Below are 57671 nucleotides of genomic sequence, written 5' to 3'. Positions count from 1 at the left end.
GCGCTCGGCGGCCTTGCTGTCGGCACTGACCATCTCCGGCCGTGCCACCAGGATGGTGTCCAGATCACGGGCCGCAGTCAGTGCCACGGCGCTGCGATTGACCAGGCGATCCAGGGCCGGCAGCACATGATCAGCCTGCAGGACATAGGCGTAGGGGTCGGTCACCTTGTAGTACACCGTCACATCCAGCTGTACGACACCGGCATCACCGGTCAGGAGAAAACCCGATCCGGCCAGGGCATCGCTCATGGGCGTGGCAAAACTGGCAGTGCGGTCGGCCTGCACGGCGGCCGGGGACCGCAGCAGGGTTTCCACATGCCGCTCGATCACCCGGTCTGCCGAAGGCAACAGCACCACTTGTTCAAAAGGTTGTGGCCAGGCGGTTAGCAGCCCGGCGTTCTGAATACGCTCCAGAGCACCGAGACGCAGCACCACCGCACGATTCTGCGGATCAATCTGCCGCACGTTGGACGCCGCCCAGGCCAGGGCAGCCAGCAAGGTCACCGCATACAAACCGAGGAAGGCCAGGCGGCTGGCTTGCAGCCATGCACTGTTGCCTGCCGAGCGCTCATGGCCCGCTTCGGGCTCGATATGTTCACTCATGGCTGGCTTCCAGCCTTGCCATCGCCAGGTTTGCCGTCCAGCGCCTTGCTATCCGGCGGACCATCGACCAGTACGCGGAACGGCGCGGCATCGGTGCGCAGGATCAGCTTGGTGCCGGGCGTGACAACCGTGCCCAGGGTGTCCAGCGAGCGCAGCATGTTGTACAGCGCTGGCGAACCGTTGTAGGCCTTGCCGTAGATCTGCGCCGCCTCGACCCGGGACTGCGCCTCGATATCGGCCGCCTTGACCGTGGCATCGGCTTCGACGATGCGTGCATCACGCTCGGCAGCGGAACGGATCTGCGCCGCTTCTCGCTTGCCCACGGCGGTGCGCTCGGTGGCAATGGTTTCACGCTCGGCGCGCATGCGGTCAACCGTGGCGTTGAGGGTAACCGAAGGCAATGTCAGGCGCTCGACCCCCACTTGCAGGACGCGCACGCCATAGGTGGTCAGCAATTGCTGATCGATCTGCTGGCGCAGCTGGTTTTCGAAATCGGCGATACGCACCTGGCTGGCGTCGGTATTGACCAGGCTCGACAGGTCGAAACTGGCGGCAGTGGTTTCCAGCGCCGAACCGACGAAGGTACGGATTTGCCGGGCAGCTTCGTCGGGTTGGTTCTGCACCGCACGCATGAAACGCTGCACATTGTCGGGGTCGCCCTGAACCTGCCAGGCCACATAAGCCTGAACGATGATGCGCAGGCCATCGCGGGTGCCGACGTCCTGCAGGCCGCTGGAAGTGGTGCGCAAACGCAGGTCTACCGGAATGGTCGCCTCGAACGGCGCAGGCCAGCGCCAGCTCAGGCCCGGATCGAGCAGGACCCGGGAAGGATTGCCAAAACGAGTGATGACCGTGGCTTCGCCGGAGCGCACCTGGACCAGACTGGCCGCCGCGACTGCAAAGGCGATCAGCAGGGCAGCCAGGGCCGAGCGGCGCCAGGGGAAAGGCGCTGGTGTAGCGCTGTCACCGTGAGCGTGATGGCCGTGGTGATGGCCATGCCCGCTGTGGTCGTGGCCGGCGTGATCGTGATGATCATGGTTATGGAACAGACTCAAGGGGTAACTCCTTACTGATCGGCTTTACGCGGCGTCAACGGGTCTGCCGGTAAGGTAAAAGTTCGCAGGTCGATGGTCGGCGCGCTGTTGCCGCCCAGACGATGATCGAGGACCAACAGCTTGGCGTGGGCCAGGCCCTGGGTCAGTTGGGCCAGGTATTGCTCCAGCAGGAAGGCCTGCCCGGCCCTGGCGTAGCCCTGGCGTTCGGCGCTGAAGCGCAGGTCTGCAGCCTGGGCGGCGGCCATGACTTCCCGGGCCGTTGCTGCCGCCTGATCGTGAGCAACGCTGGCATTGAGCTGAGCCAGGTTGGCCTTGTCACTGGCCGCACCACGCTCGCGGGAAATCAGTGCCTGGGCGCTGATCTGCGCGGCCTGAACGCCGTGATACGCATTGGCCGCGCCGGCTGGCGGGTGGATCGACTCAACCACCGTGGCGAGAATTTCCACGCCGCTGTCCAGTTTCTTCAGATCAGCCTGCACCGCATCGCCGATGTCCCGGGACAGGGACGCGCGCTGCTCGCCCAACAGTTCGTCCAGGGTCCGTGTAGCGAAGTCATGGACAAGCACGCGGCTGGCCGTGCTGCGAATCAGTGTCGGTACATCGGCGCTGTTGTAGGTAGCCGCCAGCGCCGCCTGATCGTTCAGGCCGATGCGGTAGACAAAACGCACATCCATATTGACGATCTGGAAGCCCTGCTTGTCGCCGGTACTGCTGGCGATGACCTGGGATTTCTCGTTGATGTGGCTGGCATCCCACAGGCGGTTGGCACTTTGCGGTGACGGTCCTTCGGCGGGCTCCTGCACCAGTTCGACGGCCGTAGCATCGGAAACACTGGTGGCCAGTTCATGCACAACGCCATTTTCCACTGCGATAATTCGCCCGAACGGCCATGGCAGACCGCCATGCAGACCGGGGCCGACGACTTCGACCGGTTTGCCGAAACGCTCGTAGATACCGCGCCCCTGCATAGGGATTTCCTGCACACCGCTCAAGATCCAGCCAAGCGCGGCAATCACCAACAGTACCGGCAAAAAGGCCCGGCGCATGTAAGTGAAAGCCCAGATCTGCCGCAGATCGATGCCAAAGCGGTTATGCAACTCGCTCTGCAGCGCCAGCAAGGGTTGCGGCGGCCAGCGCAGCAGACCGGCAACAAAACTGCTGGCGGTCAGGCGGGGTTCGAGGCGTTCATTGCGCGGGCTGAACAACGACAACAGCGCACGCAGCAACAACTCAACGGCCACCAGCCCCGGCAGCAGCCCCATCAGCACGGCAAGACGCGCCGGCCACACGCGGTCGGGACTGGACAGGAACAGGCACATGGCACCGATCAGCAGAACGGCGATGGCAACGCGGGTCAACTGCGCCAGTTGCCCGGCCTCCGGCCACCGTGTCTGTTGCTCGTTGGCAAACTGTCGCTCCAGCACCAACAGGCCGAAAGCCAGCAACAGCATCATGCCCGCCGCCAGATTGCCCAGTTGGGACAGCGCGCTGCCTGGCAGTGCCAGATTCCAGGTCATGTCCAGGCTGATCAGCGCCAGTAACGACCAACCCGCCAGCCAGAGTGTCGATGCCCCCATCTGGGTCAGCATCGATCCGGCGCCGCCGCTGATACGGGAAAGCAGACGTTCGTACCAACCGTGGTCCTCGACGACGCCAGGCTCGACTTCGACAGCCACGAAGCTGGCAATGGAGCCCAGAGCCCGACCGCGCCACAAGGCAATGCCCTGGGCCGACTGCAACGCCGCCGCCAGCAGCAGGAACGCGGCTGCCTGGGTAGTCAGCACTGCAGTCCATAGAGAGTTTGGAGAAAAGAGGTCAACGAACAGCGACAGGACCAGTCCGAAAATGCCTATCCCGGCCGTCAGATAGGTCAGTTGCAGTAAGCGCCGAGCCTGAAATGCAGCCCCTTGAAACCTTGGCAGGCCATCCAGCCCTGCGTGCTCAACATCCAGATCAACCTGCATCGTTACCCCAGAACCTATTGGAGGCCAGCTCCCGTCACGAAATTGCTCGCCTGGCGTTCACCAAGAAAGCGTTACGATATAACAAAAAACGTGAAATTTCTGTCGGTCCGCCAAATTTCACGAACCGTTCAGCCAGCAGAAAGGTTGCACAGCCTCGTACTTGACCGGACACAATTAAACTTTATTTATAATTCCATTCTTGGCGATTATTTATAACTTCAGCTTTCAACTTACAGCGTTTACATATAAATCCTACGAACAGAATGGAAACCGTCACTTTTCGACGAAATTAAAACACTTTAGAAGTTTACTTTCGCAACATTATCCAACATCTGCACAGCTTGCTGTAGACATGTCTGGTGACTATATTTGCACACACTTCCACGCTCATGATCGACGCTGAAACAGGCGAAACATAACGCCGGAGGGCCTGCAAGGGGCCACTTCACATGTAAGGAGTCCACATGCACAAGTTCAAACTTCATCCGCCTGTGCGGCATGCCCGCCTGTGCGATCACGCGCAAAGTTGCCTGACCATCAATATTCCCAACTTCACCCTCGGCCTGGATAATCTGCTCGATCTGGTCCGACATGAAATCATTCACGAGCAGCAGAGACATATACATCGACTCACCTTTAAAAGCGGCAGAACGCTTTATATAGAGGCTGATCAGCACTGGGTCACTGTGCGCGGCGTTCATATCAACTATCACACCCCTCCTGACATGCCCTCGGCCACTCTGCTCGGCGACCCCGCACGGTCCAAGGCACGCGTTACCCTCTAAGCTTCACGCCTCGGGCCAGCGTCGCGCATTAGTAGAAATCCTGCGGGCAAATGCCGGTCATGAGACCTGCCGCACAAACAATGTGGCATGCCAAAGGTCACGTTGTGTTTCACTAGACAACGAGCCTGGCGTGCCTACTCATCAGCGCGTCGCATTGTTATCCACAGGGCTCTGGACTCACTTCTCGACAAGGACGACTGCCCGTTGATTTCGATCTACCAGCTCAAGCCCCGTTTCCAGAACCTGCTACGCCCTCTAGTTCAACGTTTGTTCGACCGTGGTATTACCGCAAACCAGGTCACTCTTGGTGCGTGCGCGATATCTCTGGTCGTGGGCGGCTTGAGCGCTGTTTTCGCTGCTCATGTATGGATCTTCGCCTTGATCCCTTTATGGATGATCGTGCGTATGGCCCTCAACGCCATCGACGGCATGCTGGCCAGGGAGTTCGGGCAGAAGTCGCGGTTGGGCGCCTATCTCAACGAACTGACCGATGTCATTGCCGACAGCGCGTTGTTTTTGCCCTTCGCGCTGCTGCCGGAAGTGAACCTTGTACTGGTTGTGCTGGTCACTTTGCTGGCAATTTTCAGTGAGTACGCCGGTGTGCTTGGCCCCATGGTGGGTGCTTCCCGACGTTACGACGGCCCCATGGGCAAAAGTGACCGTGCGTTCTGCTTCGGTGTACTGGGTGCGGGCGTGGCCATTGGCTGGCTTTCGGCCCTGTGGATAAATATCGTTCTCGCTGTAATCGCCGCCTTGCTGGTCTATACCCTGATCAACCGAATCCGTCGTGGCCTGGAGGAAGTCTCCAGCCAGACCGAGGCACCAGGGGAATAAGCAGCCCGCCACATACCGATCGGCATAAGGAAATCGAAATGCGTGAAATGCATGAGCTGCGCTTCAGTACCCATGATGGGGTTGAGTTGTTTTATCGCCACTGGCCTGCCACCGCTCCCGACATCGACGCGCCGCGCCAGGCCGTGCTGCTATTCCACCGCGGGCACGAGCACTCGGGGCGCATAGCCCACCTGGTCGATGAGCTGGACCTGCCGGGCTTCGATTTCTTCGCCTGGGACGCCCGTGGCCACGGCCAGTCGCCGGGCGCACGGGGCGACAGCCCAAGCTTCGCTACCAGTGCCCGTGACGTGCAGACCTTTGTCGACCATCTGGGCGCCACCTTCGCCATCGCCGAGCAGGACATCAGTGTGGTTGCCCAGAGTGTCGGGGCGGTCATCGTCGCCACCTGGGTGCATGACTACGCACCGAAGATCCGCTCGCTGGTACTGGCCTCGCCCGCCTTCCAGGTCAAGCTGTACGTGCCCTTCGCCCGTACCGGCCTGGCGTTGATGCGGCGCTTGAAAGGCAATTTCTTCGTCAACAGCTACGTCAAGGCGCGCTTCCTGAGCCACGACCCAGAGCGGGTTGCTTCGTACGACAACGATCCACTGATCACCAAAGCCATCTCGGTCAACGTGCTGCTCGGCCTGTACGAAGCCGCCGACCGGGTTGTCGCCGATGCCAATGCGATTCAGGTACCCACCCAGTTGCTGATCTCCGGTGCCGATTTCGTGGTTCATCGCGGCCCGCAGGATCGCTTTTTCGAGCGCCTGGGCAGCCTGCGCAAGGAGAAGCACGTCCTGCCGGGGTTCTTCCATGACACCCTGGGCGAGCGCGATCGTCACCTGGCGGTCAGTCGTGCCCGGCGCTTTATCCTGCAAAACCTCGAACAGCCGGTGCCACGCCCGTCGCTGCTGGACGCCGACCGCCTGGGCGCCACCTGCGCCGAAGCCGAAGAACTCGCCGCGCCGTTGCCGCATAACTCGCTGCGTGACCTGTACTGGCGCATGACCCGCGCCAGCATGCGCCTGGGCAGCAAGTTATCCACAGGGGTAAAACTGGGTTTCGACACCGGTTTCGATTCCGGCAGCACCCTGGACTACGTCTATCGCAACAAGCCCACCGGCACTGGCGCTCTGGGCCGCATGATCGATGGCAATTACCTGAAGTCCATCGGCTGGCGCGGCATTCGCCAGCGCAAGATCAACCTCGAGGAACTGCTGCGCCTGGCCATGGCTCACCTGCGCAATCAGGGCAAGCCGGTGCATATCGTCGATATCGCCGCCGGCCACGGTCGGTACATTCTCGAATCCCTGCAAGGCGTCGACCCGCTGCCCGAATCCATCCTGTTGCGCGACTACAGCGATATCAACGTGCGCGACGGCAATGCCCTGATCGAGCAAAAGGACCTGGACCCCATTGCACGCTTCGTCAAAGGCGATGCCTTCGACCGTGCCGACCTCGCCGCACTGCAACCAAAACCGACGTTGGCGGTGGTTTCAGGCCTTTACGAGCTGTTTGCCAACAATCAGATGGTCGGTGATTCCCTGGCCGGGCTTGCTGCGGCGGTGGAGCCGGGTGGCTATCTGGTCTACACCGGCCAGCCGTGGCATCCGCAGCTGGAACTGATCGCCCGCGCCCTGACCAGCCACCGCGCCGGCCAGGCCTGGGTCATGCGTCGGCGCACCCAGGCGGAAATGGATCAGTTGGTCGAGGCAGCCGGTTTCCGCAAAATCACCCAGCGGGTGGACGACTGGGGGATCTTCACCGTGTCACTGGCGCAGCGCATCAATTGAAACCGCTGCGTGAACCGGGGCTGTGGAAACGTGCCGTGCTGTGGCTGGTGCTGCTGGCACCGATGTTCTTTGCCAGCTACGGCTTCGCCACCTGGCTGACCGCCCGGCGCACGGACGTTGGCACGCTGGTCTTTGACTGGGAACAGTACATGCCATTCTGGGCCTGGACTATCGTGCCCTACTGGTCCATCGACCTGCTCTACGGTTTCTCGCTGCTGGCGTGCCTGACCAAGCGTCAGCTCGACACCCATGGGTTACGCCTGCTCACCGCTCAGGTGATCGCCGTCAGCTGCTTCCTGCTCTGGCCCCTGACGTTCACCTTTGCGCGCCCGCCACTGGAGGGTGTGTTCGGCTGGATGTTTGCGGTGCTGGCCGGGTTCGACAAGCCATTCAACCAGGCGCCATCACTGCATATCGCCCTGTTGGTGATTCTCTGGGTCTGTTATGAGCGCTACCTGCGCGCAGCTCATCCGGCGTGGCGCTGGCTGCTGCATGGCTGGTTCGCTTTGATCGGCGTTTCCGTGCTGACCACTTACCAGCATCACTTCGTCGACTTACCCACAGGGGCGCTGGCGGGTTGGTTGTGTGTCTGGCTGTGGCCGGACAACGGCCACAGCCCGTTGCGCAATGCGCGCCTGACCACGCAGCCACGTCGTCTGCGCCTGGCATTGGCTTACGCTCTGGGCGCCGCGCTTTTTGCAGTGCCGGTGTTCATCCTTCGCGGTGCCTGGATGTGGCTGGCCTGGCCCGCGGTATCTTGCCTGTTGGTCAGCCTGAACTACGGGCTGTTCGGCGCCGAGGGCTTTCAAAAGCGCAGCAACGGGCGGCTGAGCCCAGCCGCACGTTGGCTGTTGGCGCCGTATCTGGCGGCGGCGTGGATAAATTCCCGCCTGTGGACAAGAAACCAGCCCGGCGCGCAGCAGATTGTGGATAACATCTGGCTCGGCCGTATCCCTGACCGAGAGCACCTGCGCCCGTTCGCCGCTGTTGTGGATATGTGCGCCGAGCTGTCCATCGTGCCACCCGGCAAACGCGGCTACCAATGCATTCCGGTGCTCGATCTGACCCCGCCGGATGCCGCGCAATGCCTGCTGGCCGCCCAGGCCATCGAGCGCCTGCGCGTCAAAGGTCCTTTACTGGTGTGCTGTGCGCTGGGCTATTCACGTAGCGCGACCGCCCTTGCCGCGTGGTTGCTGTATAGCCACCGCGCCCGCACTGTGGATAACGCTATCGATATGGTGCGCAACGCCCGGCCGCAGGTCGTGCTGCACGAGGCGCAGTATCAGGCGCTGACGCAAATGCTCGCCGGACTATCCACAACGGAGGCGCAGCCAAGACATGTCTCTTGAGATGCAGCTGCATGTTGTAGCTGGCCTGCTGCGGCGCGGCCGGGGCCTGGATAACTTGTCCACAGGGGTAATGCTGCTCGGCCTGGCACTGGGCCTCACTCAATTGTGGATAAAACCCGTCAACCCTCTGCTGCTGATAATGGTGACAGCCATCGTTGTGACTGGCCTTATCGAAAAGTACTACGCCTTTCGCGTCGCCTTCGACGCCGATCTTTTTCAGAACCTGGCTGACGATGCCAATCAGTTGAATGACCGCACCGTCGAGCTGGATCACGCATTGACTACGTTGGGCCTGCTGCCTGTGGATAAACAGTCCCGGTCCTGGGCCGTTCGGAGCCAGGGCGCCCTGAAATTATTACGTCAGCAGGTCTTGTTCCTCGCCCTTGAGCTGATATTGATGCTCGCAGCAATTCTGATTTTTCCCTGGTTGCCTTTCGTCCATTAAGGAAACGCCATGTTCGAACCCTTGGTCGCCACGATCATCACCGCCGGAGCGCGCAGCGTGACCGGTGCGCGCAGCCTGTGGCTGGGTTGCACGCCCGAGCCCAATCAGCGCATCTATTTCGCCAACCACAGCAGCCACGGCGATTTCGTCCTGCTCTGGGCCTCGCTGCCGCCCCAGCTACGCAAGCTGACTCGCCCCGTCGCTGCCGGCGATTACTGGCAGAAGACTCCGCTGCGGCGCTACATCATCAGTGGTGTATTCAATGGCGTGCTGATCGATCGCGAACGCAAGACACCCGAGAGCAATCCGCTGCAACCCATGCTCGACGCCCTGCAATGGGGGGATTCGCTGATCATCTTCCCCGAGGGCACGCGCAACCTTGAAGACGGCCTGTTGCCGTTCAAGAGCGGCCTGTATCACTTGGCCAAGAGTTATCCACAGGCGGAACTGGTGCCGGTGTGGATAGCCAACCTGAACCGCGTGATGCCTAAAGGCAGGGTCCTGCCGCTGCCATTGTTATGCACAACCAGCTTCGGCGCGCCGCTGCGCCTTGAAGAAGACGAAAGCAAAGAGCAATTTCTGACCCGCAGCCGTGACGCGCTGCTGGCCCTGGCACCGGAGCAGCATTGATGGATAGGCAAACACAGATGTTGTTCATGGGGATCGGCGCCATTCTGGTCCTGGCCTCACTGATCGGCTTCATTCTCAAGCGCCGGGCGGGCAGTGAACCCAACTCGGTGATCGATAACCTCAACGCCCGAATCAACGCCTGGTGGGTCATGGTGGTGGTGATCGGCATCGCCTTCTGGCTCGGCTATAGCGCGGTGATTCTGTTGTTCTACGCAGTGTCGTTCTACGCCCTGCGCGAGTTCCTGACCCTGACGCCCACCCGGCGCAGCGATTACCCGGCGTTGGTGGCGGCGTTCTACCTGGCGCTGCCGCTGCAATACATCCTGATCGCCACCAACTGGTACGGGTTGTTCTCGATCTTCATTCCGGTCTATGTGTTCCTGCTGCTGCCGATCCTGGCGTCTCTGGGCGGCGACAGCACGCACTTCCTGGAGCGGGCCTCGAAGGTGCAATGGGGGCTGATGATCGCAGTGTTCTGCGTGTCCTATGTGCCGGCCTTGCTGACCCTGGAAATCCCCGGTTACGAAGGACGCAACCTGTTGTTGATCGCCTACCTGGTGATCGTCGTGCAGCTCTCCGACGTATTGCAATACGTGTGCGGCAAGCTGTTCGGCAAACGCAAGATCGCGCCTAACCTGTCGCCCTCCAAGACCGTTGAAGGCTTTGTCGGCGGCATCGCTCTGGCTTCATTGATCGGCGGCGCGCTGTGGTGGATCACCCCGTTCAATATCTGGCAATCGACCCTGATCGCCCTGCTGATCAACCTGCTCGGTTTTGCCGGCGGCATCGTCATGTCGGCGATCAAGCGCGACCGTGGCGTCAAGGACTGGGGACACATGATCGAAGGCCACGGCGGCATGCTTGATCGCCTGGATTCAGTGTGTTTTGCGGCGCCGATCTTCTTTCATCTTGTGCGGTATTGGTGGACGTGAAGCAGCCGCAAGCTGCAAGCCTCTAGCTGCAAGCAAGAGCGAACCGCACCCGCTTTTTCTTGCAGCTTGCAGCTCATCACTTGAAGCTGGTCGCTCTGCGACCTATATTACGATCATAATTTAATTTCTTGCGACGAACTTCACCAGGAGTAAGACCATGAGCAGTTATGACGTTGTCATCATCGGCGGCGGCCCTGGCGGCTATAACGCTGCCATCCGCGCCGGCCAGTTGGGCTTGTCAGTGGCCTGTGTCGAAGGCCGCGAGACCTTGGGCGGTACCTGCCTGAATGTCGGCTGCATGCCCTCCAAGGCGCTGCTGCATGCCTCCGAACTGTACGAGGCCGCCGTGGGCGAGGAGTTCGCCAATCTGGGTATTGAGGTCAAGCCGACCCTGAACCTGGCGCAGATGATGAAGCAGAAGGGCGAAAGCGTGACGTCCCTGACCAAGGGCATCGAGTTTCTGTTCCGCAAGTACAAGTCTGACTGGATTAAGGGCTGGGGCCGCATCGCCGGGCCGGGCAAGGTCATCGTCACCGATGCCGCAGGTGCCGAAACCGAGCTGTTGGCCAAGGACATCATTATCGCCACCGGTTCCGAGCCGACGCCGCTACCGGGTGTTGAACTCGACCATGAGCGCATCATCGACTCCACCGGCGCCCTGTCCCTGCCGGAAGTGCCCAAGCATCTGGTGGTGATCGGCGCCGGGGTGATCGGCCTTGAGCTGGGTTCGGTATGGCGGCGTCTCGGCGCCAAAGTCACCGTCGTCGAGTTTCTCGATCACGTGGCCCATGGCAGCGATCTGGAGGCGGGCAAGACTTTGCAACGCTCCCTGACGCGCCAGGGCATGAACTTCAAACTCAGCTCGAAGGTGACCTCCGCAATCCGTTCAGAGCAAAGCGTCACCCTGCGCGTCGAGCCGGCGGCCGGTGGCGAGGCAGAGTTGATCGAAGCCGATTACGTACTGGTATCGATTGGCCGTCGTCCCTATACCAAGGGCCTGGGCCTTGAGACCGTAGGCCTGCAGGTCGACAAGCGCGGCATGCTTGAGAACAAGGGCCATCGCACCGAGGCGCCGAATGTCTGGGTGATCGGTGACGTCACTTCCGGGCCGATGCTGGCGCACAAGGCCGAAGACGAAGCCCATGTGTGCCTGGAGCGCATTGTCGGCAAGGCGGGCGAGCTGAATTACAACCTGATCCCCGGCGTGATCTACACCCGTCCGGAACTGGCCAGCGTCGGCAAGACCGAAGAGCAGCTCAAGGCCGAAGGGCGTGCGTACAAGGTCGGCAAGTTCCCGTTCAGCGCCAACAGCCGGGCCAAGATCAACCATGAGACCGAAGGCTTCGCCAAAGTGCTGGCTGACGAGCGTACCGACGAGGTTCTCGGCGTACACCTGGTTGGACCGAGTGCGGGCGAGTTGATTGGCGAGGCGTGCGTAGCCATGGAGTTTGCCGCGTCATCCGAGGACATCGCGCTGATCTGCCATCCGCACCCGACCCGCTCCGAGGCCTTGCGCCAGGCGGCCATGGGGGCGAGTGGGCATACCACCCAGGCTTGATGGCCCAAACTCGACCTGGTGGGAGCGGATTTATCCGCGAAGACGGTATTTGAGTCGATAAGATTCAGCGAATGTACTGGCCCATTCGCGGATGAATCAGCTCCCACAAAGAGTTATCCACAGCTCCATTTGCTATCAGCCTGGCAAATGCCCCAACGGCAGCGGTCCAGGCGTCTTGATGGCCTGGATCGCGAAGTTGCTGCGGATATCCCTTACCCCCGGCACCTTCAACAGGCTGCCATTGAGAAAGCGTTCATAACCGCGCAGATCCGGCACCACGACATGGAGCAGGAAGTCTGCCTCACCCGATACCAGGTAAGCGGAAATCACTTCCGGCAATGCCAGTACTGCCAGGCGAAATCGTTCGGCTTCGGCTTCATGATGGCGCTCGACCTTGACCCCGACGAAGACCGTCAAACCCAACCCCACCGCCTCACTGTCCAGCGTGGCCTGATAGCCGCGAATGACCCCGGCCTCCTCCAGATTCCGCACCCGGCGCAGGCAGGGAGAGGCCGACAGGCCGATCTCATCGGCCAGTTGCACATTGGTCAGGCGTCCGTCCCGTTGCAGGGCCGCAAGGATTTTGCGGTCATAGGCATCCAGTTTCGGTGTTGGCATATCAGCGCCTCATTGCTTAATACATTGGCAGATAATGCCAATTCTAGATCTATATAGGGTTAAAGACGCAAGCACCTGCCCTGCCGTTGGGCCGTAGAATTTTCCTTCATCGCCCCCCTTACCGAGACCTTCGACGATGGAAAATATGGCGCTCTACCTGACGGCCCTGACCATGGTTTTTTTGCTGCCCGGCCCGGACATGATCCTGCTGTTGCAGACCGGCGCCCGCCAGGGTCGAGCACTGGCGCTGGCCACTGCACTGGGCCTTGCACTGGCCCGGGCGGTTCATGTCACCCTGGCAGCACTGGGTCTGGCGGCCCTATTCAAGGCGGCACCCTGGACCTTTGACATGGTGCGTTTCGCCGGGGCGGCCTATCTGCTCTGGCTCGGCGTGAAAATGCTCAAGCCCGGCACCCTTGGCTCCCTCAGTAATGCGCCACAAGTCAGCGGGCCACCTTCATGGCTCGGTGCGATCGGTCGCGGTGTACTGACCAATCTGCTCAATCCCAAGGCCCTGTTGTTCTGCTCGGTGCTGCTGCCGCAATTCATCGATCCCACCGGCGTCGCCGTTACCGTGCAATTCGCCACTCTGGGCGTGATTCTGGTGCTGCTCGGGCTGCTGTTCGACAGCGCCTATGCGCTGCTTGGCGATAGCCTGGGCCGCTGGCTTGAACGCAGCCCTTCGGCACGGCGAGTCCAGCAATGGTTGTTTGGTAGCCTGTTGATCGGTTTCGCGGTGCGTCTGGCGTTTATTCAGCAGGCATAAGCCGGTAAACCGGCGCCTGCGGCATATGCATTGCAAGTCTCTGAGACCTCACAAAAAACCTCCGTTCGCGACTTTTTTGCCTTTTTTTCGAACCGGATGCAGAGTTTGTTATCTGTTGTGGGTAACTTGCGTGCGGCAAGGAGTCGTTGGCGCGTTCTATGTGCAGGAAGCACAAGCACTATTCAGAGGCTTCACGTTTATGAATCGCAGGAATCTCCTCAAAGCATCCATGGCATTGGCGGCCTACAGCAGTTTGCCTGCCAGCGGGCTATTTGCCGCCCGCGCCCTGGCCGCCGCCGCCGACGGTGAAATCGAGCACTTTGACTTCGAGGGCCTGCAAGCCCAGGCCAAGCAACTGGCCAGTAACGCCTACGTCAGCACCAAGCAGGCATTGCCGCCGGTACTGGCCAATATGACTCCGCAGCAGTTCAACGCCATCAAGTACGACGCCGGGCACTCGCTGTGGCATGAGGTGCAGGGCCAGTTGGACGTGCACTTCTTCCACGTCGGTGCCGGTTTCAAGACGCCGGTGCGCATGTACAGCGTTGACCCGGCCAGCCGTCAGGCTCGCGAGGTGCATTTCCGCACCGACCTGTTCAACTACGACAACAGCGGCATCGACAAGACCCAGCTCAAGGGCGCGGGCGATCTGGGCTTTGCCGGGTTCAAGCTGTTCCAGGCACCGGAAATCGCCATCAACGATATTCTGTCGTTCCTCGGCGCCAGCTATTTCCGCGCCATCGACAGCAACAAGCAGTACGGCCTTTCAGCCCGCGGCCTGGCCATCGACACCTATTCGTCCAAGGGCAAGGAAGAGTTTCCCGACTTCACCAAGTTCTGGTTCGAAACGCCGACCAAGGACGCCACCCGCTTCGTGGTCTACGCCCTGCTCGACTCGCCGAGCGCCACCGGCGCCTATCGCTTTGACATCGACTGCCAGGCCAACCAGGTGGTGATGGATATCGACGCCCATATCAATGCCCGTACCGCCATCGAACAAATGGGCATCGCCACCATGACCAGTATGTTCAGTTGCGGCACCCATGAACGGCGCATGTGCGACACCATCCACCCGGAAATCCATGACTCGGACCGCCTGGCCATGTGGCGCGGCAATGGCGAGTGGATCTGCCGCCCGCTGAACAATCCGCTGCGATTGCAATTCAACACCTTCACCGACAAAGACCCGAAAGGCTTTGGCCTGGTGCAGACCGATCACAATTTCGAAACCTATCAGGACACCGTCGACTGGTATCACCGTCGGCCGAGTCTGTGGGTGGAACCGACCACGGCATGGGGCGAAGGCTCGATAGATCTGATGGAACTGCCCACGACCGGCGAGACGCTGGATAACATTGTGGTGTTCTGGAACCCCAAGAAGGCGATCAATGCCGGGGACAGCCTCAACTATGGCTACAAGCTGTACTGGAGCCCGCTGCCACCGGTGAGCACGCCATTGGCTCAGGTCAACGCTACGCGCTCGGGCATGGGCGGTTTCATCGAAGGTTGGGCACCGGGCGAGCATTATCCTGACGTATGGGCCAGACGCTTCGCCGTGGACTTCAGCGGTGGCGGTCTGGACCGTCTGCCTGAGGGCACGTCCATCGACCCGGTAGTGACTGTCTCGAATGGCGAAGTCAAAGACTTCAACGTGCTGGCATTGCCGAATATCAAGGGCTTCCGCGTCACCTTCGACTGGTACCCCACCAGCGATTCGGTGGACCCGGTGGAAATGCGCATGTTCATCCGCACTCAGGATCGCACCTTGAGTGAGACCTGGTTGTATCAGTACTTCCCGCCAGCGCCGGACAAGCGTCGGTATACCTATAACTGACACCGCGCTGTTGCGCGGCAAACAATGATCCGTAGGAGCGAGGCTTGCCCTCGAAGGACTCGACCCGGTATGTCTGATAGACCTCGTCGCCCGGTTCGCGGGCAAGCCTCGCTCCTACACAACTCATCATCGTCAATTTTAAATTTATAGATAAATCAATAAGCTAAATACCCACTTTTTTTAAAAGGCCAAAATATCGCTGATATTTTGGCGGATTATTTGACAGCCTCGTCTTATCAGGCTGTTATTGCCTCTGTCCCACCCCACTCCCCAACTGCCGATTGACCGCCCTGCGCCGTCGATGGGCGGTAGCGTTGCCGATCTCTTCCTGAACGCTCTACCGAGGGCATCCTTCTATGTTGCTGAACGCCGCAAACGGCGCCGGGCAGGCGCCGTCGAGTCTGTCTGTGCGCAAATCCACCGTAATCGCCTGGATCGCCATCAGTCTGATACTGGTCGAGACCTTTTCCGGAGCGCTGCGCTTTTTCTTCGACCTGGCCGGTATTTCCGCCGTGCTTTACCTGCCCAAAGTCGCCTGCGTCGCTCTCTTCCTGCTCGAACTCTGCGCCCTGAAAGCCAACCGCATCATGTGGCTATGCCTGCCGCTGTTGCTGCTTTCTGCAGCACTGGCGATGCTGCACGGCGCCAGCCTGAATAATCTGGGGTTCAGTCTGTTTATCGTCGGCCCTCTCTTGTTCGGCCTGGTCTGCGGGGAATACCTGCTGCTGCATCGACGGCTGCTCGGTTGGGTCATAGGCCTGTGCCTGCTGGCGTCGTGGGTGGGCATAGGCCTGGATAAATTCACCGTCGTGCCATGGAAGGGCTACGCCTATAGCCTCGGTGAAGTAGAACTGAGCGCCAATACTGCGTGGAGCGCCGACTCTCAGGACCGCATCGCCGGTTTTGCCAGGGTCTCCGGCTCGCTATCGCTGCTGATCGCCATCTACACCTTGTATCTAACGCTGGTTATTCGCTCACGCGTGCTCTGGCTGCTGCTTTGTGTCGCCAGCTTCTACGGCATCCTGCTGACCACCAGCAAGGCGCCAGCCGTCGCCTTCATCGGTACTCTGGCGTTACTGCCCGTGCTGCACTTTTACTGGACTCGCCGAATCCTGCTCACGCTCGCAGTGCTGATGGGGCTCGCACTGCCGCTGATTGGCTTGATGAATGATTTCGACAGCAATATGGTCTACAGCGACAGCTCGCTGTCTTCGCTCTACGACCGTCTGATCAATACCTGGCCCAGCGTCATCCATGCCATGGAGCACCAGGGATGGGTTATTTCGGGGGCCGGCTTCGGGCTGGTCGGCAGCTCACTGGCACCATTCCCGGTGCCGGACGCGCAAGAGTTTCAGGTGTCTGATAACGCGGCGATCTACCTGTGGTGCGCCTTCGGAGTCGCGGGGCTGCTGCTTTATCTCTCGCAAATTCAGCTGCTGTTTGTCCTGAGCGACCATCAAACCGAAGTCGGCCGGGCGTTGCTGAGTATTGTTTTCTGCATTTGTCTGATCAGCTGGACCACCGATGTCTTCGAATCCAGCATCGCCAGTCTGTTCATCGGGGTGGGTATCAGCCTGGCACTGGCGTCCCGGGAAATCGCCACCCCCTCCGCGCAACGCCCTCAGGATTTGCCTGAGCTGACCGCCCTGCCGGGCTTGCACGGAGCATGAAACAGATGAAGCACAAAGGACTGCATGCCCTTGCCTGGATCGTGGCCGGTTGGCTGCTGGAACAACCGGCACAGGCCCAGGAGCCCTTTATCGTCGGGGTCGTCACCCATTTCATGAATGATGAGGCCGCGCCATTGCCCCGTTTGCGTCTGGCAGCGGCAGCTGGTATCAACTCGGCGCGGGATGCGCCGTACTGGTCCAGCGCCGAGACAGCCCCCGGCCAGTGGCGCGTCGTACCTGGCTGGCGTACCTGGCTCAGCGGCGGCGTGGATTTGAACATGACGCCCCTGGCCATCCTGTGTTTCAGCACCTGGTTCCACAACAACGTCAAACCCAGCGAACCTCAGGTCAAACCCGGCTATCTGCAATATGTCGACTACGCGACCCGGCAACTGGGCGCCGGCGTCGGCTTCTATGAGATATGGAACGAGTGGGATCTGGGCAACGATCCCAAGGACCCGGCCTTGAGCGCCGACTACGCCGCCCTGGTGCGAGACACCGCCCCCATCGTGCGGCGCAACAGCCCGCAGTCGACGATTCTGGCAGGCTCCATAACCTCCCACGGCATGCGTGGCGGCTTTGCCGAGCGCCTGATCGATGACGGTGTACTGAATTGGGTCGATGGTCTGTCGCTTCACCCCTATGTGCATTGCGCAAACGGTGAGAACGCCACACCTGAAGGCTGGATCAAGTGGATGCGCACCTACTCGCAGAAACTTACCAACAAGGTGGGCCGGGAAGTGCCTCTCTATCTGACCGAAATGAGCTGGCCAAGCCATCAAGGCAACTGCGGCAATACGCCAGTTACCCAGGCTGCCTATCTGGGCCGAGCCTATTTTCTCGCCCGCACCCTGCCCGCGATCAAAGGTATGTGGTGGTATGACCTGATCGATGACGGTGTGGATAAGTCCAATCAGGAACACCATTTCGGCCTGCTTGAGTACGGCACGCTCAAGCCCAAGCCCGCTTACGGCGTAATGCAGGCAGTCGCCCCGATAGTCAGGGACTTTCATTATGACGCCCAGGCCAGTCGCCAGGACGCAGACGTCTACATGCTGTATTTCGACAAGGGGCCTGAACGAGTCCTCGCGGCCTGGACCACGGGCTATGCCCGCACTGAATCATTGATCAGCCAGGCACTACAGAGCGGTGCAGTGCGTTATGTCGATACCGCAGCGCCGGACAAGGGTCAGCAAACCGGCCCCGACTGGAGCTGCAGCGCCGGCAAATGTACCGTCCCCTTGAGCCTGAACGGCTTTGTGAAAATCATCAGCCTGGGAGCCGACGGCTGACACTCTCACTTTTCGAAGCCAGCAATATTTATCACACTTCTGCCATTTCCAACTGCTAGTGTTTTGCCACTACCCTAGGGAATGGATCATGAACCTCCGTCAATACCTGTCCGGATGTGTACTGGCCTGGCTATGGGTGATCACGCCATTGCAGGCCGCGCCCTTTGTGGCAGGCGGCAGCGAATGGCGCCCCTTCAGTTACGCGGACGAAAAAGGCGAACTGCACGGCTTGTCCATCGACATAGCCCGTCGGGTGATGCAGCTCTCGGATGTGGAGGTGCGCTTCGTCTCCTATCCCGTCAATCGCCTGCAGGCCATGTTGAGCCGTGACCAGATCGACCTGAACTACGCCGACTCCCCGCAATGGAACAGCGCCGAAGACCTGCGCCGCTTCCAGTTCTCCATTCCCTACATGAATGTCCGCGAGCATCTCTACTTCCTCGCTGGCAACCCGTTGCGCGACAAACCCCTCGAACACCTGCAAGGCATGACTGTGGGCATGGTCCGCGGCTATACCTATCGCACCCTTGACCCGGCATTCGCCGACAACCGCCTGAGCAAACTGGAGGTTTCCCAGGACACCTCCCTGCTCAACCTGCTGCAGAGCGGCCGCGTCGATGCCGTGGCGATGGTCGACGATCTGTTCGACTACCTGATCGTCAAGCAACACTTCGACCCTGCCACCTTCGGCCGCGGCGCCCTGCTTAGCGACGCGCCCCTGGGGATAAAAGTACAGCCCGAACACGCCGACCTGTTGCCGAAAATCAACGCGGCGATCAAGGGCATGGTCGCCGGCGGTGAAGTGGAGCGGATTCGCAAGAGCTACCTGCCCATCGATCAGGACCGGGATGTAGCCTGTGATAGTGGAGTCGGTTGTTCCGCCGCGCCCAAACGCTAGCTCGTCGCTCTGTGGATAAATAAACGCGCTTTGCTATATTTGGCCACTCCTGCCTGAGCAACAGCGCCCATCACTGGAGCCTCCATGAGCCTGAACAAACCGAACCAAGAGCTGCGCCGTGACCTGCTGGGTATTGCGGCCGATCTGAAATGGACTGGAGTGGATCTGTTGCAGGTCGCCGAAACCCTGAGCCTGGCCGGACATGAATCAGAAGCCCAGTCGATCCTGAGGATGTCCACGGTGATGTTGAATGATGAAGAAAAGCTGCAAAGGGTTTTGCATGAGGTGACGATGGGGCGAATCGTGCGGGGTCGGGGGGAATAACGAGATATACACAGGCCGCTTTCCTGTGGGAGAAAGCGGCTGTTGTGACATGTGCTGTGGATAACTTATTCCACAGTCACCGACTTGGCCAGATTACGTGGCTGATCGACATCGGTCCCTTTCAACACTGCCACGTAGTACGACAGCAGTTGCAGCGGCACCGTGTACAGAATCGGCGCCAGGGTGTCGATGATGTGCGGCATGGAGATGACATGGATGCCCTCGCCATTGGTCATGCCCGCTTCTTCATCGGCAAAGACCACCAGTTCACCACCACGGGCGCGGACTTCCTGCAGGTTGGACTTGAGCTTTTCCAGCAGCTCGTTATTCGGCGCCACCGTCACTACGGGCATGTCGCTGTCCACCAGGGCCAGCGGGCCGTGTTTGAGCTCACCGGCCGGGTAGGCTTCGGCGTGAATGTAGGAGATTTCCTTGAGCTTGAGCGCCCCTTCCATCGCCACCGGGAACAACGCGCCACGCCCGAGGAACAGCGTGTGGTGCTTCTCGGCGAACAGTTCGGCAACTTTCTCCACGGTGCTGTCCATGGCCAGGCTTTCACCCAGGCGGGTTGGCAGCCGACGCAGTTCTTCGACCAACTCGGCTTCAACACCTTCGCCCAAAGTACCCTGGACCTGGCCCAAAGACAGGGTCAGCAGCAACAATGCCACCAGTTGCGTAGTGAAGGCTTTGGTCGACGCGACGCCGATTTCCGGGCCAGCCTGGGTCAGCAGGGTCAGGTCGGACTCACGTACCAGTGAGCTGATGCTAACGTTGCAGATGGCCAGCGTAGCGAGGAAGCCCAGCTCCTTGGCATTGCGCAAAGCGGCCAGGGTATCTGCCGTTTCGCCGGACTGGGAGATCGACACAAACAGTGTGCCGGGCTGGACCACGACCTTGCGATAGCGGAACTCACTGGCGACTTCGACCTGGCAAGGAATACCGGCCAGGGATTCCAGCCAGTAACGAGCGACCATACCGGCGTGGCTGCTGGTGCCACAGGCGACGATCTGCACATTGCGCACTTTGGCGAACAACTCGGCAGCCTGTGGGCCGAATGCCTGGACCAGTACCTGGTTCTGGCCCAGACGACCTTCCAGCGTGCGCTGCACAACTTTTGGTTGCTCGTGGATTTCCTTGAGCATGAAGTGACGGAACTCGCCTTTGTCGGCAGCTTCGGCACCTTCGCGGTATTGCACGGCTTCACGCTCCACCGGCAGGCCGTCAGCCGACCAGATCTGCACGCTCTCGCGGCGAATCTCGGCAATATCGCCCTCTTCAAGGTACATGAAGCGGTCGGTGACCTGACGCAGGGCCAGTTGGTCGGAAGCGAGGAAGTTCTCGCCCAGACCCAGACCAATCACCAGCGGGCTGCCACTACGGGCCGCGACCAGACGATCCGGTTGCTTGGCATTGATCACCGCCAAACCATAGGCACCGTGCAGCTCCTTGACCGCAGCCTTGAGGGCGATGGTCAGATCCGGGTTGTCCTTGAGCTTGTGGTGCAGCAGATGGACGATAACTTCGGTATCGGTATCGGAGACAAAAACATAACCCAGACCAGTCAAGCGAGTGCGCAGCGCTTCGTGGTTCTCGATGATGCCGTTGTGCACCACCGCCAGCTCGTCGCCGGAGAAATGCGGGTGAGCGTTACGCTCGCACGGCGCACCGTGGGTGGCCCAACGGGTGTGAGCGATGCCCAGGCGGCCCATCAGCGGTTCGCCCGCCAGAGCCTGCTCCAGCTCACTGACCTTGCCCGAACGGCGGCGGCGCTCCAGAGTGCCGGTGTTGCTGAATACGGCAACACCCGCACTGTCGTAGCCGCGGTATTCGAGGCGCTTGAGGCCCTCGAGCAAAATGGCAGTGATATTACGTTCAGCGACGGCGCCAACGATTCCACACATAGTCTTCTCCTAGCTAACAGCGGCGCAAATCAGCGTAATGCCGCGGGCTTCAATCTGTTCGCGGGCCTCAGGGGCCAAGCGATCATCGGTAATAAGGGTGTGGACACTGCTCCAGGGCAGCTCCAGATTGGGAATCTTGCGTCCGACCTTGTCGGACTCGACCATCACGATGACTTCACGGGACACTTCGGCCATGACCCGACTCAACCCGAGCAGCTCGTTGAACGTGGTGGTGCCACGGTTCAGATCGATGCCATCGGCACCGATGAACAGCTGATCGAAGTCGTAGGAACGCAGCACCTGCTCGGCCACCTGGCCCTGGAAGGACTCGGAATGCGGGTCCCAGGTACCACCGGTCATCAACAGCACCGGTTCATGTTCCAGTTCAGTCAAGGCACTGGCCACGTGCAGCGAGTTGGTCATGACCACCAGGCCCGGTTGTTGTCCCAATTGGGGAATCATTGCGGCGGTAGTGCTGCCACTGTCGATGATGATCCGCGCATGTTCACGGATACGCGCAACGCCCGCCTTGGCAATGGCCAGTTTGTACGGCGAAATCGGCTGGCCATGGTCACTGATCAATTCTTGCGGCAAGGTCACCGCGCCACCGTAGCGACGCAGTAGCAAACCGTTGCTTTCGAGAGCAGCAAGATCCTTGCGCACCGTCACTTCAGACGTATCAAAGCGCTTGGCCAACTCATCGACACTGACCTCGCCCCGCTCATTGAGCAGGTTGAGGATATTGTGACGGCGTTGTGGAGTGTTCCGTTTCGACATGACAGCCATAAGTTTCGATTCGAAAGATAACGAAGGCAATCAAAACTCATCGAAAGCCTGCCGTCAAGTGGACGAAACAATAAATCACGTCAGGTGAAATGTGCGTCGACGAGGGGGAAATAAGACGTAACCCTTCAGGCTATAGACAGAAAGGTTTCTTGATAGGGTTATCCACAGGGTCGATCATGTTGCGTCTGAACAGCTCCAGGCCTGTTCAGACACGACCCTGTGGATAATTTTACTCGGGCTTTTTGATTTTGACCGGACGCTGCCAGCCATCGATATTGCGCTGACGAGCACGAGCGACACCCAGTTGCTGCGCGGCAATGTCCTGATTGATGGTAGAGCCGGCCGCAGTGGTCGCGCCGTCGGAGATATCCACAGGGGCGACCAGAGAGTTGTTGGAGCCGATGAAGACATCCTCGCCCATTACCGTCATGTGTTTGTTGGCACCGTCGTAGTTGCACGTGATGGTACCTGCGCCGATGTTGGTCCGGGCACCAATTCGCGCATCGCCGAGATAGGTCAGGTGCCCGGCCTTGGCGCCTTCGCCCAGATGGGCATTCTTCATTTCGACAAAGTTACCCACATGGGCCCGGGCCTCCAGCACGCTGCCAGGTCGCAGGCGGGCGAACGGACCGGCATCACTGCCCTCGCCCATGATCGCGCCTTCAAGATGGCTGTTGGCCTTGACCACTGCACCTTTGCGCAGAGTGCTGTTCTTGATCACGCAGTTAGGGCCGATGACCACATCATCCTCGATCACCACACGGCCTTCGAGAATCACGTTGATGTCGATCAGTACATCACGACCGACCGTCACCTCGCCACGCACATCGAAGCGAGCAGGATCACGCAGGGTCACGCCCTGGGCCATCAGGCGGCGCGCGGCACGCAGTTGATAGTGACGCTCCAGCTCGGCCAGTTGCTTGCGGTCGTTGGCGCCCTGCACTTCCATCGCGTCGTGGGGTTGCTCGGTGGCGACGACCAGGCCGTCACCCACAGCCATGGCGATCACATCGGTCAGGTAGTACTCGCCCTGAGCGTTGTTGTTCGACAGGCGCCCCAGCCAGTCCGCCAGGCGCTTGCCGGGCACTGCGAGAATGCCGGTATTGCCTTCGGTGATGGCTTTCTGCGCGTCGGTGGCGTCCTTGTGTTCGACGATGGCACAGACGCGGTTCTGCTCATTACGCACGATACGGCCGTAGCCGGTCGGGTCATCGAGGTTGACCGTCAGCAGGCCCAGTTGCTCGGCGTTTACCTGTTTGAGCAGGCGCTGCAAAGTTTCGACTTCGATCAACGGCACATCGCCGTAGAGAATCAATACGGTTTCTGCGGTCAGCACCGGCAAGGCTTGAGCAACAGCGTGGCCAGTACCCAGTTGTTTGTCCTGCAGCACGAAATTCAGGTCATCCGCCGCCAGACGCTCGCGAACCAATTCCGCGCCATGGCCAATCACCACATGAATGCCTTGTGGAGAAAGCTGCCGGGCGCTGTGGATAACATGGCCGAGCATGGAATCACCGGCCACTGGATGCAGCACCTTGGGCAAGGCCGAACGCATGCGGGTGCCCTGACCAGCGGCGAGAATAACGATATCGAGAGACATGAAAGTTACCAACTGAGCGCGCCGCGACGAACGTCGGGCTGATCCTGAAAAAAGAAAAAGGGTAGCCGAGGCTACCCTTTTACTCAATCGCGCAGAGAACCCCGGCCTTAACCGCCGAACTTCTTGCGAATTTGCTGGACGGTACGCAGCTGGGCTGCGGCCTCGGCCAAACGAGCAGTTGCAGATCCGTAATCGAAATCCGCGCCTTTCTCGTGCAGAGCTTTCTCGGCCGCCTTGACGGCGGCCTGAGCAGCAGCTTCGTCCAGGTCATCAGCACGTTGCACAGTGTCGGCAAGCACCTTGACCATGTTCGGTTGAACCTCGAGGAAACCACCGGAGATGTAATACACCTCGGCTGCTCCGCCCTGCTTGATCAAGCGGATCGGACCCGGCTTCAGATCAGTGATCAGCGGCGCGTGGCCTGGGGCGATACCGAGATCACCCAGGTTGCCGTGCGCGATCACCATCTCGACCAGACCGGAGAAAATCTCTCCTTCCGCGCTGACGATATCGCAATGGACTGTCATAGCCATTTGCTTGCCTCAACCTGATTAGCGCCCGTTACCGGGCGCCGGGATTACAGTTTCTTGGCTTTCTCGATCGCTTCTTCGATGCCGCCGACCATGTAGAACGCTTGTTCTGGCAGGTGGTCGTAGTCACCGTTGAGGATACCTTTGAAGCCGGCAATGGTGTCTTTCAGGGAAACGTATTTACCCGAAGCACCGGTGAAGACTTCAGCCACGAAGAACGGCTGCGACAGGAAGCGCTGGATCTTACGAGCGCGGGATACCAACTGCTTGTCGGTTTCCGACAGCTCGTCCATACCCAGGATCGCAATGATGTCCTTCAGCTCTTTGTAACGCTGCAACACGTACTGAACGCCGCGAGCGGTGTCGTAGTGTTCCTGGCCGATGACGTTCGGGTCCAGCTGGCGCGAAGTCGAGTCCAGTGGGTCAACCGCAGGGTAGATACCCAGGGAAGCGATGTCACGGGACAGAACGACGGTGGCGTCCAAGTGGGCGAAGGTGGTCGCCGGCGATGGGTCGGTCAAGTCGTCCGCAGGAACGTATACGGCCTGGATCGAGGTGATCGAACCGTTCTTGGTCGAAGTGATACGTTCCTGCAGAACGCCCATCTCTTCAGCCAGGGTCGGTTGGTAACCTACGGCAGACGGCATACGGCCCAGCAGTGCAGATACTTCTGTACCGGCCAGGGTGTAACGATAGATGTTGTCGACGAACAGCAGAACGTCGTTACCTTCGTCACGGAACTTCTCGGCCATGGTCAGGCCGGTCAGTGCTACGCGCAGACGGTTACCCGGCGGCTCGTTCATCTGACCGTAAACCAGTGCCACTTTGTCCAGAACGTTGGAGTCCTTCATCTCGTGGTAGAAGTCGTTACCCTCACGAGTACGCTCACCCACACCGGCGAACACGGAATAACCGCTGTGCTCGATGGCGATGTTACGGATCAGTTCCATCATGTTTACGGTCTTGCCGACACCGGCACCACCGAACAGACCGACTTTACCGCCCTTGGCGAACGGGCAGACCAGGTCGATAACCTTGATGCCGGTTTCCAGCAGGTCGTTGCCGCCTGCCTGTTCAGCGAAGGTAGGAGCGGCGCGGTGGATACCCCAGCGCTCTTCTTCGCCGATCGGACCGGCTTCGTCGATCGGGTTGCCCAGTACGTCCATGATCCGGCCCAGAGTCGCTTTACCGACCGGTACGGAGATGGCTGCGCCAGTGTTGTTGACGTCCAGACCGCGCTTGAGGCCTTCGGTGGAGCCCATCGCAATGGTACGAACCACGCCGTCGCCCAGCTGCTGCTGAACTTCCAGGGTGGTTTCGGCGCCTTGTACTTTCAAGGCGTCGTAGATGCTCGGTACGCTGTCGCGTGGAAATTCCACGTCGATAACGGCGCCGATGATTTGAACGATACGTCCGCTACTCATAGCTGGATCCTCTGAATATTTGAACCGTTAAACCGCGGCAGCGCCGCCGACGATTTCCGAGATCTCTTGGGTGATCGCTGCTTGACGCGCCTTGTTGTAGATCAGCTGCAAATCGCTGATCAAATCACCGGCGTTGTCGGTAGCGTTCTTCATCGCGATCATCCGCGCTGCTTGTTCAGCTGCGTTGTTCTCGACCACCGCCTGGTACACCTGCGATTCCACGTAGCGCACCATCAGCCCATCCAGCAGCTCTTTAGCGTCGGGTTCGTAGACGTAGTCCCAGTGGTGCTTGAGCTTCTGATCCGGGGTTGCCACCAGCGGAATCAATTGTTCCACCGTTGGTTGCTGGGTCATGGTGTTGATGAACTTGTTGGACACCACGGACAGGCGATCAATACGGCCATCCAGGTAGGCATCCAGCATCACCTTGACGCTGCCGATCAAGTCATTGATCGACGGCTCTTCGCCCAGGTGGCTAATCGCAGCGACGACGTTACCGCCGAAGTTGCGGAAAAAGGCCGCACCTTTGCTGCCGACCACGCACAGATCGATCTCTACGCCGTTTTCACGGTTTACCGCCATGTCCTTGACCAGGGCCTTGAACAGGTTGGTATTCAAGCCACCGCACAAACCACGGTCACTGCTCACTACGACATAACCGGCGCGCTTTACAGGGCGGTCGATCATGAACGGGTGGCGATATTCCGGGTTGGCGTTGGCCAGATGACCAATCACCTGGCGGATGCGCTCCGCGTAAGGACGGCTAGCAGCCATGCGCATTTGAGCCTTGCGCATTTTGCTGACCGCCACTTTTTCCATGGCGCTGGTGATCTTTTGCGTGCTTTTGATGCTCGCAATCTTGCTGCGAATCTCTTTTGCGCCTGCCATGTAACACCTATCAGGTTAGCAAGCGGGGACCTGACGGCCCCCACTGCGGCTTACCAGGTTTGGGTGGCCTTGAACTTCTCGATACCGGATTTCAGGCCGGAGTCGATTTCGTCATTGAAATCACCCTTCACGTTGATCTTCGCCATCAAATCGGCGTGATCGCGGTTGAAGTAAGCAATCAGCGCTTGTTCAAAGCTGCCGATCTTGGCGATTTCGACGTCAGTCAGGAACCCACGCTCAGCGGCATACAGCGACAGCGACATGTCAGCGATCGACATAGGCGCGTATTGCTTCTGCTTCATCAGCTCGGTAACGCGCTGACCATGCTCAAGTTGCTTACGGGTCGCTTCGTCCAGGTCAGAAGCGAACTGGGCGAATGCCGCCAGTTCACGGTACTGAGCCAGAGCGGTACGGATACCACCGGAGAGCTTCTTGACGATCTTGGTCTGAGCGGCACCACCCACACGGGATACCGAAACACCGGCGTTCACAGCAGGACGGATGCCCGAGTTGAACATGGCCGATTCCAGGAAGATCTGACCGTCGGTGATGGAAATCACGTTGGTCGGAACGAACGCGGAAACGTCGCCAGCCTGGGTTTCGATGATCGGCAGTGCGGTCAGGGAACCGGTTTTGCCGGTCACTGCGCCGTTGGTGAACTTCTCTACGTACTCTTCCGAAACGCGGGATGCGCGCTCCAGCAGACGGGAGTGGAGATAGAACACGTCGCCTGGGTAAGCTTCACGGCCTGGTGGACGGCGCAGCAGCAGGGAAATCTGGCGGTAAGCCACTGCTTGCTTGGACAGATCGTCATAAACGATCAGCGCGTCTTCACCGCGGTCGCGGAAGTATTCGCCCATGGTGCAACCGGAGTACGGCGCCAGGAATTGCAGTGCAGCCGATTCGGAGGCACTGGCGGCAACGATGATGGTGTTAGCCAGTGCACCGTTTTCTTCGAGTTTGCGCACAACGTTGGCGATGGTCGATTGTTTCTGACCGATCGCTACGTAGACGCAGAAGATGCCGCTGTTTTTCTGGTTGATGATCGCGTCGATCGCCAGAGCGGTTTTACCGATCTGACGGTCACCGATGATCAGCTCGCGCTGGCCACGGCCGACAGGGATCATGGCATCGACAGCCTTGTAGCCAGTCTGTACAGGCTGGTCTACCGACTTACGCCAGATCACGCCTGGAGCAACTTTCTCGACCGCATCGGTCTCGGTGTTGTTCAGCGGACCTTTGCCGTCAACTGGGTTACCCAGTGCGTCGACTACGCGACCCAGCAGTTCCTTACCAACAGGAACTTCCAGGATGCGGCCGGTGCACTTGGCGCTCATGCCTTCAGCCAGGCTCGTGTAGGCGCCCAGTACAACGGCACCCACGGAGTCTTGCTCAAGGTTCAGCGCCATACCGTAGACACCGCCAGGAAACTCGATCATTTCGCCGTACATTACGTCGGCGAGACCGTGAATCCGTACGATACCGTCAGAAACGCTGACGACAGTGCCTTCGTTACGGGCTTGGGAGGCCACATCGAGTTTCTCGATGCGACCCTTGATGATTTCACTTATTTCGGAAGGATTGAGTTGCTGCATTGCTCTGCTGCCCCTTCAAACTCAAGATTTCAATGCTTCGGCCAGTTTCGCGAGTTTGCCGCGAACTGAGCCATCGATAACCAGGTCGCCGGCGCGAATGACAACACCCCCGATAAGGGTGGCATCCTCCGCAGCGTGCAGGCGCACTTCCCGGCCGAGCCGTGCACTGAGAACCTTGGCGAGTTTGTCTTGCTGTTCTTGGTCCAATGCGAAAGCACTGACGACATCCACATCGACCGATTTTTCCTGCTCGGCCTTGTACAGGTCGAACAGTTCGGCGATCTCCGGCAAGAGCGGGAGACGGTCGTTTTCAGCAACGACGTGGATGAAATTCTGTGCCTTGGCATCGAACTTGTCGCCACACACTTCGATAAAAGTGGTGGCCTTGTCTGCGCTCGTCAGTCGCGGGGCCTTGAGCAAGCGCTGCATGGTGTCGTCTTGCGACACCGCAGCAGCCAGGCCGAGCATGGCTGACCAATTGGCCAGTTGCTGGTGCGCCTGTGCATGCTCGAAGGCTGCCTTAGCGTAAGGTCGGGCCAACGTGGTCAGTTCTGCCATGATCGCCCTCGCTTAAATTTCTGCAGCCAGTTTATTAACCAGCTCCGCGTGCGCGTTTTGATCGATTGTGGCACCCAGGATCTTCTCTGCGCCGTTGACTGCCAGGCTGCCCAGTTGGGCGCGCAGCGCGTCTTTGACGCCGTTCAGTTCCTGCTCGATCTCGGCCTGAGCCTGAGCCTTCACACGGTCAGCTTCAACGCGAGCCTGTTCACGGGCTTCGTCGACAATCTGAGTACCGCGTTTCTTGGCTTGCTCAATGATTTCAGCTGCTTGAGCTTTAGCATCGCGCAGTTGGTGACCCGCTTTCTCTTGGGCCAACTCCAGGTCGCGAGCTGCTCGTGTAGCAGCGTCCAGTCCATCCGCGATCTTCTTCTGACGTTCGTGCAAAGCCGTAATGACCGGAGGCCATACGAACTTCATGCAGAACAGCACAAAAATGAAGAACGCAACGGACTGGCCAATCAGGGTTGCATTAATGTTCACGCCAACACCTCGCTCGTTCGTTGTCCATCACACCAATCAACTCGAAAATTCGAGCGATTAGCCAGCGAGTTGACCAACGAAGGGGTTCGCAAAGGTGAAGAACAGAGCGATACCAACACCGATCATGGTCACGGCGTCGAGCAGGCCAGCGACGATGAACATTTTGACTTGCAGCATTGGAACCATTTCTGGCTGACGCGCTGCGCCTTCCAGGAATTTACCGCCCAGCAGGCCGAAACCGATTGCAGTACCCAGTGCGCCCAGGCCGATCAGCAGTGCAACAGCGATAGCAGTTAGACCAACTACAGTTTCCATCTTTCCTCCCGACTTTTACGTCGTATTGGTTAGGTTTTTTTAGTTTAAAGCGGTAAAGCAAAATCGTTTGTACAGCGCCCTCGCGGGCCTCCCACTCATCTGCCTGGATGAGTGGGACATCAGACGCGCGGACGAGTCTTAATGGTTATCTTCGTGAGCCATCGACAGGTAGACGATGGTCAGCATCATGAAGATGAACGCTTGCAGGGTGATGATCAGGATGTGGAATACCGCCCACGCCCATTGCAGAACCACACCCAGGCCACTGAGCCAGAGCAGGCCGCTGCCGAACATCACGGCGATCAGGATGAAGACCAGTTCGCCAGCGTACATGTTGCCGAACAGTCGCAGAGCCAGGGAAATCGGCTTGGCAACCAGGGTCACGAATTCAAGCAGGAAGTTCACCGGGATCAGCAGGGCCTGAACGAAAACGTTCTTGCTGCCGAACGGATGCAGGGTCAGTTCACCGATGAAGCCGCCGATGCCCTTGACTTTGATGCTGTAGAAAATGATCAGCGCGAACACCGACAGGGCCATGCCCAGGGTAGCGTTCGGGTCAGTCGTGGAGACTGCACGGAAGAAGGTGTGCTCATTGCCCGACACCTTGACCGCCAGGGCTGGAATCCAGTCCACGGGGATCAGGTCGACGGCGTTCATGAGGAACACCCAGGCAAAAATGGTCAGAGCCAGCGGTGCAATCACCGGGCTGCGACCATGGAAGCTGTCTTTTACGCTGCCGTCGACGAACTCGACCAGCACTTCAACGAAGTTCTGCAGAGCGCCAGGTTGACCGGAGGTAGCCTTCTTCGCCGCCATGCGGAAAATCAGGATGAAAATCAGACCCAGTGCGACCGACCAGCCGAGGGTATCGACGTGGAAAGCCCAGAAGCCCATTTCCTTCGCTGCGGCTGCATCGTGGGCGAAGCCCCAAGAGCCGTCAGGCAAATGACCAAAGGTCAAGTTCTGCAAGTGGTGCTGGATATAGCCCGAAGCTGTTTGCTCTGCCATGGTTGCCTCAAACGCCCTAAGGTCTCAAAAATCTTATTTTCATTAGCAGGGGAGCGAACCAGCTGACCGCCTGGATCAGCATGAACACGCCGAATACAGCCAGCGGCGCCAGAGGCTTCACACCTGCAAAGGTCAGTGCAAACAGCACTGCCGTTAATATCAATTTGCCTGCCTCGCCGGCATAAAAGGACCGGACGATGGCTTGCGCTGCTCTAGCCCCGGAAAACCGGAAAGCCTTGTGAGCAAAGTACAGATTGGGCAGCCAAGCTATCAGGCCTCCGCAAAGACCTGAATACCCAACTACGACACCCTGCCACTGCCAAAGCGTCAATGCCGCCAGCAGCAGGGTAATAACTTGAGCCAGCAGTACTGGAAAAACCGCTAGGCGATGGAAAGGCAGGCGGTTTTGCATGCGTGATTCCATCACAACTGCTCCTCGGAGGTCGGCCGCCAAAATCAACTACTTGGCATAATTTGTGCCGACAAAATGCGCGCAGAGTATAGGGGCGGTTCAGCCCCTATTCAACTGTCGGGTAGTGATTTCCGACTACACGCTACACCGCAATTGTTTCAGCGAATGTGGGCGAGCACTCCTTGCAGCTCATCCAGCGAGTTGTAACGGATCACCAACTGACCTTTTCCCTTCTGACCATGGCGGATCTGCACCGCAGAGCCCAGCCGTTCGGCCAGACGCTGCTCGAGACGGCTGATATCCGGATCGGTTTTGACCGGTTGCGCCGGAGCCGGTTTGCCACTGAGCCACTGGCGAACCAGGGCCTCAGTCTGACGTACGGTAAGGCCGCGTGCGACAACGTGTCGCGCCCCTTCCACCTGTTGTTCTTCGGGCAAACCGAGCAATGCCCGGGCATGACCCATTTCCAGATCGCCATGGGACAGCATGGTCTTGATCACTTCGGGCAGGGCAATCAGGCGCAGCAGATTGGCCACGCTGACCCGTGACTTACCCACAGCATCGGCGACCTGTTGCTGAGTCAACTGGAACTCCTGCTGCAGACGCTGCAGGGCTACCGCTTCCTCGACCGGGTTCAGGTCTTCGCGCTGAATGTTCTCGATCAGCGCCATGGCAATGGCTGTTTCATCAGAAACGTCGCGGACCATCGCTGGAATGGTTTCCAGGCCGGCCTGCTGGCTTGCACGCCAGCGACGTTCACCCGCGATGATTTCAAAACGGTTGTTGCCGATCGGCCGGATCACGATCGGCTGCATCACGCCCTGGGCCTTGATCGACAGCGCCAGTTCTTCCAGCGCCTCCTGGTCCATGTCCCGGCGCGGCTGATATTTGCCGCGCTGGATCATGTCCAGCGGTACGTGTTGCAGTTCACGTTGGTCGACCTGGCTGGCCTGCTCTTCCAGCGAACTGACGGTTGGACTGCTCAGAAGTGCGTCCAGCCCACGTCCGAGACCTCTTTTCTTGACGGCCATGGGATTTCCTTAAGTTGGCTGGGCGGCGGTGCGCGAAGGTGTAGCACGGCGCTGACGACGGACCATTTCACCGGCCAACGCAAGGTAGGCCAGGGCACCGCGTGAAGTCTTGTCATAGGCCAGGGCGGGCATGCCGAAACTCGGCGCCTCGGCCAGGCGAATGTTGCGCGGGATCACCGTGTCGTACAGCTGCTCGCCAAAGTGCTCCTTGAGCTGCGCCGAGACATCGTTGATCAGGCTCAGGCGCGGATCGTACATGGTGCGCAGCAAACCTTCGATTTTCAGCTCCGGGTTGAGCAGTTCGGCGATGCGCTTGATGTTATCCACAAGGTCGCTGAGACCTTCGAGAGCGAAGTACTCGCACTGCATGGGGATAATCACGCCATCGGCAGCCACCAGTGCATTGAGGGTCAGCATCGACAGCGACGGCGGGCAGTCGATCAGGATGTAATCGTAATTCTCACGGATGGCCGCCAGTGCATTGCGCAGGCGGCTTTCCTTCATCTGCATTTCCAGCAGTACCACTTCGGCAGCGGTCAGGTCGCGGTTGGCCGGCAGCAGTTGGTAACCGCCATGCTCGGAGAATTGCATGGCCTGGGCCAGGTCGCATTCACCGATCAGCAGGTCATAGACCGAATGTTCCAGGGCATGCTTATCCACACCACTGCCCATGGTGGCGTTGCCTTGCGGATCGAGATCGATCAGCAGCACACGGCGCTTGGTCGCGACCAGTGAAGCTGCGAGGTTGATGCAGGTGGTGGTTTTACCCACGCCACCCTTTTGGTTCGCTATCGCGAATACCTTAGCCATTCTTGCTTGTGTTCCCAATCATGCCGTGCGGCGCAGTATCAGCAGATGGCGTTGGCCTTGGCAACCCGGTACGGTCAAGGCCTGTTCGCTATCCAGGTGAAAGTCTGCGGGCAATGCTACCAGCTCATCAGCCGGATGCAGCCCTTTCATCGCCAGCCAGCGGGTTTCGGTATCGCCCATGTGGCGCGTCCAGCCCGTGAAGTCTTCCAGACTGCTGAAGGCACGGGAAACAATTCCGGTGAACGGTAGTGCCGGCTGCCAGGCTTCGGCCCGGCTGTGGATAACTTCCAGGTTGGCCAGTTTCAGCTCAAGTTTGACCTGGGTCAGGAAGCGAGTCTTCTTGCCGTTGCTGTCCAGCACCGTGACTTTCATGTCCGGAAACAGGATAGCCAATGGAATACCGGGCATACCGCCACCGCTGCCGACGTCGAGCCAGCGCTCGCCTTCGATGAAGGGCACGACACTCAGGCTGTCGAGCAGATGTCGCGAAACCATTTCGTCCGGATTGCGCACTGCAGTCAGGTTATAGGCCTTGTTCCACTTGATCAGCAGCGCCAGATAACCCAGCAATTGACTGTGCTGGGCTTCAGTCAGGCTTACGCCCAGTTGCTCGGCGCCACGGGATAATTCTTCAGCGTGTTGCGGGGTGACCATAGAACTCAAGCGCTTTGCTCCAATTGACGGCCCGCGCCGCGTTTTTTCAAATGAATCATCAACAGGGAAATCGCCGCAGGGGTGACACCCGGAATGCGCGACGCCTGGCCCAGAGTCTCTGGACGAGTTATCCCCAGCTTGCCCTGAATCTCTTTCGACAGACCGGAAATGGTCGTGTAGTCGATGTCTTCGGGCAGGCGAGTGTCTTCACTGGCGCGCAGGCGGGCAATTTCGTCCTGTTGACGATCGATGTAACCGGCGTATTTGGTCTTGATTTCGACCTGCTCGGCGACCTGCGGATCACTCGCGCCTTCGCCAGTCAGGGAAATCAGGCTGGCGTAGTCGATTTCAGGCCGGCTCAACAGATTGAGCAGATTGTATTCGTGGGTCAGCGGTGTACCGAAATGGCTGGCAATCGCCTCACCCTGTTCGGTACCGGGGCGCACCCAGGTGCTTTTCAGGCGCTGCTCCTCGCGCTCGATGCTTTCGCGCTTGGTGCAGAACGCCGCCCAACGCGCGTCGTCGATCAAACCCAGCTCGCGACCTTTTTCGGTCAGACGCAGATCCGCGTTGTCTTCACGCAGGATCAGGCGGTATTCGGCCCGGGAGGTGAACATCCGATAGGGTTCTTGCGTACCCAGGGTAATCAGGTCGTCGACCAATACCCCGATATAGGCCTCGTCGCGACGCGGACACCAGCTTTCCTTGCCCTGGGCACGCAGTGCAGCGTTGGCTCCGGCCAATAGACCCTGGGCGCCGGCTTCTTCGTAACCGGTGGTGCCATTGATCTGTCCAGCGAAGAACAGACCCGCGATAACCTTGGTTTCCAGGCTGTATTTCAGATCCCGCGGATCGAAATAATCGTACTCGATGGCATAGCCAGGGCGAACGATATGAGCGTTTTCCATCCCGACAATCGAGCGCACCACCTGTAATTGCACGTCAAACGGCAAAGACGTCGAGATGCCGTTCGGATACAGCTCATGGGTCGTCAGGCCTTCCGGTTCAATGAACACCTGATGGCTCTGCTTGTCGGCAAAACGATGAATCTTGTCTTCGATGGATGGGCAATAGCGCGGGCCGATGCCCTCGATGACCCCGGAATACATCGGTGAACGGTCCAGATTGGCCGCGATGATTTCGTGGGTACGGGCGTTGGTGTGGGTAATCCAGCAACTGACCTGACGCGGATGCTGTTCTTTCGAACCGAGGAACGACATCACCGGGATCGGCGTGTCCCCAGGTTGTTCAGTCATCACCGAGAAATCCACGGAACGGCCATCGATACGCGGCGGGGTCCCGGTTTTCAGGCGACCGACGCGCAACGGCAATTCACGCAGACGATGGGCCAGGGCGATCGACGGTGGATCACCGGCGCGGCCGCCCGAATAGTTCTGCATGCCAATGTGGATAAGTCCACCGAGGAAGGTCCCGGTCGTCAGCACCACAGAGTCGGCCATGATTCGCAGACCCATCTGGGTAACGACACCACGGACTTGATCCTGCTCGACAATCAGGTCATCGCAAGCCTGCTGGAATATCCACAGGTTGGGCTGGTTCTCGATGATTTCGCGAATTGCCGCCTTGTACAGCACGCGATCGGCCTGTGCCCGGGTAGCTCGCACGGCCGGGCCTTTGCGACTGTTCAACACACGGAACTGAATGCCGCCCAGGTCAGTGGCCGTAGCCATTGCGCCGCCAAGGGCATCGATCTCTTTGACCAGATGGCTTTTACCAATCCCGCCGATGGCAGGGTTGCAGCTCATTTGCCCGAGGGTTTCCACGTTGTGCGTCAACAGCAGGGTTTTTGCACCCATGCGTGCAGACGCCAGTGCTGCCTCGGTACCGGCATGACCGCCACCGATGACGATCACTTCAAAACGGGAAGGGAAATCCACCACGCACCTCGTGCCTGTTCTAGATAGGAATATTGGGAAAGGTGACAAGTATAGGGACTTCCCCTCCTTGAATGAAACCTCTTGGACAAAATTTAACCAGCTGTGGAAAACTCGCGAATAAAGAAAATAAAAAAGAGAGAAGTTTTATAAAACCTTATTTTAAAGCTTATTTATACTGAGCAGGGTTTCTGTGGATAGATCTCTACAGGCCATGTTTTTCAATGTGTACAGAGATTTTAAACTCTGTGGTCAGGTGCCAGTCAGCGTTCTGGATAACCGCTTTAAGCCTGTGGATTAAATGCTGATTTGTCCACAGGGCAGGTTATCCTCAGGCAAAAGGCCCGGTTATCAACCGAGCTGAAGCGGGGTTATTCACAGGGCTTAACCTGCAGAAATGGACTGCCGTACGTCGAAAAAATGGCAATTCGGGTTTTTCTGAATAACGTGAAGTTTCCAACGTACGTCGAGAAGCTGCGCAGGCAGGCGAAAGGCTATTGTTAGATGCTTAAACAAAAGCTAATAATAGCCATTATCATTTGTGTATTTTCACGTCTATGTCCTCTCTTTCGCACACATATGCTGTCCAGCGCATCTATGAGCAACACCACTCATGGCTGAACGGCTGGCTCAAGGGCAAGCTGCATAACGCCTGCGATGCAGCTGATGTCGCCCACGACACCTTTGTGCGTATCCTGGTTTCGCGCAACGCCATTCAGATTCGTGAGCCCCGCGATTACCTGACGACCATTGCCCGTGGTCTGGTGATCGATCGCTATCGGCGCCGTGCCATCGAAGTGGCTTATCTGGAAACCCTGGCGGCGCGTCCTGAAATCACTGAAATCAGTGAGGAAGACAAGGCTGTGGTCATTGAAACCCTGGTCGCTGTGGATAAAGCACTGGCGGGCCTGGGCGCCCGCGCGCAGAAGATATTCCTTCTGTCTCAGGTCGACGGCCTGAGTTATCAACAGATCGCGAACGAGCTGAGCCTGTCGCTGACCACTGTGAAAAAACATATGGTCCGCGCCTTTACTGAATGCTCCCTGATCATGGCCGGCCTGTAATGGCGACCACACCGGATCGCAAGACCTTCACTGCCGCCGCCAATTGGTACGTACAGTTCCAGAGCGAGCCACCGACACCTGCACAGCATCAGGCCTGGCAACGCTGGCTGGAGAGTGACCCGGCGCATCAGGCCGCCTGGCAACACATGGAACAACTGCAACACAATCTTGGCGCCCTGCCCCGGGATCTGACCCGACGTGCGTTATCCGACACTCAACAGCGCCGCCAGGTGCTGCGAATGCTGCTGATTCTGGCCGGCGTCGGCGGCGTTGGCTGGGCGCTGCAGGAGCAGACCTCCCTGGGTAATGTCTGGGCGGACCACCGTACCTGGGTCGGAGAGCGTAAACGCCTGGATCTGGCCGATGGCACTCGCCTGGAACTCAACACCGATACGGCTGTGGATGTAGTTTTCGATGAGCGTCAGCGCCTGATTCACCTGCGTGCCGGGGAAATTTTCATTCGCACAGGCAAACGCGGCGACACCCGCCCATTCTTCGTGGAAACCCGTCAGGGCCGGGTCCAGGCCCTGGGTACCAGTTTTTCGGTGCGTCAGCTGTCCCATAGCACCCATGTCGGTGTTCTCGAGGATCAGGTTCGGGTTCTGCCCAAGGCTGGCACTGGCCAAGATGGTTTGCTCAAGGCGGGAGAAAGCGCTGACTTTGATAGTTATAGACTCGGCCCCAGCCGCGTTTGTCGACCAGCGGAGACGGCCTGGATCGACGGGCAATTGATTGTCCTGGATGCGCGACTGGGTGATGTCATCGATGAGTTGTCCCGCTACCGCTCGGGCGCCATGCAGTGCGATGAACGTGCGGCGCGCCTGCGGGTCTCCGGTGCATTTCGTCTGGACGCCATCGATGCCGTACTCGCCAACCTGCAGACCTCGCTGCCCATCCAGGTGAATTATTTCACCCGTTACTGGGTGTCCATCAAGTACAGAGGTTGATCGAAAAAAATTTTATTCACAGGTGCGATCTTTTTTCGACGTGGTTCGGCCCTTGAGGTAATCGCGACTCACGCGTGTATTAGTTACCTTCAGGGCCGACATGACAATGCGCTTTCCACAGATCCCGACACCTGCTCGACAGCACGTTTCCCGACACTACCTCGCTTGCAGCCTGATGCTGAGCAGCGCTATCAGCGCCGCGCTGGTCTCTCCTCATGCTGCGGCCGATACGGTTGTGCATAACTACTCTATCGCCGCCGGTCCGCTTGACAGCGTCCTGAGCCAGTTCGCTTCGGCGTCAAATGTGATTCTTTCGTTCTCGCCGGGCCAGACCGCAAACCGCACGAGCCCGGGCCTTGTGGGTAACTATTCGGTCGAGCAGGGGTTTATTCTCCTGCTGCGCGGTTCCGGATTGCAGGCGGCGACCCAGGCGCCCGGTTCCTATACTTTGCAGGCGGTGCCGCAGAATGGTTCGGTGGTGCTGGACCCGACACTTATCAACAGCCGTCAGCTGGCTGGCGACACTGGGGATAATTCGGATAACCGTGGCTACAAGGCAGAAAAAAGTCGCGCAGGGACCAAGACCAGCACGGCGCTGTCTGAGACTCCGCGCTCGGTATCGGTGGTCACTGAACAGCGCATCAAGGATCAGAAGTCACAGAGCCTTACCGATGCCCTGGGCTATGTGCCTGGTATCTTCGCCCCACCCTTCGCAGCCGGCGACAGCCTGGCGGGCGACCTGTTCTTCATTCGCGGTTTCAACGCCACCGATTACGGCTACGGCCTGATGCGTGACGGCCTGCGCGTGCAGGGCAATCGTTATGACACTACCACCGAGCCCTATGGCCTGGAGCGTATCGAAATCTTCCGAGGTCCGTCCTCGATCCTCTATGGCGAGAATGCACCGGGTGGCCTGGTCAATTTGGTCAGCAAGCGCCCTACCAGTACGCCACAGGGGGAGATCCAGCTCAGCTATGGTTCAAACAATCGGCGCCAGTTGGGTGTCGACGTGTCCGGGCCGCTTAACGACAGCGGCAATATCCAGGGGCGCCTGGTCATGTTGGGGCGCAAATCCGATACCCAGGTCGATCATGTGCCTGATGACCGGATGTACGTCGCTCCGTCCCTGACCCTGAACTTCGATGACTACAATAGCCTGACCCTGCTGGCCAACTACCAGAAGGATCACACCAATATGGAGCTGGGTCTGCCTGCGGCCGGCACCCTGCTGCACAATCCCAATGGCAAGCTGGACAAGGACACCATGCTCGGTGTGCCGGACTGGAACACCTTCGAACGGGAAACCTGGAGCGTTGGCTATGAATTTATCCACAGCTTCAACGACGACTGGCAGTTCCGGCAGAACTCGCGCTACATGCAGTCCCGTATCACGCGTCATGAGACCTGGCCAGGCAACCTGAACAATGCCGGTTTCGGCACCCAGTTGAATGTCACGGCCTACGACCGCTTCAACAAGTCCATGGTCTATTCGCTGGATAACCAGCTGGAAGGCAAGTTTTCCGTGGGGCCTGTGGATAACACGGTGCTGTTCGGTGCCAGCCACGATTTCACGTCGTTCAGCCAGGATTGGGATGCTGGCTCAGCCGGGCAGATCAATATCTACAATCCTGTGTATAAAAGTGATCCGGTCACCTCCATCCATGTGCAGAACACCCTGCTGGGTCAGCAGATGGAAGGGCTATACACCCAGCTGCAGAGCAAATACGACAAGTGGATCTTTCTGCTTGGGGGCCGCCAGGACTGGGTCGAGAGCGATTTCCGCAACAAGATATCCACAGCCGGAAATATCAACAGCCGCGATACCAAATTTACGTGGCAGACTGGCCTGATGTACCAGTTCGATAATGGCCTGACGCCCTATGTCAGCTACTCGACGGCGTTCGTACCGGTGCAACAGATCTCCAACGGCGGCTCGCCTCTGGATCCGATCACCAGCACTCAGTATGAAGTGGGCCTCAAGTACGACCCGATTGGCTGGAACACATCATTTACTGCGTCCCTCTACGACCTGCGCAAAAAAGACGATACCTATTTCGACTCCGCCAGCGCCAGCTACCGGCAGGTGGGCGAGAGTCGGGCAAAAGGTGTAGAGCTGGAAGTGAACAGCGATATCACCCGCAACCTGAACCTGACAGCGGCCTACACCTACACCGATGCGCGAGTGACCAAGGACGCGGCAGGTTCGCTGATCGAAGGCCATCAGATCACCGGAGTACCGCGTAACCAAGCGTCGGTATGGGCCAAGTACAGCTTTCTGGAAGGTCCGCTCAGCGGCTTCCATGTCGGCGGTGGTGTGCGTTACTTCGACAGCACCTTCTCCTATACCCAGAGCAGCCTGTACGGCAAGCTCAATTCGGGTGACGTGACCCTGGTGGACGCGGCCATTGGCTATCGGATCGACAAAAACTGGTCGGTCGATCTGAATGCCAAGAACCTGTTCGACAAGGAATATGTTTCGGGCTGTAACGATGCTGGGCGTTGCTATTGGGGCGACAGCCGGACGCTTTTGGGTTCGGTCACCTACAACTGGTGAACCTATCCACAGGCTGGCGTAAAAAAACGGCACGCCAGCCTGTGGATATCTATTTGCCTATACAAAAGCTGGAAAAAATCCGCCCCAATAAATCATCAGAGCTGAATGCGCCGGTTATTTCCCCCAATGATTGCTGGGCCAGACGCAAATCTTCGGCCAGCAACTCCCCCGCTCCTGCCAACGTCAGCTGATCTCGCCCGTGTTCCAGGGATTCGCTGGCATGGCGCAGAGCTTCCAGATGCCTGCGACGGGCGCTGAAACTGCTCTCCGAGGTCTGTTGATAACCCATGCAGTCTTTCAGGTGGTTACGCAGCAATTCCAGGCCGTCGCCGCCAGCCTTGGCGCTCAGATTCAGGGTGACGTGGCCGTCGGCACTGGTTTGCAGTTCAATCAGGTCACCACTGAGGTCAGCCTTGTTACGAATCAGCGTGACTTTCGCCGGATCGGGACGTTCTTCGAGAAATTCCGGCCAGAGGGCGAAAGGGTCCGAGGCTTCGGGCGCTGTGGCGTCTACCACCAGCAGAATGCGGTCTGCTTCGTTAATGGCCTTGAGTGCCCGTTCGACGCCAATCATTTCCACCTGATCGTCTGTGTCGCGTAGCCCGGCGGTATCAACGATATGCAGTGGCATGCCATCGATGTGGATATGTTCACGCAGTACATCACGGGTAGTGCCGGCGATTTCGGTAACGATGGCCGCTTCGCGACCTGCGAGTGCATTGAGCAGGCTGGATTTACCGGCATTGGGGCGACCGGCGATCACGACGGTCATGCCGTCACGCAGCAAGGCACCCTGCCCAGCCTCGCGCAGCACTGTGGATAACTCTTCGCGCACAGCGTCGAGCATCGTCAGCACGTGACCATCGGCGAGGAAATCGATTTCTTCCTCTGGAAAGTCAATGGCGGCCTCGACGTAGATACGCAGGGCAATCAATTTCTCGACCAGGTTATCCACACGTCGGGAAAACGCCCCCTGCAACGAGCGCAGGGCGTTGCGGGCAGCCTGTGCAGAACTGGCTTCGATCAGGTCGGCAATGGCTTCAGCCTGGGCCAGGTCAAGTTTATCGTTGAGAAACGCACGCTCACTGAATTCACCAGGCCGGGCCAGTCTTGCGCCCAACTGCAGGCAACGTTGCAGCAGCATATCCAGCACGACCGGCCCGCCATGGCCTTGCAGTTCCAGCACATCCTCGCCGGTGAACGAGTTCGGCCCCGGGAAATAAAGGGCTATGCCTTCGTCGATGACCTCATTGTCTGCGTCGCGGAACGGGCCGTAATGAGCATGGCGCGGCCTGGTTTCGTGACCTGTGATCGCCACAGCAGCCTTGCTTGCCAGGGGCCCGGATATGCGCACAATGCCGACGCCACCCCGGCCTTGGGCAGTGGCAATGGCGGCGATGGTTTCGCGAGGAAGGTTCATGGCCAGACTCCTGACTAACTGACAGATAGCAAAACGCCCCACTAGGGGGCGTCTTGTAAAACTTATTCACAGGTTAGATCAGACAGCCGCTTTCTTGGTAGCTGCTTCTATCCGACGAGTGATGTACCACTGCTGAGTGATCGACAGAGTGTTGTTCACAACCCAATACAGCACCAGACCCGCCGGGAACCACAGGAAGAAGAAGGTGAAGATGATAGGCATCAGCTTCATCACCTTGGCCTGCATAGGATCCGGAGGCGTAGGGTTCAGGCGCTGCTGGATGAACATGGTTGCACCCATGATGATCGGCAGGATGAAGAACGGGTCCTTGATCGACAGGTCGGTTATCCACAGTAACCATGGAGCCTGACGCATCTCGACGCTTTCCAGGAGTACCCAGTAAAGCGACAGGAACACCGGCATCTGTACCAGAATCGGCAAGCATCCACCCAACGGGTTGATCTTCTCTTTCTTGTACAGCTCCATCATCGACTGCGACATTTTCTGCCGATCGTCGCCGTGCTGCTCTTTCAATGCGGCCAATTTTGGTGCAACGGCGCGCATGCGGGCCATCGACTTGTAGCTGGCAGCCGACAGGGGGAAGAACAGACCCTTGATCAGCATGGTCAGGAAGATGATCGACCAGCCCCAGTTGCCGACAATGCTGTGGATATGTTGCAGCAACCAGAAAATAGGCTGGGCAATGAACCAGAGAATGCCGTAGTCGACCGTCAGCTCCAGGCCTGGGGACAACTCTTTGAGCACTGCCTGGCTTTTCGGGCCGGCGTACAGGGTGGCGCTAACTTCAGTCTTGGCACCTGGCGCAACTGCTACAGCTGGGCCGGTGAAACCGATGATGTAGTTACCCTGGCTGTCTTTACGAGTCTGAACGGCGTTGCTGTCAGACTTGTTCGGGATCCACGCGGTCACGAAATAGTGCTGCAACCAGGCTACCCAACCGCCTTGTACGGTTTCTTTCAGCGAACCCTTGTCGATATCTTTCATCGACACTTTCTTGTAGGGCTCGGAAGCTGTCCACAGGGCCGCACCCAGGTAGGTGGCGGTGCCGGTAGCAGTGCTCGACGACGGATCGGAACTGGCATCGCGCTTGAGCTGGGCAAACAGGTTGCCACTCCACGGCTGGGCACTCTGGTTATCGATGACGTAGCTGACAACCAGGTCATACAGGCCGCGCTTGAAAGTAAAGCGCTTGATGTAGTTGACGCCGTTGTCGCTGAACTTCAGGTCGACGACCAGTTCGTTCTGGCCATCAGCCAGTTGATAGGACTTCTGCGCAGTCGAGTAAACCGGACGACCGGCTGGACGAGCATCCGGGCCATTGGCGCCAGTCAGTCCGCTTTGCGCAAGGAATGTACGCTCGCCGCCATTATCGAACAGCTGGAAAGGCACATCAGGATGGTCCTGGCGACGTGGATACAGAGGCAGGCGCAGCTGCACGACGTCACCGCCGACTGGATCGATGTCCAGGCTCAGTACATCGGTGCGGACCTGGATCAGGTCTTTGCTGGCAGCGACTGGCGCTTCCATCGCAGCGGTGGCATCACCACCTGCGGTGGGAACATCGGCACTTACAGAAGCATTCTTGGCAGCAGCCGTATCCGGCAAGCCCGGTGCGGTAGTGCTGGCAGCAGCATTCTGAGTCGGCAGGGCAGCCTGGCCGTAGTCTTGGTTCCATTTCAGAACCCCGACGTAGGTCACGATTGCCAGGGCGACGATCAGGATCGTGCGTTTAATATCCATGATTACTCGGCCATCGAAGAAGAACGGGAGGTGGGAACAGCAGGTGGAACCGGGTCATAACCACCGGCATTCCACGGATGACAGCGACCCAAGCGACGAAGGGTCAGCCAGCCGCCGCGCAGAAGGCCATGATTATCGATGGCTTCATACGCATAGCAGGAGCAACTGGGGTAGAAACGACAGTGACTGGCCATCAGCGGGCTAATGGCATAACGGTAAAACTGGATCGGGACGAGTGCCAGTTTACGCATTGGGACTGTCCACCCCTGCATGTTCGGTTTTCACTTCAGGCACCGGTTGGCTGCGGGCCAGCCGTTTCCAGAGCTTGCCGAAATGCTGAATCAATTCTGGGTTTTCTATGTCACCCAAGCCTTTGCGCGCGACGATCACGATATCCCACCCAACCAACATGTCTTGGTGCAGGCGAAATGAATCGCGCATCAGGCGTTTCAAGCGGTTGCGCTGAACGGAGAGCTTCACGCTCTTTTTACCAATCACCAGTCCCAGACGGGGGTGATCAAGGTCGTTGTTGCGCGCAAGGAGCAGGAGATTTTTCCCCGGTACCTTGCCGGTAGGGGAGTCAAAGACTGCCTTGAAATGCCGGGGAGTCAGCAAACGCTTTTCCCGACTGAAGTCCTGACTCACCTCCTGTGCCGATTTATCAAACTGCCAGACGCTTACGGCCTTTGGCGCGACGACGCGACAGTACTGCACGGCCGTTTTTGGTGGCCATACGTGCACGGAAACCGTGGGTGCGGGCGCGCTTGATAGTGCTGGGTTGGAAAGTACGTTTCATGGCGTGTTACCTGGTTCGTCTACAACGGGCCGGAATGGCCCCCGTTTTAAGAGACCGGGGATTCTAGAGAAAGCAAGCGTCTAGGTCAATTTCCAACCAGCGTTTCCTTCATTTACTTGCAAAGCCGGTTTTTCGCTGACAGCACGCCACAGTCCTTTAATCACCCGAATCGGCGCACAAACATAAAAATAAGAAAGGAACGTATTTAAAGCTTTTCTTTAGAGCTTGTTACTCTTACGTCGAATCTTTCTGTGGATAAACCTCTGCAGGCCCCGTTAATCGGGCTGTACAGAGATAAGAAAGGTTGTCGGTAAGCGGTGGTATGCCTGTGTCGCACCCTCGGAAAACCTGTGCATGGAAGGTCAAGTTATCCACAGGCCGGTTATCCACAGAGATTGACCCCTACTTATGCAAAGAGCTGACGCGTGGTTATCCACAGAGCTTAGCCAGGTGCTGTCGTCTTGCTGTTTTTTGTATAAATCATTGATTCTTCGTCGGCTGAGACTCACCTACATGTGGATAAGTCGGTCGCCGATCAGTACAATGGCGGCTGTTTTTGCCTCACCGGCGTTCAACTTAGGGGTTATCCGTGTCAGTGGAACTTTGGCAGCAGTGCGTGGAGCTTTTGCGCGATGAGCTGCCTGCCCAGCAATTCAACACCTGGATCCGTCCGCTACAGGTCGAAGCCGAAGGCGACGAGTTGCGTGTCTATGCGCCAAATCGTTTCGTTCTCGATTGGGTCAATGAGAAGTACCTTGGCCGTCTGCTCGAGTTGCTTGGCGAACACGGTCAAGGTATGGCCCCTGCGCTTTCCTTATTAATAGGCAGCAAACGCAGTTCAGCGCCTCGTGCCGCACCCAATGCTCCATTGGCTGCTGCGGCATCCCAGGCTCTGGCTGCGTCAAGCCCCGTTGCAGCGCCGGTTGCCGTAGCGACTTCGCCTGCTCCTCAGGTGGACTCCGGACGCGTGCTCGAGATCAATGACGAGCCTTCCCGCGACAGTTTCGACCCGATGGCCGGTGCCAGCTCTCAGCAAGCGCCGGTGCGTGCCGAACAGCGCACGGTGCAGGTCGAAGGTGCGCTCAAGCACACCAGTTATCTGAACCGCACCTTTACCTTCGAGAATTTCGTTGAAGGTAAGTCCAACCAGCTCGCCCGTGCGGCCGCCTGGCAGGTTGCCGATAATCCCAAGCATGGTTACAACCCGCTCTTCCTTTATGGCGGTGTCGGCCTGGGTAAGACTCACTTGATGCATGCTGTGGGTAACCACCTGCTGAAGAAGAACCCGAATGCCAAGGTTGTGTACCTGCATTCGGAACGCTTCGTGGCGGACATGGTGAAGGCGTTGCAGTTGAACGCGATCAACGAGTTCAAACGCTTCTATCGTTCGGTCGATGCGCTGCTCATCGATGACATTCAATTCTTCGCCCGCAAGGAGCGCTCCCAGGAGGAGTTCTTCCACACCTTCAACGCGCTGCTCGAAGGTGGCCAGCAGGTCATTCTGACCAGCGACCGTTATCCGAAGGAAATCGAAGGCCTGGAAGAGCGTTTGAAATCCCGCTTCGGCTGGGGGTTGACCGTCGCCGTCGAGCCTCCGGAGCTGGAAACCCGTGTCGCAATTCTGATGAAGAAAGCAGACCAGGCGAAAGTCGATCTGCCCCACGACGCCGCGTTCTTCATTGCCCAGCGCATTCGTTCCAACGTTCGTGAGCTTGAGGGTGCACTCAAGCGAGTCATTGCTCACTCACACTTCATGGGCCGCGAGATCACAATCGAGTTGATTCGCGAATCCCTGAAGGATCTGTTGGCATTGCAGGACAAGCTGGTCAGTGTGGATAACATTCAGCGCACTGTGGCCGAGTACTACAAGATCAAGATCTCCGATCTGTTGTCCAAGCGTCGTTCGAGATCTGTCGCGCGGCCACGTCAGGTGGCAATGGCTCTGTCCAAGGAACTGACCAACCATAGCCTGCCGGAAATTGGTGATGTGTTTGGTGGTCGCGACCACACGACGGTCCTGCATGCGTGCCGCAAGATCAATGAATTGAAGGAATCCGACGCGGATATTCGCGAGGACTACAAGAACCTGCTGCGTACACTGACAACCTGAGTAATGACTTCAACGCAGCTTATTAAGGCAAGGGACTAGACCATGCATTTCACCATTCAACGCGAAGCCCTGTTGAAACCCCTGCAACTGGTCGCCGGCGTGGTCGAACGCCGTCAGACCTTGCCGGTACTCTCCAACGTGCTCCTGGTTGTAGAGGGTCAGCAGCTGTCACTGACAGGTACTGACCTTGAAGTCGAACTGGTTGGCCGCGTCCAATTGGAAGAACCGGCAGAACCAGGGGAAATCACCGTCCCTGCGCGCAAGCTGATGGACATCTGCAAAAGCCTGCCAAACGACGCGCTTATCGACATCAAGGTCGATGACGCCAAGTTGGTGGTCAAGGCCGGTCGTAGCCGCTTCACGCTTTCTACCCTGCCGGCCAATGATTTCCCGACCGTTGAAGAAGGCCCGGGCTCGCTGACGTTCAGTCTGGTGCAAAGCAAGCTGCGTCGTTTGATCGAGCGCACCAGTTTTGCCATGGCTCAGCAGGATGTTCGCTACTACCTCAACGGCATGCTGCTGGAAGTCAGTTCCGGCATATTGCGCGCTGTGGCCACCGACGGTCACCGTCTGGCCATGTGCTCGATGACCGCCGATATCGAACAGGCTGACCGCCATCAGGTTATCGTGCCGCGTAAAGGCATCCTGGAAATGGCCCGACTGCTTACCGAGCAGGACGGCATGGTAAGCATCGTGCTGGGGCAGAACCACATCCGCGCTACCACGGGTGAGTTCACTTTCACCTCCAAGCTGGTCGATGGCAAGTTCCCGGATTACGAGCGCGTGCTGCCCAAAGGCGGCGACAAGCTGGTGCTCGGCGATCGTCAGGCGTTGCGCGAAGCGTTCAGTCGCACAGCGATTCTGTCCAACGAAAAGTACCGCGGTATTCGCCTGCAATTGGCTAATGGTCAGTTGAAAATCCAGGCTAACAACCCGGAGCAGGAAGAGGCCGAGGAAGAGATCAGCGTCGATTACAACGGCGGCGCTCTGGAGATTGGCTTCAACGTCAGCTATCTGCTCGACGTATTGGGCGTCATGACTACCGAGCAGGTTCGTTTGATTTTGTCCGACTCCAACAGCAGTGCGCTGGTGCAGGAATCGGACAACGATGACTCCGCTTACGTCGTCATGCCAATGCGCCTGTAACGGAACCTGGATGTCTCTTAGCCGCATCTCGGTCACCGGGGTGCGCAATCTGCACCCGGTGACCTTCTCCCCCTCCCCCCGTATCAACATTCTTCACGGCGCCAACGGCAGCGGAAAAACCAGCGTGCTGGAGGCTATCCATTTGTTGGGCCTTGCCCGCTCGTTTCGTAGCACTCGTCTGCTGCCGGTCATCCAGTATGAGCAACCGTCCTGCACGGTGTTTGGGCAGGTGGATTTGCCCGAGGGTAGTCATAGCAATTTGGGGATTTCCCGTGATCGCCACGGCGAGTTCCAGATTCGCATAGACGGACAGAATGCTCGCAGCGCAGCACAGCTTGCTGAAACGCTGCCGCTGCAATTGATCAATCCGGATAGTTTTCGCTTGCTGGAGGGCGCTCCGAAGATCCGTCGCCAGTTTCTCGATTGGGGAGTGTTCCACGTGGAACCTCGTTTTATGTCGACCTGGCAGCGCCTGCAGAAGGCACTGAGGCAGCGGAACTCGTGGTTGCGGCGTGGTACACTTGACGTCGCTTCGCAAGCGGCATGGGACCGGGAGTTATGTCTGGCTAGCGACGAAATTGATGAATTTCGCCGCTCGTACATCAAGGCTCTAAAGCCTGTCTTTGAACACACGTTGAGCGAGTTGGTTGAGCTTGAAGGGCTGACCCTGAGCTATTACCGAGGCTGGGATAAGGAAAAGGAATTGAGCACGGTGCTCACTTCATCCCTCCTCAGAGATCAGCAGATGGGCCATACCCAGGCCGGACCCCAACGCGCTGACCTGCGCCTTAGACTGGGTGCGCACAATGCGGCAGATATCCTATCTCGCGGCCAACAGAAACTGGTGGTCTGCGCCCTGCGCATTGCTCAAGGTCATTTGGTCAGCCAGGCTCGCCGTGGCCAATGTATCTATCTGGTGGACGACTTGCCGTCTGAACTCGACGAGCATCACCGGCGTGCACTTTGTCGCTTGCTTGAAGAATTACGCTGCCAGGTATTTATCACCTGTGTAGACCACGAATTATTGAGGGAAGGCTGGCAAACGGAAACGCCAGTCGCTTTGTTCCACGTGGAACAAGGCCGTATCACCCAGACCCACGATCATCGGGAGTGATTGCATGAGCGAAAATCAAACGTACGACTCCTCCAGCATTAAGGTGTTGAAAGGGCTAGATGCCGTACGCAAGCGTCCCGGTATGTATATCGGTGACACCGACGATGGCAGCGGTCTCCACCATATGGTGTTCGAGGTGGTTGATAACTCGATTGATGAAGCATTGGCTGGCCATTGCGACGACATCAGCATCATTATCCACCCGGACGAGTCGATTACCGTGCGCGATAACGGCCGCGGTATTCCGGTAGACGTGCACAAGGAAGAAGGCATCTCGGCAGCAGAGGTCATCATGACCGTGCTCCACGCTGGCGGTAAGTTCGACGATAACTCTTATAAGGTTTCCGGCGGTCTGCACGGTGTTGGTGTTTCCGTAGTGAACGCTCTCTCCGAACTCTTGCTACTGACAGTTCGTCGCAGCGGCAAGATCTGGGAACAGACCTATGTTCATGGTGTTCCACAGGAACCTATGAAGATTGTCGGCGAGAGTGATACCACCGGGACCGAGATCCACTTCAAGCCGTCTGCTGAAACCTTCAAAAACATTCACTTCAGCTGGGACATCCTGGCCAAGCGCATTCGTGAACTGTCCTTCCTTAACTCCGGCGTGGGTATCGTTCTCAAGGACGAACGCAGCGGCAAGGAAGAGCTGTTCAAGTACGAAGGTGGTCTGCGCGCGTTCGTCGACTACTTGAACACCAACAAGACTCCGGTCAACCAAGTGTTCCACTTCAACGTCCAGCGTGACGATGGCGTCGGTGTCGAGATCGCCCTGCAGTGGAATGACAGCTTCAACGAGAACCTGCTCTGCTTCACCAACAACATCCCTCAGCGCGATGGCGGCACTCACTTGGTGGGTTTCCGTTCGGCACTGACCCGTAACCTCAACACCTACATCGAACAGGAAGGCCTGGCGAAGAAGCATAAGGTGGCGACAACGGGTGATGACGCACGCGAAGGTTTGACGGCAATCATCTCGGTAAAAGTGCCGGATCCGAAGTTCAGCTCGCAGACCAAGGACAAGCTGGTTTCGTCCGAAGTGAAGACTGCGGTCGAGCAGGAAATGGGCAAGTACTTCTCCGACTTCCTGCTGGAGAACCCGAACGAGGCCAAGGCTGTCGTTGGCAAGATGATCGACGCGGCGCGTGCCCGTGAAGCAGCGCGTAAGGCGCGGGAAATGACCCGTCGCAAAGGCGCTTTGGATATCGCGGGCCTGCCGGGCAAACTGGCGGACTGCCAGGAAAAAGACCCTGCCCTTTCCGAGCTTTATCTGGTGGAAGGTGACTCTGCTGGCGGTTCTGCCAAGCAGGGGCGAAACCGTAAAACCCAGGCGATCCTGCCGCTCAAGGGCAAGATCCTCAACGTCGAGAAAGCTCGTTTCGACAAGATGATCTCGTCCCAGGAAGTCGGCACGCTGATTACCGCCCTGGGCTGTGGCATCGGTCGCGAAGAGTACAACATCGACAAACTGCGCTATCACAACATCATCATCATGACCGATGCTGACGTCGACGGTTCGCACATCCGTACCTTGTTGCTGACCTTCTTCTTCCGTCAGCTGCCTGAGCTGATCGAGCGTGGCTACATCTACATCGCTCAACCGCCGTTGTACAAGGTCAAGAAGGGTAAGCAGGAGCAGTACATCAAAGACGACGACGCCATGGAAGAGTACATGACGCAGTCGGCTCTTGAAGACGCCAGCCTGCATCTCAACGAATCTGCTCCGGGTATCTCGGGTGCTGCGCTTGAGAAGCTGGTCAACGACTTCCGCATGGTAATGAAGACGCTCAAACGTCTGTCGCGCCTGTATCCACAGGAGCTGACCGAGCATTTCGTTTACCTGCCACCGGTCACCCTTGAGCAACTGTCCGATCATGCCGCCATGCAGGATTGGTTGGCCAAGTTCGACGTGCGTCTGCGTGTCGGCGAGAAGTCTGGCCTGGTCTATAAAGCCAGCCTGCGCGAAGACCGTGAACGTAATGTCTGGCTGCCTGAGGTCGAGCTGATCTCCCACGGCCTGTCCAACTACGTCACCTTCAACCGCGACTTCTTCGGCAGTAACGACTACAAAACCGTAACGGCCTTGGGTCTGCAAATCAGCACCTTGTTGGAAGAAGGCGCCTACGTTCAACGCGGCGAGCGCAAGAAGCCAGTCTCCGAGTTCAAAGAAGCACTGAACTGGCTGATGACCGAAAGCACCAAGCGCCACACCATCCAGCGCTATAAAGGTCTGGGTGAAATGAACCCGGACCAGCTGTGGGAAACGACCATGGACCCGGCAGTTCGCCGGATGTTGAAAGTCACCATCGAAGACGCCATCGGCGCAGACCAGATCTTCAACACCCTGATGGGTGACGCGGTCGAGCCTCGTCGTGACTTCATTGAAAGCAACGCTCTGGCGGTATCGAACCTGGATTTCTGATTCAGGCTCCTTAGCCCAGACACAAAAAAACCAGCGTTCATGAGCGCTGGTTTTTTTTGCCAGTGTTTATCAACTCACAGCAGGCGCTGGCTCCACCAGTGCCTCTTCCCCTTCCTGCGGCACCTTGATGAAGATGGTGTACTTGGCTGCCTCCATGGCTTCGAAGCTGATGAGCTTTTCCACCAAAGGGGCATTCAGTACTTTGCCGGCATTGAGCAGCAGCATGCCGTTGTCGGCATTGAGGTTACGTGCCAGGACCATGCCTGCCACCAACTCGCGACTGGTGATAGCCTTGACCGTCGGATCACCCAGGGTGACATCGTTCAAAAGCTCCGCGCAGACCTTAATGAAGTCTTCGACCAGTGACGGATCATAAAGACGCCCGGCGTATTTGCGGATGAAAAGCAGCGCTTCGTCGACGTTCATCTTGCGTTCCAGAATCAGCCCGCTTTGTAACTCGATGAAGTCTACCGCCAGCTTGAGCACACGCGAGCCATAAGGAATGGCCTCACCCTTGAGCCGATCGGGGAAACCCGAGCCATCCCAGCGTTCCTGATGATGTCGGATCAGCTTGACGGCGTCCTTCATGGGCTCCAGCGTCATGAGTAACGCTTCGCTCTGTTTCGGGTAGTCGCGATAACGCTCTTTATCGGTATGGTGCAATTGATCGGCGGGTGCGCTCATCATGCCGTCTGACCAACTCAACTTGCCTATGTTGTGCAACGCTCCGGCCATCGCCAGATTGCGGCTGTCCGCTTCGTTCGGTACGTGGGCTTTGCAATACGCGCGAATGAGATCAATGATGGATCGGTTGGTTTGCTTGTCCCTGGGAAGCCTGGATTCGACCATGCGGGAAAAGACTTCCGCAGTCACGGCGTAGCTGCGCTTGAGCTCTTCGTATGCCAGGTCAAGCATATCGGACGTTTGTTCGATTTCCGCCGTACGTGCCTGTACCCGTTTTTCCAGGGTTGCGTTAAGCGTTTGCAGCTGTTCGTTTTGCTGATGTGTCAAAGCCAGCAAGCGCTTTCGCTCACGATCCGACTGTTGATGTGCCAGCGCCTGGGCCACCGTCAGCAACAGTTCTTCGTCATTCCAGGGCTTGCTCAAGTAACGGTAGATCTGCCCGTCGTTGATCGCCCTGACGATCATGTCCAGATCGGCATAGCCGGTCAGCAAAATTCGAAAGGTCTGAGGATATTGTTTGCGGATGGTCGTCAGCAGTGTGGCGCCGTCCATGTTGGGCATGCGGGCGTCACTGATCACCAGATCAATATCCTGCTCCTGCAGGATCTCCAACGCTCGCGCCCCGCTATCTGCCAAAAACAACTCATAAGATTGGCCACGCAACAGGCGACGCAGACTGCTCAGAATAAGTTCTTCGTCATCAACGAGTAGGACGCGAGGTTTATAAACCGCAATCGCGGAGGGTTCATCCATAAGGCACCTCGAATTGAATCCGTTAACTAAATCAGGAATAGCGAATCGTTTGCCCAAGACTAGATGCTACAGGGAGAAGCTGGGCGAAATGACAGCATTTTCACGCAAATAATTCGACTGGGGGCTAAGCTCTGACAGTTGGCTGTGAATCTTGAAACTCAAGCTGTCGAATTTATCAGGAAGTTAATTCGTATGGGTCGGTTGCTTCCAGGCTTCGCTCACAGGGCAGCGCTGCTGCTTCTCCCGATCGCGTTCACCGGCGCGCTGCAGGCAGAGCCGTTGAATGAACCGTTGAAACCATTGCCAGCTATTCCAGCCCTGGACCCTCAGCGCGTCGCGTTAGGGCAGCGGCTTTTCAACGAGCCCCGCCTCTCCGTCAACAACACGTTGTCCTGTGCCAGCTGTCATCATCTGGAGTTGGGCGGGGCAGACGATAAAAGATTCTCCATTGGCTTCGATGGCCAACCTGTCACGGTTAATACACCTACCGTTTTCAATGCCAGTCTGAATTTTGTGCAGTTCTGGAATGGCCGGGCCGACACGCTTGAGGAGCAAATCAAGGAAGTCGTTATCAGTCATAGTGAAATGGGCAACACCTGGGAAAACGTAGTCGCGGCTCTTGGACAGGACGAGAGCTATGTATCGACATTCAAGGCGGCCTACCCTGACGGTATGACCATCACCAACATGCAGAACGCTCTGGCCAGCTATGAAAAAACGTTGCTGACTCCCAACTCGCGCTTTGATCAATATCTGGCTGGCAACACCGACATCCTTACGCTCGATGAAAAATACGGTTATCAGCGCTTCAAGGCTTATGGCTGTATTGCCTGCCACCAAGGCGTGAATATCGGCGGCAACATGTATCAGAAGTTTGGTGTGATGGGTGATTACTTCAAGGCGCGGGGGAATCCGATAGAGAGCGATCTGGGCCGCTATCTGGTCACCAAGGCTGAGGAGGATCGCAACGTGTTCAAGGTGCCGAGCCTGCGTAACGTCGCCCTCACCGCTCCTTACTTCCATGACGGTTCTGCCAGCACGCTCGATGAGGCTGTCGACGTGATGTTCAAGTATCAGCTAGGTCGCATTCCCACTCTCGAAGACAAGCGCCTGATCGTCCTGTTTCTCAAGACGTTGAGCGGTGAACAAGGGAGCAAGGTGCAATGAGTCTGACTCGCAGCCTGCTCTACAGAGTTGTCCCCCTCGTGCTCTTTCTGGTGGTGTCATCCGTTGTCTCCCTTTATATCCGCTCCTCCACCACTAAAACGGAAGGGTATGCCGCCGCGCGAGACCTTATCCGTGAAATCAAGCAGTTGGACGCCCAGTGGAACACCGAGATTCTTAAAGCGCGTATCGCCATTACGCGCGATTACGACCCCCTCGTCAGGCCGTTGGGTGAAATGATCGAACGCTGGCAGGAATTTCAAAACGTAGCGCTGAAAGAAGTCTCAGATCCTGCGCAGCGGCAGGAACGGCGTGATGCGTTCGCTCGCGCACTCAAGGAAAAACAGCGGCTGGTCGAGCAGTTCAAATCGCACAACGCGGTATTGCGCAACTCCCTGGCGTTCCTGCCGACTGCCGAAGATGACATCCAGGCCGGGCTTAATGATCTTGATGACTCAGACAAACTGAAGCTGCAGAACATTTCGACCAACATTTATGACCTGTTGTTGAGCGGCCTTGAATTTGCCCAGGTGACTAACGACGATATTGCCCATTCCATTGAGCTGGGTATGAACAACTTGCTGGTCGACAAGACTCGCCTGCCTGCGTCGTTCGAGATGCCAATCTCCATTTTGCTCAATCACGTGAACCTCATTCTTCGCGAACAACCGCTGGTCAATGACCTGCTCGACAAAATCGCTGCTGTTCCTGTGGCGGCGGCCCTCGATGATATAACCCTGCATTTGAACAATGACCAGCGCGCAGCTGACCTGATTGATCAGAAGTACCACGTATACCTGATGATTTTTGCTGCACTGATGGTGGTGCTTTTGATTTTCACCGGCAGCCGTCTGCTGCGCAGTTATGGCGAAATCAATCGAATTAACGTCGCCTTGCAGACCGCCAACGAAGAGTTGGAAGAGCGCGTAGAAAGACGCACCCAGCAACTGCGTGAAGCCCAGAGCGAGCTGCTTGATTCCGCGCGGCAAGCCGGGATGGCAGAGATTGCCACCAACGTTCTGCACAACGTCGGCAATGTACTCAATAGCGTAAACATATCTGCCGACCTGCTGACTCGAAAACTCCACGGCAGCAAAACCCTGGGGCTGGGCAAGGTCGTTCAGATGATGAATGAACACAAGGATGACCTTGGCGCATTTATCAGCCATGACGCCAAAGGAAAACTACTGCCCGGTTATCTGAGTCAGCTGTCCGATGCTATCGCCGTCGAGCAGCAGAGTATGCAAGAGGAATTGGTACAGCTTACTTCGAGCGTCGACCACATCAAGGACATTGTCTCCACTCAGCAATCTTACGCCGGCGCCCCAAGGGTGGAAGAGCCGATTCACCTTGAGCAACTTCTGGAGGATGCCTTGCGCATGAATGCAGGCGCCCTCACCCGCCATCATGTGACTGTGGTGCGTGAATATGAACGTCTGCCGCAAGTGATGGGCGACAAGCACCGTATATTACTGATCCTGATCAACCTCATCAGTAACGCCAAGCAGGCGATGTCTGATCTGCCAGGTCATTCTCGACAACTGACTTTGCAGGTCCGTGTCGTCGAGGATGCAACGCTGCATATCAGCGTCAAGGATGATGGCGAAGGTATCCCGCCGGAGAACATGGCCCGCCTGTTTACCCATGGCTTCACTACTCGCAAGGACGGCCATGGCTTTGGGTTGCACAGCTGCGCCCTGGCTGCGGTAGAAATGAAAGGTCGGCTGACTGTACACAGTGATGGCCCAGGTACAGGAGCGGTTTTCACCCTTGAGCTGCCGCTGAAAACCGTAACGGAGGTGACATGCCTGCATTCTTGAATCGACGTATTTTGCTTGTCGACGACACCCCCATGATTCATCAGGATTTTCGCAAGATTCTGATGCCCGCAGACGATAGCGTCGCAGAACTGGATGAAATGGAGGCGATGCTCTTTGGCGAGGAAGTGAAGGTAAACCGGCAGCAACCCTTTGAGCTGGACTCGGCGTACACGGGGGCCGAGGGGTTGACGTTGGTCAAACAAGCCTTGGCCGGTCAACGACCTTACGCCTTGGCCTTCATTGACATGCGTATGCCACAGGGCTGGGATGGGCTGCAAACCATTGAGCAACTCTGGAAAGTCGATCCCAATCTGCAAGTGGTTATTTGCTCGGCCTACACTGATTATTCTTGGGAGGAGGTGCTGGAACGTCTCCAGGGACATGATCGTTTATTGATCCTGAAGAAGCCTTTTGACAATGTCGAGGTCCAGCAGCTTGCCAACACCCTGGTCCATAAGTGGGAAATGACCCAACGCGCCAATCTGCAAATGCACAACCTGGAAGAGCGGGTCGAGCAACGAACCCAAGAGTTCAGGCTAGCCAGTGAAGCCCTGCAACGAGAGATGGACGAGCGCAAGCAGCTCGAAAGCCAGCTCATTCAATCCGAGAAACTGGCCTCGCTTGGGCAGCTGGCTGCCGGCGTTGCTCACGAGATCAACAATCCCATTGGTTTCATTTCCTCTAACCTCGGGGCCCTAGAAGGCTATTTCGTGAAAATAAGCGAGATGCTTGACGCCTACGAGCGCATCGAAAGCAGCGTCAGTCCGGATGAGTCCCGCCAACAACTGCAAGCGTTGAAGCAACGGATCGAACTGGATTTCCTCAGGGAGGATATTCCGACCCTGATCAAGGAAACCAAAGACGGCATCAGCCGGGTGGGCAAGATCGTCAAGGACCTGAAGAATTTCTCCAGAGTTGACACCAGTCAGGAGTGGCAGTGGAGCGATATTCCTCAGGAAATCGAATCGACGTTGAACATCGTCGCCAATGAGATCAAGTACAAGGCCGATGTCATCAAAGACTACGCGACACTGCCGCAGATCGAATGCCTGCCCTCGCAAATCAATCAGGTGGTCATGAACCTGGTGGTAAACGCGGTGCAAGCCATGGGGCCGGAACGTGGCACTATCACTTTGCGTGGGGGAACTGAGGGTGAGCATATTTGGCTGGAGGTAGAGGACAATGGCTCCGGTATGAGCCCCGAGGTACAGCAAAAAATCTTCGACCCGTTTTTCACGACCAAACCGGTCGGCAAAGGAACCGGCCTCGGCTTGTCGCTGTCGTACGGCATTGTGCAGAAGCACGGGGGCAAGATCTCGGTCAGCAGTGAGCTGGGCGTCGGTACGACCTTCCGTGTAGAACTCCCCATCCGACAACAAGTAACCCCTGCCCAGGCTTGAATGGAGGGTAGAGGGGCCAACATTTTTCCCCATCCGGAACCAACATGCCCGACGAGCCCAAGCCGAGTCTTTTGCATACTGTCGAAGGTCAGCGTCTGCAAGGCGATGACGCCGAATGCTGGCGTGAGTGGGGGCCTTATCTGAGTGACCGGCAGTGGGGAACCGTGCGCGAGGACTACAGCGCCGATGGCGATGCCTGGAATTACTTTCCCCATGACCACGCGCGCAGCCGGGCGTATCGCTGGGGCGAGGACGGGTTGGCCGGGTTCTCGGACAAGGCGCAGCATTGGTGCTTGGGATTGGGCTTGTGGAATGGGCGTGATGCGATTCTCAAGGAGCGCTTGTTTGGCTTGAACAACGCGGAAGGCAATCATGGCGAGGACGTCAAGGAGTTGTATTTCCACCTTGATGGCGTACCAAGCCATGCCTACATGCGCATGCTCTACAAGTATCCCCACGCGGCTTTTCCTTATACCGATCTGGTCGAGGAGAATGCGCGTCGTGGTCTGGCCGACCCGGAGTACGAGATTCTCGACACCGGAGTGTTCAACGACAACCACTACTTCGATATCACCGTCGAATACGCCAAGCATGAAGCCGACGATATCTTCATGCGAGTGACCGTGGAAAACCGTTCTGAACTGGCCGCTTGCATAAATGTGTTGCCCCAGCTGTGGGCACGTAATACCTGGAGCTGGACCGAGGAGGCGCCCTGCCCCGTTCTTGAATTGGATGACCTTCGGGTACTCGCCCATCGCCGACAGCAACCCTCACGACAAGTGACGGCCTGGGGTCGGGAAACCTGTGACTGGTTGTTCTGTAATAACGACAGCAACTGGCCGCGGCTGACGGGCGAACCGGCACTGGGGCCATTCAAGGACGGCATCAATGACTATCTGGTTGCAGGCGATGCCCAGGCCATTCGCCGGGATCGCGGTACACGCGCTGCTGCGCATTTCAGTCTGAAGCTGGAGGGGCGTGCCAGTGAGGTGATCTACCTGCGCTTTGCTCCGCTGGACGCTCCAAAGGTTAATGCCAAGGGACTGTTCGGCAAGCGACGTAGCGAGGCAGACGAGTTTTACGCCGCCCTTCAGAGTGGCCTGCAAAGCGCTGACGCCCGCAATGTTCAGCGCCAGGCGTTGGCCGGGTTGCTGTGGTCCAAGCAGCTCTACTATTACGACGTGAATCTTTGGCTGCAAGGCGACCCTACCCAACCTGCTCCAGCCCCCGAGCGGGTTGAGGTGCGCAACAAGCATTGGCGGCATCTGGTGAA

Annotated in this window: 51 protein-coding genes (2 of these 51 running past the window's edge); 25 read left to right on the top strand and 26 right to left on the bottom strand. The window is 58.0% G+C overall.

The genetic code is table 11. The annotated features are described in order from the left end of the window. The 3 genes in view from hflK (ACCD02_RS01885) to hflK (ACCD02_RS01875) are tightly spaced (at most 11 nt apart) and all read right to left on the bottom strand, a layout consistent with a single transcriptional unit that may run on beyond the window. On the bottom strand, positions 1 to 603 hold the 5' portion of the coding sequence (gene hflK, locus ACCD02_RS01885; protein ID WP_413298238.1) for a protease modulator HflK. The gene continues 471 nt to the left of window position 1, outside the view; 603 of the gene's 1074 nt are visible here — the first part of the coding sequence; its start codon is at positions 601 to 603; its stop codon lies off the left edge, out of view. After that, the gene (gene hflC / locus ACCD02_RS01880) at positions 600 to 1658 is read right to left on the bottom strand and encodes a protease modulator HflC (RefSeq protein WP_413298237.1); all 1059 of its coding nucleotides are present in this window, start codon (positions 1656 to 1658) and stop codon (positions 600 to 602) included. The genes hflK (ACCD02_RS01885) and hflC overlap by 4 nt, the downstream gene beginning before the upstream one ends. A gap of 11 nt (positions 1659 to 1669) precedes the next feature. Continuing rightward, complete coding sequence (gene hflK, locus ACCD02_RS01875) at positions 1670 to 3622, bottom strand: protease modulator HflK (RefSeq protein WP_413298236.1); 1953 nt, start codon at positions 3620 to 3622, stop codon at positions 1670 to 1672. 464 nt (positions 3623 to 4086) lie between these two features. Here hflK (ACCD02_RS01875) and ACCD02_RS01870 point away from each other — a divergent pair, with 464 nt between their 5' ends. The 8 genes from ACCD02_RS01870 to lpdA all read left to right on the top strand — a co-directional run bounded on the left by ACCD02_RS01870 (position 4087) and on the right by lpdA (position 11951). Continuing rightward, the gene (locus tag ACCD02_RS01870) at positions 4087 to 4407 is read left to right on the top strand and encodes a hypothetical protein (protein WP_413298235.1); all 321 of its coding nucleotides are present in this window, start codon (positions 4087 to 4089) and stop codon (positions 4405 to 4407) included. A gap of 204 nt (positions 4408 to 4611) precedes the next feature. Further along, positions 4612 to 5241, top strand: a complete 630-nt coding sequence (locus ACCD02_RS01865; protein ID WP_413298234.1) for a CDP-alcohol phosphatidyltransferase family protein — start codon at positions 4612 to 4614, stop codon at positions 5239 to 5241. A gap of 38 nt (positions 5242 to 5279) precedes the next feature. Then, the gene (locus ACCD02_RS01860; RefSeq protein WP_413298233.1) at positions 5280 to 7037 is read left to right on the top strand and encodes a bifunctional alpha/beta hydrolase/class I SAM-dependent methyltransferase; all 1758 of its coding nucleotides are present in this window, start codon (positions 5280 to 5282) and stop codon (positions 7035 to 7037) included. Positions 7038 to 7099: 62 nt separating this feature from the next. Beyond that, on the top strand, positions 7100 to 8386 hold the full coding sequence (locus ACCD02_RS01855) for a phosphatase PAP2/dual specificity phosphatase family protein (protein WP_413298324.1): 1287 nt from the start codon (positions 7100 to 7102) through the stop codon (positions 8384 to 8386). Then, positions 8376 to 8831, top strand: a complete 456-nt coding sequence (locus ACCD02_RS01850) for a hypothetical protein (RefSeq protein WP_413298232.1) — start codon at positions 8376 to 8378, stop codon at positions 8829 to 8831. The genes ACCD02_RS01855 and ACCD02_RS01850 overlap by 11 nt, the downstream gene beginning before the upstream one ends. Before the next feature lie 9 nt (positions 8832 to 8840). After that, positions 8841 to 9461 carry a lysophospholipid acyltransferase family protein gene (locus ACCD02_RS01845; protein ID WP_259100989.1) on the top strand — a complete coding sequence of 207 codons (621 nt, stop codon included), beginning with the start codon at positions 8841 to 8843 and terminating at the stop codon, positions 9459 to 9461. Then, positions 9461 to 10393, top strand: a complete 933-nt coding sequence (locus tag ACCD02_RS01840; protein WP_413298231.1) for a phosphatidate cytidylyltransferase — start codon at positions 9461 to 9463, stop codon at positions 10391 to 10393. The genes ACCD02_RS01845 and ACCD02_RS01840 overlap by 1 nt, the downstream gene beginning before the upstream one ends. Before the next feature lie 157 nt (positions 10394 to 10550). After that, positions 10551 to 11951, top strand: coding sequence for a dihydrolipoyl dehydrogenase (lpdA, locus tag ACCD02_RS01835; protein WP_413298230.1), 1401 nt, complete (start codon positions 10551 to 10553; stop codon positions 11949 to 11951). A 135-nt stretch (positions 11952 to 12086) separates the two neighbouring features. On the opposite strand, the gene ACCD02_RS01830 is transcribed toward lpdA, so the two are convergent. Then, the gene (locus ACCD02_RS01830) at positions 12087 to 12569 is read right to left on the bottom strand and encodes an Lrp/AsnC family transcriptional regulator (protein ID WP_413298229.1); all 483 of its coding nucleotides are present in this window, start codon (positions 12567 to 12569) and stop codon (positions 12087 to 12089) included. A gap of 145 nt (positions 12570 to 12714) precedes the next feature. On the opposite strand from ACCD02_RS01830, the gene ACCD02_RS01825 reads away from it, so the two are divergent. From ACCD02_RS01825 to ACCD02_RS01800, 6 genes are all read left to right on the top strand, one after another. Beyond that, positions 12715 to 13335, top strand: a complete 621-nt coding sequence (locus tag ACCD02_RS01825; protein ID WP_413298228.1) for a LysE family translocator — start codon at positions 12715 to 12717, stop codon at positions 13333 to 13335. 199 nt (positions 13336 to 13534) lie between these two features. Further along, the gene (locus tag ACCD02_RS01820) at positions 13535 to 15169 is read left to right on the top strand and encodes a glucan biosynthesis protein D (RefSeq protein ID WP_413298227.1); all 1635 of its coding nucleotides are present in this window, start codon (positions 13535 to 13537) and stop codon (positions 15167 to 15169) included. Positions 15170 to 15525: 356 nt separating this feature from the next. After that, a complete protein-coding gene (locus tag ACCD02_RS01815) occupies positions 15526 to 16839 on the top strand; it encodes an O-antigen ligase family protein (RefSeq protein ID WP_413298226.1) in 1314 nt (437 codons plus the stop codon). Between the two features lie 5 nt (positions 16840 to 16844). After that, positions 16845 to 18131, top strand: a complete 1287-nt coding sequence (locus ACCD02_RS01810) for a hypothetical protein (RefSeq protein WP_413298224.1) — start codon at positions 16845 to 16847, stop codon at positions 18129 to 18131. An 88-nt stretch (positions 18132 to 18219) separates the two neighbouring features. After that, complete coding sequence (locus ACCD02_RS01805; protein WP_413298223.1) at positions 18220 to 19029, top strand: substrate-binding periplasmic protein; 810 nt, start codon at positions 18220 to 18222, stop codon at positions 19027 to 19029. Between the two features lie 84 nt (positions 19030 to 19113). Further along, positions 19114 to 19353, top strand: a complete 240-nt coding sequence (locus ACCD02_RS01800) for a hypothetical protein (RefSeq protein ID WP_413298222.1) — start codon at positions 19114 to 19116, stop codon at positions 19351 to 19353. A 65-nt stretch (positions 19354 to 19418) separates the two neighbouring features. On the opposite strand, the gene glmS is transcribed toward ACCD02_RS01800, so the two are convergent. The 16 genes from glmS to mnmG all read right to left on the bottom strand — a co-directional run bounded on the left by glmS (position 19419) and on the right by mnmG (position 35246). After that, complete coding sequence (gene glmS / locus ACCD02_RS01795; protein WP_413298221.1) at positions 19419 to 21254, bottom strand: glutamine--fructose-6-phosphate transaminase (isomerizing); 1836 nt, start codon at positions 21252 to 21254, stop codon at positions 19419 to 19421. A 9-nt stretch (positions 21255 to 21263) separates the two neighbouring features. Continuing rightward, entirely contained in the window at positions 21264 to 22031 is a 768-nt protein-coding gene (locus ACCD02_RS01790; RefSeq protein ID WP_413298220.1) for a DeoR/GlpR family DNA-binding transcription regulator, read from the bottom strand. A gap of 238 nt (positions 22032 to 22269) precedes the next feature. Then, the gene (glmU, locus tag ACCD02_RS01785) at positions 22270 to 23640 is read right to left on the bottom strand and encodes a bifunctional UDP-N-acetylglucosamine diphosphorylase/glucosamine-1-phosphate N-acetyltransferase GlmU (protein ID WP_413298219.1); all 1371 of its coding nucleotides are present in this window, start codon (positions 23638 to 23640) and stop codon (positions 22270 to 22272) included. A gap of 107 nt (positions 23641 to 23747) precedes the next feature. Next, entirely contained in the window at positions 23748 to 24173 is a 426-nt protein-coding gene (locus ACCD02_RS01780; RefSeq protein ID WP_413298218.1) for a F0F1 ATP synthase subunit epsilon, read from the bottom strand. Positions 24174 to 24217: 44 nt separating this feature from the next. Further along, entirely contained in the window at positions 24218 to 25594 is a 1377-nt protein-coding gene (gene atpD / locus ACCD02_RS01775; protein ID WP_413298217.1) for a F0F1 ATP synthase subunit beta, read from the bottom strand. Between the two features lie 27 nt (positions 25595 to 25621). After that, entirely contained in the window at positions 25622 to 26482 is an 861-nt protein-coding gene (gene atpG, locus ACCD02_RS01770; protein WP_413298216.1) for a F0F1 ATP synthase subunit gamma, read from the bottom strand. Positions 26483 to 26532: 50 nt separating this feature from the next. Beyond that, positions 26533 to 28077 (bottom strand): F0F1 ATP synthase subunit alpha, encoded by a 1545-nt coding sequence (gene atpA / locus ACCD02_RS01765; protein WP_413298215.1) that lies wholly within the window; start codon positions 28075 to 28077, stop codon positions 26533 to 26535. A 21-nt stretch (positions 28078 to 28098) separates the two neighbouring features. After that, a complete protein-coding gene (locus tag ACCD02_RS01760) occupies positions 28099 to 28635 on the bottom strand; it encodes a F0F1 ATP synthase subunit delta (protein ID WP_413298214.1) in 537 nt (178 codons plus the stop codon). Positions 28636 to 28647: 12 nt separating this feature from the next. Continuing rightward, entirely contained in the window at positions 28648 to 29118 is a 471-nt protein-coding gene (locus ACCD02_RS01755) for a F0F1 ATP synthase subunit B (RefSeq protein ID WP_259101015.1), read from the bottom strand. 57 nt (positions 29119 to 29175) lie between these two features. Continuing rightward, positions 29176 to 29433, bottom strand: a complete 258-nt coding sequence (gene atpE, locus ACCD02_RS01750; protein WP_002555987.1) for a F0F1 ATP synthase subunit C — start codon at positions 29431 to 29433, stop codon at positions 29176 to 29178. 138 nt (positions 29434 to 29571) lie between these two features. Next, the gene (gene atpB / locus ACCD02_RS01745; RefSeq protein ID WP_413298213.1) at positions 29572 to 30441 is read right to left on the bottom strand and encodes a F0F1 ATP synthase subunit A; all 870 of its coding nucleotides are present in this window, start codon (positions 30439 to 30441) and stop codon (positions 29572 to 29574) included. A gap of 16 nt (positions 30442 to 30457) precedes the next feature. Continuing rightward, the gene (locus ACCD02_RS01740) at positions 30458 to 30865 is read right to left on the bottom strand and encodes a F0F1 ATP synthase subunit I (protein WP_259101018.1); all 408 of its coding nucleotides are present in this window, start codon (positions 30863 to 30865) and stop codon (positions 30458 to 30460) included. Between the two features lie 146 nt (positions 30866 to 31011). After that, positions 31012 to 31884, bottom strand: coding sequence for a ParB/RepB/Spo0J family partition protein (locus ACCD02_RS01735; protein WP_413298212.1), 873 nt, complete (start codon positions 31882 to 31884; stop codon positions 31012 to 31014). A 9-nt stretch (positions 31885 to 31893) separates the two neighbouring features. Further along, positions 31894 to 32694: a ParA family protein gene (locus ACCD02_RS01730; protein ID WP_413298211.1), complete on the bottom strand. Its 801-nt coding sequence runs from the start codon at positions 32692 to 32694 to the stop codon at positions 31894 to 31896. A gap of 18 nt (positions 32695 to 32712) precedes the next feature. Next, entirely contained in the window at positions 32713 to 33348 is a 636-nt protein-coding gene (gene rsmG / locus ACCD02_RS01725; protein ID WP_413298323.1) for a 16S rRNA (guanine(527)-N(7))-methyltransferase RsmG, read from the bottom strand. 5 nt (positions 33349 to 33353) lie between these two features. Next, positions 33354 to 35246, bottom strand: coding sequence for a tRNA uridine-5-carboxymethylaminomethyl(34) synthesis enzyme MnmG (gene mnmG, locus ACCD02_RS01720; RefSeq protein ID WP_413298210.1), 1893 nt, complete (start codon positions 35244 to 35246; stop codon positions 33354 to 33356). A 554-nt stretch (positions 35247 to 35800) separates the two neighbouring features. Here mnmG and ACCD02_RS01715 point away from each other — a divergent pair. The 3 genes from ACCD02_RS01715 to ACCD02_RS01705 all read left to right on the top strand — a co-directional run bounded on the left by ACCD02_RS01715 (position 35801) and on the right by ACCD02_RS01705 (position 39808). After that, positions 35801 to 36307 (top strand): sigma-70 family RNA polymerase sigma factor, encoded by a 507-nt coding sequence (locus ACCD02_RS01715; RefSeq protein ID WP_413298209.1) that lies wholly within the window; start codon positions 35801 to 35803, stop codon positions 36305 to 36307. Further along, a complete protein-coding gene (locus tag ACCD02_RS01710) occupies positions 36307 to 37254 on the top strand; it encodes a FecR domain-containing protein (RefSeq protein ID WP_413298208.1) in 948 nt (315 codons plus the stop codon). The genes ACCD02_RS01715 and ACCD02_RS01710 overlap by 1 nt, the downstream gene beginning before the upstream one ends. Positions 37255 to 37354: 100 nt before the next feature. After that, a complete protein-coding gene (locus ACCD02_RS01705; RefSeq protein ID WP_413298207.1) occupies positions 37355 to 39808 on the top strand; it encodes a TonB-dependent siderophore receptor in 2454 nt (817 codons plus the stop codon). A gap of 49 nt (positions 39809 to 39857) precedes the next feature. Here the strand turns inward: ACCD02_RS01705 and mnmE are convergent, their stop codons facing one another. The 5 genes from mnmE to rpmH all read right to left on the bottom strand — a co-directional run bounded on the left by mnmE (position 39858) and on the right by rpmH (position 43785). Then, on the bottom strand, positions 39858 to 41228 hold the full coding sequence (gene mnmE, locus ACCD02_RS01700; protein WP_413298206.1) for a tRNA uridine-5-carboxymethylaminomethyl(34) synthesis GTPase MnmE: 1371 nt from the start codon (positions 41226 to 41228) through the stop codon (positions 39858 to 39860). A 78-nt stretch (positions 41229 to 41306) separates the two neighbouring features. Beyond that, the gene (gene yidC, locus ACCD02_RS01695; protein ID WP_413298205.1) at positions 41307 to 42989 is read right to left on the bottom strand and encodes a membrane protein insertase YidC; all 1683 of its coding nucleotides are present in this window, start codon (positions 42987 to 42989) and stop codon (positions 41307 to 41309) included. Positions 42990 to 42991: 2 nt separating this feature from the next. Beyond that, the gene (gene yidD / locus ACCD02_RS01690; protein ID WP_259101028.1) at positions 42992 to 43240 is read right to left on the bottom strand and encodes a membrane protein insertion efficiency factor YidD; all 249 of its coding nucleotides are present in this window, start codon (positions 43238 to 43240) and stop codon (positions 42992 to 42994) included. Further along, positions 43233 to 43634, bottom strand: a complete 402-nt coding sequence (gene rnpA, locus ACCD02_RS01685) for a ribonuclease P protein component (protein ID WP_413298204.1) — start codon at positions 43632 to 43634, stop codon at positions 43233 to 43235. Before rnpA ends, yidD begins: the two co-directional genes overlap by 8 nt. Before the next feature lie 16 nt (positions 43635 to 43650). Continuing rightward, on the bottom strand, positions 43651 to 43785 hold the full coding sequence (rpmH, locus tag ACCD02_RS01680) for a 50S ribosomal protein L34 (protein WP_002551315.1): 135 nt from the start codon (positions 43783 to 43785) through the stop codon (positions 43651 to 43653). A 589-nt stretch (positions 43786 to 44374) separates the two neighbouring features. Between rpmH and dnaA the strand changes: the two genes are divergently transcribed. Genes dnaA through gyrB form a run of 4 tightly spaced genes read left to right on the top strand, consistent with a single transcriptional unit; the run spans position 44375 to position 50577 of the window. Then, entirely contained in the window at positions 44375 to 45895 is a 1521-nt protein-coding gene (gene dnaA / locus ACCD02_RS01675) for a chromosomal replication initiator protein DnaA (RefSeq protein WP_413298203.1), read from the top strand. Between the two features lie 42 nt (positions 45896 to 45937). Then, positions 45938 to 47041: a DNA polymerase III subunit beta gene (gene dnaN, locus ACCD02_RS01670; protein ID WP_413298202.1), complete on the top strand. Its 1104-nt coding sequence runs from the start codon at positions 45938 to 45940 to the stop codon at positions 47039 to 47041. Positions 47042 to 47051: 10 nt separating this feature from the next. Then, a complete protein-coding gene (recF, locus tag ACCD02_RS01665) occupies positions 47052 to 48155 on the top strand; it encodes a DNA replication/repair protein RecF (protein WP_413298201.1) in 1104 nt (367 codons plus the stop codon). 4 nt (positions 48156 to 48159) lie between these two features. After that, the gene (gene gyrB, locus ACCD02_RS01660; protein ID WP_413298200.1) at positions 48160 to 50577 is read left to right on the top strand and encodes a DNA topoisomerase (ATP-hydrolyzing) subunit B; all 2418 of its coding nucleotides are present in this window, start codon (positions 48160 to 48162) and stop codon (positions 50575 to 50577) included. A 69-nt stretch (positions 50578 to 50646) separates the two neighbouring features. On the opposite strand, the gene ACCD02_RS01655 is transcribed toward gyrB, so the two are convergent. After that, positions 50647 to 52014 (bottom strand): HD domain-containing phosphohydrolase, encoded by a 1368-nt coding sequence (locus tag ACCD02_RS01655; protein ID WP_413298322.1) that lies wholly within the window; start codon positions 52012 to 52014, stop codon positions 50647 to 50649. A 192-nt stretch (positions 52015 to 52206) separates the two neighbouring features. On the opposite strand from ACCD02_RS01655, the gene ACCD02_RS01650 reads away from it, so the two are divergent. The 4 genes in view from ACCD02_RS01650 to ACCD02_RS01635 are tightly spaced (at most 44 nt apart) and all read left to right on the top strand, a layout consistent with a single transcriptional unit that may run on beyond the window. After that, a complete protein-coding gene (locus ACCD02_RS01650; RefSeq protein WP_413298199.1) occupies positions 52207 to 53181 on the top strand; it encodes a cytochrome-c peroxidase in 975 nt (324 codons plus the stop codon). Continuing rightward, positions 53178 to 54998, top strand: coding sequence for a DAHL domain-containing protein (locus ACCD02_RS01645; RefSeq protein WP_413298198.1), 1821 nt, complete (start codon positions 53178 to 53180; stop codon positions 54996 to 54998). Before ACCD02_RS01650 ends, ACCD02_RS01645 begins: the two co-directional genes overlap by 4 nt. Beyond that, complete coding sequence (locus ACCD02_RS01640; RefSeq protein ID WP_413298196.1) at positions 54983 to 56398, top strand: ATP-binding protein; 1416 nt, start codon at positions 54983 to 54985, stop codon at positions 56396 to 56398. Before ACCD02_RS01645 ends, ACCD02_RS01640 begins: the two co-directional genes overlap by 16 nt. A 44-nt stretch (positions 56399 to 56442) precedes the next feature. Beyond that, a protein-coding gene (locus tag ACCD02_RS01635) for an MGH1-like glycoside hydrolase domain-containing protein (RefSeq protein ID WP_413298195.1) crosses the window boundary here: on the top strand, positions 56443 to 57671 show its beginning. The gene runs 1408 nt beyond the window's last position; 1229 of the gene's 2637 nt are visible here — the first part of the coding sequence; the start codon lies at positions 56443 to 56445; the stop codon falls past the right edge of the window.

The organism is Pseudomonas sp. Pseusp88, assembly GCF_047303955.1.
GTDB lineage: Bacteria > Pseudomonadota > Gammaproteobacteria > Pseudomonadales > Pseudomonadaceae > Aquipseudomonas.
Note: the sequence above shows the minus strand (reverse complement) of the source record. Positions and strands in the feature narration are given on the sequence as shown.

Bases quoted from the DNA above. Each gene is read 5' to 3' on its own strand.
- hflK (WP_413298236.1), bottom strand. From the start codon at position 3,622: ATGCAGGTTGATCTGGATGTTGAGCACGCAGGGCTGGATGGCCTGCCA.
- ACCD02_RS01870 (WP_413298235.1), top strand. From the start codon at position 4,087: ATGCACAAGTTCAAACTTCATCCGCCTGTGCGGCATGCCCGCCTGTGC.
- ACCD02_RS01860 (WP_413298233.1), top strand. From the start codon at position 5,280: ATGCGTGAAATGCATGAGCTGCGCTTCAGTACCCATGATGGGGTTGAG.
- ACCD02_RS01855 (WP_413298324.1), top strand. From the start codon at position 7,100: ATGTTCTTTGCCAGCTACGGCTTCGCCACCTGGCTGACCGCCCGGCGC.
- ACCD02_RS01850 (WP_413298232.1), top strand. From the start codon at position 8,376: ATGTCTCTTGAGATGCAGCTGCATGTTGTAGCTGGCCTGCTGCGGCGC.
- ACCD02_RS01845 (WP_259100989.1), top strand. From the start codon at position 8,841: ATGTTCGAACCCTTGGTCGCCACGATCATCACCGCCGGAGCGCGCAGC.
- ACCD02_RS01840 (WP_413298231.1), top strand. From the start codon at position 9,461: ATGGATAGGCAAACACAGATGTTGTTCATGGGGATCGGCGCCATTCTG.
- lpdA (WP_413298230.1), top strand. From the start codon at position 10,551: ATGAGCAGTTATGACGTTGTCATCATCGGCGGCGGCCCTGGCGGCTAT.
- ACCD02_RS01830 (WP_413298229.1), bottom strand. From the start codon at position 12,569: ATGCCAACACCGAAACTGGATGCCTATGACCGCAAAATCCTTGCGGCC.
- ACCD02_RS01825 (WP_413298228.1), top strand. From the start codon at position 12,715: ATGGCGCTCTACCTGACGGCCCTGACCATGGTTTTTTTGCTGCCCGGC.
- ACCD02_RS01820 (WP_413298227.1), top strand. From the start codon at position 13,535: ATGAATCGCAGGAATCTCCTCAAAGCATCCATGGCATTGGCGGCCTAC.
- ACCD02_RS01815 (WP_413298226.1), top strand. From the start codon at position 15,526: ATGTTGCTGAACGCCGCAAACGGCGCCGGGCAGGCGCCGTCGAGTCTG.
- ACCD02_RS01810 (WP_413298224.1), top strand. From the start codon at position 16,845: ATGAAGCACAAAGGACTGCATGCCCTTGCCTGGATCGTGGCCGGTTGG.
- ACCD02_RS01805 (WP_413298223.1), top strand. From the start codon at position 18,220: ATGAACCTCCGTCAATACCTGTCCGGATGTGTACTGGCCTGGCTATGG.
- ACCD02_RS01800 (WP_413298222.1), top strand. From the start codon at position 19,114: ATGAGCCTGAACAAACCGAACCAAGAGCTGCGCCGTGACCTGCTGGGT.
- glmS (WP_413298221.1), bottom strand. From the start codon at position 21,254: ATGTGTGGAATCGTTGGCGCCGTCGCTGAACGTAATATCACTGCCATT.
- ACCD02_RS01790 (WP_413298220.1), bottom strand. From the start codon at position 22,031: ATGTCGAAACGGAACACTCCACAACGCCGTCACAATATCCTCAACCTG.
- glmU (WP_413298219.1), bottom strand. From the start codon at position 23,640: ATGTCTCTCGATATCGTTATTCTCGCCGCTGGTCAGGGCACCCGCATG.
- ACCD02_RS01780 (WP_413298218.1), bottom strand. From the start codon at position 24,173: ATGGCTATGACAGTCCATTGCGATATCGTCAGCGCGGAAGGAGAGATT.
- atpD (WP_413298217.1), bottom strand. From the start codon at position 25,594: ATGAGTAGCGGACGTATCGTTCAAATCATCGGCGCCGTTATCGACGTG.
- atpG (WP_413298216.1), bottom strand. From the start codon at position 26,482: ATGGCAGGCGCAAAAGAGATTCGCAGCAAGATTGCGAGCATCAAAAGC.
- atpA (WP_413298215.1), bottom strand. From the start codon at position 28,077: ATGCAGCAACTCAATCCTTCCGAAATAAGTGAAATCATCAAGGGTCGC.
- ACCD02_RS01760 (WP_413298214.1), bottom strand. From the start codon at position 28,635: ATGGCAGAACTGACCACGTTGGCCCGACCTTACGCTAAGGCAGCCTTC.
- atpE (WP_002555987.1), bottom strand. From the start codon at position 29,433: ATGGAAACTGTAGTTGGTCTAACTGCTATCGCTGTTGCACTGCTGATC.
- atpB (WP_413298213.1), bottom strand. From the start codon at position 30,441: ATGGCAGAGCAAACAGCTTCGGGCTATATCCAGCACCACTTGCAGAAC.
- ACCD02_RS01740 (WP_259101018.1), bottom strand. From the start codon at position 30,865: ATGGAATCACGCATGCAAAACCGCCTGCCTTTCCATCGCCTAGCGGTT.
- ACCD02_RS01735 (WP_413298212.1), bottom strand. From the start codon at position 31,884: ATGGCCGTCAAGAAAAGAGGTCTCGGACGTGGGCTGGACGCACTTCTG.
- ACCD02_RS01730 (WP_413298211.1), bottom strand. From the start codon at position 32,694: ATGGCTAAGGTATTCGCGATAGCGAACCAAAAGGGTGGCGTGGGTAAA.
- rsmG (WP_413298323.1), bottom strand. From the start codon at position 33,348: ATGGTCACCCCGCAACACGCTGAAGAATTATCCCGTGGCGCCGAGCAA.
- ACCD02_RS01715 (WP_413298209.1), top strand. From the start codon at position 35,801: ATGTCCTCTCTTTCGCACACATATGCTGTCCAGCGCATCTATGAGCAA.
- ACCD02_RS01710 (WP_413298208.1), top strand. From the start codon at position 36,307: ATGGCGACCACACCGGATCGCAAGACCTTCACTGCCGCCGCCAATTGG.
- ACCD02_RS01705 (WP_413298207.1), top strand. From the start codon at position 37,355: ATGACAATGCGCTTTCCACAGATCCCGACACCTGCTCGACAGCACGTT.
- mnmE (WP_413298206.1), bottom strand. From the start codon at position 41,228: ATGAACCTTCCTCGCGAAACCATCGCCGCCATTGCCACTGCCCAAGGC.
- yidC (WP_413298205.1), bottom strand. From the start codon at position 42,989: ATGGATATTAAACGCACGATCCTGATCGTCGCCCTGGCAATCGTGACC.
- yidD (WP_259101028.1), bottom strand. From the start codon at position 43,240: ATGCGTAAACTGGCACTCGTCCCGATCCAGTTTTACCGTTATGCCATT.
- rpmH (WP_002551315.1), bottom strand. From the start codon at position 43,785: ATGAAACGTACTTTCCAACCCAGCACTATCAAGCGCGCCCGCACCCAC.
- dnaN (WP_413298202.1), top strand. From the start codon at position 45,938: ATGCATTTCACCATTCAACGCGAAGCCCTGTTGAAACCCCTGCAACTG.
- recF (WP_413298201.1), top strand. From the start codon at position 47,052: ATGTCTCTTAGCCGCATCTCGGTCACCGGGGTGCGCAATCTGCACCCG.
- gyrB (WP_413298200.1), top strand. From the start codon at position 48,160: ATGAGCGAAAATCAAACGTACGACTCCTCCAGCATTAAGGTGTTGAAA.
- ACCD02_RS01655 (WP_413298322.1), bottom strand. From the start codon at position 52,014: ATGGATGAACCCTCCGCGATTGCGGTTTATAAACCTCGCGTCCTACTC.
- ACCD02_RS01650 (WP_413298199.1), top strand. From the start codon at position 52,207: ATGGGTCGGTTGCTTCCAGGCTTCGCTCACAGGGCAGCGCTGCTGCTT.
- ACCD02_RS01645 (WP_413298198.1), top strand. From the start codon at position 53,178: ATGAGTCTGACTCGCAGCCTGCTCTACAGAGTTGTCCCCCTCGTGCTC.
- ACCD02_RS01640 (WP_413298196.1), top strand. From the start codon at position 54,983: ATGCCTGCATTCTTGAATCGACGTATTTTGCTTGTCGACGACACCCCC.